The organism is Salsuginibacillus kocurii DSM 18087 (assembly GCF_000377705.1).
Lineage (GTDB): Bacteria > Bacillota > Bacilli > Bacillales > Marinococcaceae > Salsuginibacillus > Salsuginibacillus kocurii.
This window is the reverse complement of sequence record NZ_KB898627.1, coordinates 229501-287171: the sequence shown is the minus strand read 5'-3', so window position 1 is coordinate 287171 and position 57671 is coordinate 229501. Positions and strand designations below refer to the sequence as shown.

General features: G+C 42.6%; 40 protein-coding genes (1 of these 40 running past the window's edge). 32 read left to right on the top strand and 8 right to left on the bottom strand.

Annotation, left to right across the window (positions count from 1 at the left end; translation table 11 throughout):
• The 3 genes in view from D469_RS0111750 to D469_RS0111740 are tightly spaced (at most 36 nt apart) and all read left to right on the top strand, a layout consistent with a single transcriptional unit that may run on beyond the window.
• Positions 1–1228: the 3' portion of an adenine deaminase C-terminal domain-containing protein gene (locus D469_RS0111750; protein ID WP_018923592.1), read on the top strand. Its footprint begins 515 nt before the window's first position; 1228 of the gene's 1743 nt are visible here — the last part of the coding sequence; the start codon falls outside the window, past its left edge; it ends in the stop codon at positions 1226–1228.
• A gap of 36 nt (positions 1229–1264) precedes the next feature.
• The gene (locus tag D469_RS0111745; RefSeq protein ID WP_018923591.1) at positions 1265–2356 is read left to right on the top strand and encodes a DUF3048 domain-containing protein; all 1092 of its coding nucleotides are present in this window, start codon (positions 1265–1267) and stop codon (positions 2354–2356) included.
• A gap of 32 nt (positions 2357–2388) precedes the next feature.
• Entirely contained in the window at positions 2389–2694 is a 306-nt protein-coding gene (locus tag D469_RS0111740; RefSeq protein WP_018923590.1) for a YerC/YecD family TrpR-related protein, read from the top strand.
• 163 nt (positions 2695–2857) lie between these two features.
• On the opposite strand, the gene ade is transcribed toward D469_RS0111740, so the two are convergent.
• On the bottom strand, positions 2858–4588 hold the full coding sequence (gene ade, locus D469_RS0111735) for an adenine deaminase (RefSeq protein WP_018923589.1): 1731 nt from the start codon (positions 4586–4588) through the stop codon (positions 2858–2860).
• A gap of 302 nt (positions 4589–4890) precedes the next feature.
• Between ade and pcrB the strand changes: the two genes are divergently transcribed.
• The 8 genes from pcrB to D469_RS0111690 all read left to right on the top strand — a co-directional run bounded on the left by pcrB (position 4891) and on the right by D469_RS0111690 (position 17059).
• Positions 4891–5586, top strand: a complete 696-nt coding sequence (gene pcrB / locus D469_RS0111730) for a heptaprenylglyceryl phosphate synthase (RefSeq protein ID WP_018923588.1) — start codon at positions 4891–4893, stop codon at positions 5584–5586.
• A gap of 18 nt (positions 5587–5604) precedes the next feature.
• A complete protein-coding gene (gene pcrA / locus D469_RS0111725; protein WP_018923587.1) occupies positions 5605–7854 on the top strand; it encodes a DNA helicase PcrA in 2250 nt (749 codons plus the stop codon).
• Between the two features lie 596 nt (positions 7855–8450).
• The gene (gene ligA / locus D469_RS0111720; RefSeq protein ID WP_018923586.1) at positions 8451–10451 is read left to right on the top strand and encodes an NAD-dependent DNA ligase LigA; all 2001 of its coding nucleotides are present in this window, start codon (positions 8451–8453) and stop codon (positions 10449–10451) included.
• A 33-nt stretch (positions 10452–10484) separates the two neighbouring features.
• Positions 10485–11666 (top strand): CamS family sex pheromone protein, encoded by a 1182-nt coding sequence (locus D469_RS0111715; RefSeq protein ID WP_018923585.1) that lies wholly within the window; start codon positions 10485–10487, stop codon positions 11664–11666.
• A gap of 105 nt (positions 11667–11771) precedes the next feature.
• Entirely contained in the window at positions 11772–12062 is a 291-nt protein-coding gene (gene gatC / locus D469_RS0111705) for an Asp-tRNA(Asn)/Glu-tRNA(Gln) amidotransferase subunit GatC (RefSeq protein ID WP_018923583.1), read from the top strand.
• 56 nt (positions 12063–12118) lie between these two features.
• Positions 12119–13543, top strand: coding sequence for an Asp-tRNA(Asn)/Glu-tRNA(Gln) amidotransferase subunit GatA (gene gatA, locus D469_RS0111700; RefSeq protein ID WP_051081195.1), 1425 nt, complete (start codon positions 12119–12121; stop codon positions 13541–13543).
• A 14-nt stretch (positions 13544–13557) separates the two neighbouring features.
• The gene (gatB, locus tag D469_RS0111695; protein ID WP_018923581.1) at positions 13558–14991 is read left to right on the top strand and encodes an Asp-tRNA(Asn)/Glu-tRNA(Gln) amidotransferase subunit GatB; all 1434 of its coding nucleotides are present in this window, start codon (positions 13558–13560) and stop codon (positions 14989–14991) included.
• Between the two features lie 403 nt (positions 14992–15394).
• Positions 15395–17059: a glycoside hydrolase family 13 protein gene (locus D469_RS0111690; protein ID WP_018923580.1), complete on the top strand. Its 1665-nt coding sequence runs from the start codon at positions 15395–15397 to the stop codon at positions 17057–17059.
• A 199-nt stretch (positions 17060–17258) separates the two neighbouring features.
• On the opposite strand, the gene D469_RS0111685 is transcribed toward D469_RS0111690, so the two are convergent.
• Positions 17259–17492: a PTS sugar transporter subunit IIB gene (locus D469_RS0111685; RefSeq protein WP_018923579.1), complete on the bottom strand. Its 234-nt coding sequence runs from the start codon at positions 17490–17492 to the stop codon at positions 17259–17261.
• A gap of 397 nt (positions 17493–17889) precedes the next feature.
• Between D469_RS0111685 and D469_RS0111680 the strand changes: the two genes are divergently transcribed.
• The 13 genes from D469_RS0111680 to D469_RS0111600 all read left to right on the top strand — a co-directional run bounded on the left by D469_RS0111680 (position 17890) and on the right by D469_RS0111600 (position 36492).
• Complete coding sequence (locus D469_RS0111680; protein WP_018923578.1) at positions 17890–18807, top strand: diacylglycerol kinase; 918 nt, start codon at positions 17890–17892, stop codon at positions 18805–18807.
• 880 nt (positions 18808–19687) lie between these two features.
• Complete coding sequence (gene rlmD, locus D469_RS0111670; protein WP_018923576.1) at positions 19688–21148, top strand: 23S rRNA (uracil(1939)-C(5))-methyltransferase RlmD; 1461 nt, start codon at positions 19688–19690, stop codon at positions 21146–21148.
• A gap of 18 nt (positions 21149–21166) precedes the next feature.
• On the top strand, positions 21167–21421 hold the full coding sequence (locus tag D469_RS22585; RefSeq protein WP_026286217.1) for a type I restriction endonuclease: 255 nt from the start codon (positions 21167–21169) through the stop codon (positions 21419–21421).
• Positions 21422–21438: 17 nt separating this feature from the next.
• A complete protein-coding gene (locus D469_RS22580) occupies positions 21439–21858 on the top strand; it encodes a type I restriction enzyme endonuclease domain-containing protein (protein WP_026286216.1) in 420 nt (139 codons plus the stop codon).
• 321 nt (positions 21859–22179) lie between these two features.
• A complete protein-coding gene (locus D469_RS0111655; RefSeq protein WP_018923575.1) occupies positions 22180–23784 on the top strand; it encodes an ATP-dependent nuclease in 1605 nt (534 codons plus the stop codon).
• Positions 23768–24859, top strand: coding sequence for a UvrD-helicase domain-containing protein (locus D469_RS20245; protein WP_018923574.1), 1092 nt, complete (start codon positions 23768–23770; stop codon positions 24857–24859). The genes D469_RS0111655 and D469_RS20245 overlap by 17 nt, the downstream gene beginning before the upstream one ends.
• Positions 24860–25012: 153 nt before the next feature.
• On the top strand, positions 25013–26383 hold the full coding sequence (locus D469_RS0111645) for an AAA family ATPase (protein WP_018923573.1): 1371 nt from the start codon (positions 25013–25015) through the stop codon (positions 26381–26383).
• Between the two features lie 5 nt (positions 26384–26388).
• The gene (locus D469_RS0111640) at positions 26389–27393 is read left to right on the top strand and encodes a hypothetical protein (protein WP_018923572.1); all 1005 of its coding nucleotides are present in this window, start codon (positions 26389–26391) and stop codon (positions 27391–27393) included.
• Positions 27394–28011: 618 nt separating this feature from the next.
• Positions 28012–28677: a hypothetical protein gene (locus tag D469_RS0111630; protein WP_018923570.1), complete on the top strand. Its 666-nt coding sequence runs from the start codon at positions 28012–28014 to the stop codon at positions 28675–28677.
• A gap of 559 nt (positions 28678–29236) precedes the next feature.
• Positions 29237–30220 carry a tRNA dihydrouridine synthase gene (locus tag D469_RS0111620; RefSeq protein WP_018923568.1) on the top strand — a complete coding sequence of 328 codons (984 nt, stop codon included), beginning with the start codon at positions 29237–29239 and terminating at the stop codon, positions 30218–30220.
• Between the two features lie 557 nt (positions 30221–30777).
• On the top strand, positions 30778–32262 hold the full coding sequence (locus D469_RS0111610) for a type I restriction-modification system subunit M (RefSeq protein ID WP_018923567.1): 1485 nt from the start codon (positions 30778–30780) through the stop codon (positions 32260–32262).
• A complete protein-coding gene (locus tag D469_RS21205) occupies positions 32252–33556 on the top strand; it encodes a restriction endonuclease subunit S (protein ID WP_018923566.1) in 1305 nt (434 codons plus the stop codon). The genes D469_RS0111610 and D469_RS21205 overlap by 11 nt, the downstream gene beginning before the upstream one ends.
• Positions 33553–36492 carry a type I restriction endonuclease subunit R gene (locus tag D469_RS0111600; RefSeq protein ID WP_018923565.1) on the top strand — a complete coding sequence of 980 codons (2940 nt, stop codon included), beginning with the start codon at positions 33553–33555 and terminating at the stop codon, positions 36490–36492. The genes D469_RS21205 and D469_RS0111600 overlap by 4 nt, the downstream gene beginning before the upstream one ends.
• Positions 36493–36555: 63 nt before the next feature.
• On the opposite strand, the gene D469_RS0111595 is transcribed toward D469_RS0111600, so the two are convergent.
• Entirely contained in the window at positions 36556–37284 is a 729-nt protein-coding gene (locus D469_RS0111595) for a M48 family metallopeptidase (protein ID WP_018923564.1), read from the bottom strand.
• Between the two features lie 294 nt (positions 37285–37578).
• Here D469_RS0111595 and D469_RS0111590 point away from each other — a divergent pair, with 294 nt between their 5' ends.
• The 6 genes from D469_RS0111590 to ppc all read left to right on the top strand — a co-directional run bounded on the left by D469_RS0111590 (position 37579) and on the right by ppc (position 47036).
• Complete coding sequence (locus tag D469_RS0111590; protein WP_018923563.1) at positions 37579–37860, top strand: hypothetical protein; 282 nt, start codon at positions 37579–37581, stop codon at positions 37858–37860.
• Between the two features lie 198 nt (positions 37861–38058).
• Entirely contained in the window at positions 38059–38649 is a 591-nt protein-coding gene (locus D469_RS0111585; RefSeq protein ID WP_240473333.1) for a hypothetical protein, read from the top strand.
• A gap of 342 nt (positions 38650–38991) precedes the next feature.
• Positions 38992–39957, top strand: coding sequence for an AAA family ATPase (locus D469_RS0111575; RefSeq protein ID WP_018923560.1), 966 nt, complete (start codon positions 38992–38994; stop codon positions 39955–39957).
• A 2-nt stretch (positions 39958–39959) separates the two neighbouring features.
• Positions 39960–42422 carry a S8 family peptidase gene (locus D469_RS0111570; protein WP_018923559.1) on the top strand — a complete coding sequence of 821 codons (2463 nt, stop codon included), beginning with the start codon at positions 39960–39962 and terminating at the stop codon, positions 42420–42422.
• A 444-nt stretch (positions 42423–42866) separates the two neighbouring features.
• A protein-coding gene (locus D469_RS0111560) for an IS3 family transposase (RefSeq protein ID WP_156816986.1) occupies positions 42867–43987 on the top strand; the annotation gives its coding sequence in 2 pieces (ribosomal slippage) (positions 42867–43104 and positions 43104–43987; 1122 coding nt in all).
• Positions 43988–44282: 295 nt separating this feature from the next.
• The gene (ppc, locus tag D469_RS0111555) at positions 44283–47036 is read left to right on the top strand and encodes a phosphoenolpyruvate carboxylase (protein WP_018923556.1); all 2754 of its coding nucleotides are present in this window, start codon (positions 44283–44285) and stop codon (positions 47034–47036) included.
• Between the two features lie 156 nt (positions 47037–47192).
• Here the strand turns inward: ppc and D469_RS0111550 are convergent, their stop codons facing one another.
• Positions 47193–47921, bottom strand: a complete 729-nt coding sequence (locus D469_RS0111550) for a uracil-DNA glycosylase family protein (protein WP_018923555.1) — start codon at positions 47919–47921, stop codon at positions 47193–47195.
• Between the two features lie 477 nt (positions 47922–48398).
• Between D469_RS0111550 and D469_RS0111545 the strand changes: the two genes are divergently transcribed.
• Entirely contained in the window at positions 48399–49937 is a 1539-nt protein-coding gene (locus tag D469_RS0111545) for a malate:quinone oxidoreductase (protein WP_018923554.1), read from the top strand.
• 545 nt (positions 49938–50482) lie between these two features.
• Here the strand turns inward: D469_RS0111545 and D469_RS0111540 are convergent.
• The 3 genes from D469_RS0111540 to D469_RS21200 form a co-directional block, all read right to left on the bottom strand.
• Complete coding sequence (locus tag D469_RS0111540) at positions 50483–51649, bottom strand: DUF4317 domain-containing protein (RefSeq protein WP_018923553.1); 1167 nt, start codon at positions 51647–51649, stop codon at positions 50483–50485.
• 303 nt (positions 51650–51952) lie between these two features.
• Complete coding sequence (locus D469_RS0111535; protein ID WP_018923552.1) at positions 51953–52972, bottom strand: alpha/beta fold hydrolase; 1020 nt, start codon at positions 52970–52972, stop codon at positions 51953–51955.
• Between the two features lies 1 nt (position 52973).
• Positions 52974–53468 (bottom strand): hypothetical protein, encoded by a 495-nt coding sequence (locus D469_RS21200; RefSeq protein ID WP_018923551.1) that lies wholly within the window; start codon positions 53466–53468, stop codon positions 52974–52976.
• A gap of 204 nt (positions 53469–53672) precedes the next feature.
• Here D469_RS21200 and D469_RS0111525 point away from each other — a divergent pair, with 204 nt between their 5' ends.
• A complete protein-coding gene (locus D469_RS0111525; RefSeq protein WP_018923550.1) occupies positions 53673–55013 on the top strand; it encodes a cytochrome P450 in 1341 nt (446 codons plus the stop codon).
• A 122-nt stretch (positions 55014–55135) separates the two neighbouring features.
• Here the strand turns inward: D469_RS0111525 and katG are convergent, their stop codons facing one another.
• On the bottom strand, positions 55136–57358 hold the full coding sequence (katG, locus tag D469_RS0111520) for a catalase/peroxidase HPI (RefSeq protein ID WP_018923549.1): 2223 nt from the start codon (positions 57356–57358) through the stop codon (positions 55136–55138).
• Positions 57359–57671 lie beyond the last annotated feature (313 nt).

The following is a 57671-nucleotide window of genomic DNA, read 5'->3' as shown; positions in this document are numbered from 1 at the left end:
GCTTGTTTTGCAGGCGGGAGAGCTTTCAGCCTGGCCAAAAGTGATGACAGGGGATGACGCGCTTCTTCACTGGATGCAAGAAACGAAAGGGCTGAATAAACGGATCGAAGGTCATTTGCCTGGCTCGTCTTCATTTACGCTTACGCAAATGGCGCTCTTAGGAGTTACTGCCGATCATGAAGCCATGAGCGGAGAAGAAGTCCTAAGCCGCTTAGATGCCGGCTATATGACGGCCTTGCGTTATTCCTCAATCCGCCCGGACCTTCCAAAGATTTTGCGCGAGTTACATGAAAAAGGAATACAGGATTACCGGCGCTTTATGCTGACAATGGATGGTTCCACGCCGATGTTCCATGAACAGGGCGTATTGGACCACTTGATTGAATTGGCGATTCAAGAAGGGGTGCCTCCGTTTGCCGCTTATGAAATGGCTTCTTACAATGTAGCCCGTTACTATGGTATCGATGATGTTACTGGTATGATTGCTCCAGGGCGGATTGCGCATCTCAATATTTTAAAAGATGAAAGGTCTCCTCGGCCTGAAGGTGTGCTGGCAAAAGGAGAATGGGTGTATAAAGACGAAGAAAAAATATACCATGAGCCGGCCTTTTCCTGGAAGGAGATGGGAGTTGAGCCGCTTACCATTGATTTCGAATTAAATGAGGAAGACTTTTCTTTCTCCATGCCGATGGGACTTGAACTTATTAATTCGGTAATTATTAAGCCGTATCAAATTATTTCCGAAGTAGATGGAGAACAGATGCCGTTAGGGCAGGATGAAAGTTTCTTTATTATGGTTGATAAACATGGGAAGTGGAGCATTAACACCATTATTAAAGGATTTGACACTCATCTTTCCGGCTTTGCCGCTTCGTTTTCGAATACAGGAGACGTCGTGATGATTGGTAAAAACCGGGCTGATATGAAAGCTGCATTTGCCCGTTTAAAAGAACGACAGGGCGGCCTGTTTATGTATGAAAACGGGGAAGCGATTTTCGAAATGGATTTGCCGCTGTTTGGCATTATGTCAAATGAGCCGATGGAAGAAGTTATCGCCAAGCATACAGAACTGGTCAAAACCCTTCAATTGAAGGGCTATGCTCATGATGATCCTATTTATAGCTTACTCTTTTTTGCTTCTACTCATTTGCCTTATGTCCGTGTTACCCAGAATGGAATTTATGATGTTCACAAGAAAACGGTACTCTTTCCTTCGATCATGCGTTAAAATAGTAAAGGAATGATGTGCTAAAGGATGATGAGATTGAAAAAATACAGCGCCAGCTTAAGCGTTGGTCTGCTTGTTTTGCTTCTTGCCGCTTGTGGCGGAGATGAATCGAGCGATGGCGAAGAACAAGACATAGACAATGCTTCAGAAGAAGAACAACCAGAAGAAGAGGACCTGCCAGCTGAAGAAGCTGAAGAAGTAGGAACAGAAGAGGCGGATGAGGAAGAAGCAAGCGGGGACCCTCATCCACTCACAGGCCTACCGACAGAAGATATGAATGACCACCGCCCGTTAGCGGTTGTGATTAACAATCATCCACAAGCTCGGCCGCAAACCGGCTTGAACGAAGCTGACCTTACCTATGAAATATTAGCTGAAGGCTCGACCACACGGTTTGTTTCCTTGTTCCATAGCGAAGAGCCAGATCTGGTCGGTCCCGTAAGAAGTGCCCGAGCGTATCATTTAGATTTAGCGAGCGGGTTTGACAGCCTCTTTGTCACGCACGGCTGGAGTCCGGAAGCCCAGGATCGCTTAATTGCTGGAGAAATGGCTTACTTAAACGGCTTAAACTATGACGGCACACTCTTCCAGCGCAGTGCCGACCGCCCAGCCCCCCACGATTCGTATATTACATACGATGATATGCTTACTGGCCTGGACCAAGAAGGCTACACCTTAGAGCGCGATTTCCCGTCCCTTGAATTTGCTGACGAACCAGCAGAAGGCGGGGAAGAAGCCGAAGAAATCGCCATCAATTACGAAGACAGCTATGACGTTACCTTTACGTACGACCCAGACAATGAAGTGTATACAAGAGCCAGCGATGGTGAAGAAACCGTAGATGACGAAACGGACGAGCCCCTCGAAGTCTCTAACCTCCTAATTGCTGAAACTGATCATCAAGTCGTTGATGAGGAAGGGCGCCGTCAGATTGACTTAGCCTCCGGAGGACAAGCCTTGCTTTTACAAAATGGCCAAGTGCACGACCTTGAATGGGAGAACGAAGACGGCCAAATTGTGCCGGTACAAAATGGGGAGATCGTTCCGTTTGTACCTGGAAGCACGTGGATTAATATTGTACCTTCGGCTCCTGGACTAGAGTCGAGCGTCACCTATGAAGACTCTTAAACCGATTATTTGATTGAAAGAGGTGGGAAGGAATGCAAATCGATAAATTGCGAGGTAAAGAATTAGATCAATTATTTCAAGCGATCCTGTCTCTGCAAAATATTGACGAATGCTACGAGTTTTTTGATGACCTATGCACCATTAATGAAATTCAATCACTCGCTCAGCGCTTGGAGGTTGCTCGCATGCTGCAAAACGGAAGCACCTACCATAAAATCGAAACGGAAACCGGCGCCAGCACTGCCACCATTTCACGCGTAAAACGCTGCTTAAATTACGGCAACGAAAGCTATCAAATGACGCTAGACCGCGTCCATAACGGCACCGGCTCCGAGTGAGCCGTACTTATCCCCCTCTCCGCGAAGCTGCGGAGAGGGGTTTTTAATTGGATAAACAATTGCTGCGATCAAGTCTGAGCGGAGAATGATGAGTAAAGTGACGAGAATGATCAGTAAACCAAAAATGAATGCAAAAAAACGCCACGCGGGCGTTTTTCCTTCCTTATTCTTCTTCGGCCACCGGGAGAAACTCAAAAGCTTCGACGTCGAACAACCCTTGGTCGGTCAACTTCAAACTTGGGATCACCGGCAGCGCTAAAAATGACAAATTGATGAGCGGATTGAAATCACCGACAAAGCCAAGCTCCTCCAGCGCTCTATCGAATGCTTCAATCTGGGTAACTACTTCGTCTGCAGTTCCAGCTGACATTAAGCCACCGACTGAAAGGGGAATGTCAGCGAGCACCTCTCTGTCTTTTACGGCTGCCACTCCGCCTTGCAGCTCTTCCACATGCCGCACTGCTGCCAGCATATCCTCATCATTTGTCCCACACACTAACAAATTGTGCGAATCATGCCCAATCGTGGAAGCAATCGCTCCGGCAGTGAATCCAAAACCTTTCACGATGCCAGTACCGACTGCGCCTGAGCCGTGATGGCGCTCAAAGACGGCCAGCTTCAGCTGATCCTTCTCCACCGATGGGATAAATACACCGTCTGCTGTGTCGACATGCTCGCTCAAGCGTTCGGTAACGATCGATCCTGGCCTGACCCCGATTACCTTTGCTTTTTTAGTAAAAGAAGAGATGGGAATGTCCAGATCGCGGGCTGTAACATTTCCAAGAGTAACACTCGTACTCAACCTAGAAGGTGCTTCAGGCGGCGCGGGAACCGGCTCGCTTGCCGTTATGTCTGTGCCGCGTTGAAAGACGCGCCGCGCGTGAAAATCTTCCGGATTGTCGATGAAGACGAGGTCAGCATCGAAACCAGGCGCAATCGCTCCCTTTTCACGAAGATCAAAGCACTGGGCTGCATGCAAGGTGGCAATCGCAATCGCAGTAAGAGGTGCCACCCCCTGGGCGACAGCCCGGCGGATATGATGATCGATGCTGCCATTTTCGAGCAGGTCATCGAGGTGTTTGTCATCGGTGACAAATAAAAAACGGTGCGCGTTCGCTTCCGTAATGAGCGGGAGCAGCGCATCAAGGTCCTTCGCTCCAGAACCTTCACGGATCATAAGATGAAAGCCGCGCTCGAGCCGTTCTTTCCCTTCTTCGTACGTTGTCGCTTCATGGTCTGAGCGAATCCCGGCGGTACGGTAGACGTTAAGAGAAGTAGAGTTGAGGCCGGCTGCATGACCGTCAATAGGCGCTAGGTGTTCGTTGGCGTCTGCCAGCTTCTTCATCATATCGGCCTCGCCATTTTCTACGGCTGGATAATTCATAACTTCAGCAAGGCCAAGAACTTCAGGCTCTTCGTATAAAGGAGCTAAATCAGCAGCATCTAGTGTTGCTCCGTTATGTTCAAAGGACGTGGCCGGTACGCACGATGGAAGCATGAAACGCGTGGAAAGCAGGCTTTTCCGACTTTCTTCAATCATGAAGCGGATTCCTGTATTACCAGCGACATTCGCGATTTCATGAGGGTCCGTTACGATAGTGGTGACCCCACGTTTTAGTACTACGTTTGCAAACTCACTCGGTGTAACCATGGACGATTCAATATGAACATGACCATCAATTAAGCCGGGCACGACGTAGGCCCCTGCGGCATCAATGGTTTCTTCACCTTCGTAGGAGCCGATTCCCACAATTTTTCCGTCCTGAATGGCGATATCTCCTGTCTTCCATTCACGGTTGAATACATCGGCAAAGGTGGCGCCGGTTATGACCCGTTCGGCTTTTCGTTCTTTTTTTGCCACCTGGAGCCGGCGAAGCTGTATCGCATCTATCATAAGTGCCTCCTCGTTCTTGCTAGCTTATTTCAAAACATGATAGCACAAGCTGTAGTTTTCTGTGTTGATTTCGAGAGATTTCTTAACATTAGCACGATAAGAAAACACTCATTGATTTGACAATATTACTCAATATAATCACCCTGATGAAGCTGTTTCACACCGATCGCCTCTCCCCATAACTCGCAGTCGTAACCTCCCGTTCTTTCTGCTATAATTAATGGTTGAAGTTTCATTAAAAAGCGACGAACTACAACCAAAAAATCACTACTTCAGACAGGTTTTTATAAAGGGGCGAGACGATGTTAGAGGAGATTCAGAGCTTTCGGCATGTGTTCAAATTAGATCCAGCGAAACCAATCGAAGATGAACTGCTGGCACAAGTGTGTGAATCTGGAACGGACGCTATTATTATCGGCGGTAGTGACGGCATTACGCTTGATAACACGCTCCATCTATTGGCGAGTGTGAGACGTTTCTCTGTACCTTGTCTACTCGAAGTTTCTACAGTTGAAGCAATCACCCCAGGGTTTGATGCTTATTTAGTACCGACTGTGCTTAATGCAACGGATCCAACCTGGATCACTGGCTTACATCACGAAGCATTAAAGACGTACGGCCCACTGCTTGAACAAGAACCGATTATTGCGGAAGGGTACTGCATATTAAATAAAGATGCTAAAGCAGCCAAGCTTACCGAAGCAGATGCGTCGCTTGAAAAAGAAGATGTGGAAGCTTACGCGCGCATGGCCGACCGCCTCTTTCGTCTCCCTATTTTTTACCTAGAATACAGCGGAGCATACGGAGACCCGGAGATTGTAAAATCGTGCAAATTCATTCTCCAGGAAGCGCAGCTTTTTTACGGTGGCGGCATTGAAACGGTCGAACAGGCGCGGGAGATGGCTTATTACGCTGACACGGTTGTCGTCGGAAACGTTATTTACGACCAGCCGGAAGAAGCTTTGAAAACTGTGGCAGCTGTGAAAGAACGTTTGTAAGGAAAGGATGAATAAAGCATGCAACAACGCATGATTGAACAACTCCTCGCAGGACTCAATGCGGAACAAGAACAAGCCGTATGTCATACCGACGGCCCGCTATTGATTATGGCTGGTGCCGGTAGTGGCAAAACCCGGGTGCTTACCCACCGAATCGCGTATCTTATTCGCGAAAAAGGGATTCCGCCCTACAATATTTTGGCGATTACGTTTACAAATAAAGCCGCACGCGAAATGCGCGAGCGCGCGGAGCAGCTGGTTGGCGGCACAGCGGACAGCTTGTGGGTCTCCACCTTTCACTCGATGTGTGTGCGCATCTTACGCCGCGACGTGGACCGGATCGGTTTTAATCGCAATTTTTCGATTCTGGACGGGTCGGACCAGCAAAGTGTCATCAAGCAAATTTTGAAGGATCAAAACCTAGATACGAAAAAATTTGAACCAAGAACTATTTTAGGCGCGATCAGCACGGCCAAAAACGAGCTTCGTTCTCCAGAAGCAGTAGCGAAAAAAGCAGAAGGGCCGTTTGAGGAAGTGGTCGCGGATGTGTACAAGGCGTACCAAAAACGCCTGCGTTCCAACCATGCGATGGATTTTGATGATTTAATCATGATCACCATCCGCCTGTTTGAGCAGGTGCCGGATGTGTTGAAATATTATCAGCGTAAGTTCCAATACATTCACGTCGATGAGTATCAGGATACGAACCGCGCTCAGTACACACTCGTTAACTTGTTGGCAAGCGACCACCGTAACTTATGTGTGGTAGGAGATTCGGATCAGTCGATTTATAAATGGCGGGGCGCGGATATTGGTAATATTCTAAGCTTCGAAGAAGACTACGAAGAAGCCAAGTCCATACTGCTTGAACAGAACTACCGCTCCACCCAGACCATTTTGAATGCAGCCAACCAAGTCATCGAAAATAACAGCGGCCGCAAACCGAAGAAGCTGTGGACCGAAAATAAGAGCGGAAACGAGATTCATTTATATGAAGGTCAGGACGAGCGGGCCGAAGCATTTTACATGATTGATGAAATCAAAAAAGGCGTGCAGGAAAAGCGCTTTTCTGAAAATGACGTAGCCATTCTTTACCGCACGAACGCTCAATCACGGGTGATCGAGGAAATGTTTGTGAAATCGAACATTTCCTATCAGATGATCGGCGGCACGAAGTTCTACGACCGTAAAGAAATCAAAGACATTCTCGCTTACTTGCGGATTGTCGCGAACCCGGCCGATGATATCAGCCTCGCCCGCATTATTAACGTGCCTAAGCGAAGCATCGGTGCCACCACAGTGGACAAAGTGGCAGCCTACGCCTCGCAACAGGACGTGACGCTCTTTGAAGCGGTGCAGGAAGCAGACCAGATCGGCGTTTCCGCGCGCGCGCAAAAACAAATGCTCTCATTCAGCGAACAGCTCAGCCACTGGATCCAAATGCAAGATTATCTCTCGGTAACGGAACTGTTAGAAGAACTACTCGATAAAACCGGCTACCGCGACATGTTAAAAGAAGACCGCTCGCTTGAATCCATGAGCCGGTTAGAAAACATCGAAGAGCTGATGAGTGTAGCGCAGGAATTTGAAAAACATAATGAAGATAAATCCTTGATCGCTTTTCTTACCGACTTGGCGCTTGTCTCCGATTTGAACCAAACGGAGGAGGAAGAAGGGAAGGAAGCGGTCACGATGATGACACTTCACGCCGCAAAAGGACTCGAATTCCCCGTCGTCTTTCTCGTCGGCATGGAAGAAGGCATCTTCCCGCACAGCCGCTCCCTCTTCGACGTTGAAGAAATGGAAGAAGAACGCCGCCTCGCTTACGTGGGCATAACGCGGGCCGAGCAGGAACTTCATTTGACCCGAGCTAACATGCGCCGCTTGTACGGCCGCACCCAGACAAACGCACCGTCGCGCTTTATCGACGAACTGCCGGACGAGCTCGTGCAACCGGTAGGGCCGGCAGCCAGCGGACCGGCTGGGGGGACCTCCATTCCGCCAAAGCAAACGCAGGGCCAAGGAAACACAGCTTCACGACGCCCAGGCACCAGCGCCAACGCCGCGCGCTCTATGCAAACGACCACCAATACCGGCGGCGAATCGTACGCCTGGCAAGTCGGCGACCAAGCCGAACACAAAAAATGGGGCACAGGCACAGTAGTCAGCATAAAAGGCGAAGGCGAAGACATTGAACTCGACATCGCCTTCCCAACCGAAGGAGTCAAACGCCTGTACGCCAAATTTGCACCCATCACGAAGAAATAGAAATAAAGCCAGCTAGGATGAGATGATAAAACGGTGGGCACAGCAGGAAAAATGGGATCGTGCGCAGGCGAGGAGAGTGAGTACGCAACTCAGCAGAGTGACGCCACACTCGGCCCGGGTCACGCCGCACTAAATCGGAGTGACGCCACACCTGTCCCGAGTCACACCACACTAAATCGGAGTGACGCCACACTCGGCCCGCGCCACACCACACTGAATCGGAGTGACGCCACACCCGGCCCGAGTCACACCACACTAAATCGGAGTGACGCCACACCCGGCCCGAGTCACGCCGCACTGAACCGGAGTGACGCCACACACGGCCTGAGTCACGCCGCACTAGATCGGAGTGACGCCACACTCGTTCCGCGTCACGCCGCACTCCAATCGCGCAGCACACGGCTCTGCCCCGGCTGCCAGTGCGCAGCCAGTGCTTACACTGGCCCATCGCACCTTCTTCTCGGCCCAGCCGCGGCCCATCGCTGCATAAAACGCAGTAAAAGCGCCTCACGCTGAACTATCTCGGCAGTGACGCGACCTAGCTGAATAATATACAACCGATCCTTATCCTTACAAAAAGGAAGTGACCTAGAAGAATGGATGAACAGCAGGCTAAGGAACGAATTGATAAGCTTCGTGATTTGCTCGATGAGTACGGGCATCATTATTACGTTCTGGACGCTCCGAAAGTGAGTGATGCCGAATATGATCAGCTTATGCAGGAGCTTATCCGCTTAGAAAATGAATATCCGCAATTTCAATCAGAGAATTCGCCGACGGTCCGGGTAGGTGGTGAGCCGCTCGACCGCTTTGTCAAAGTACAGCACCGCCGGCCGATGCTGAGTCTCGGCAATGCGTTCAACGCTCAGGATTTAAGAGATTTCGACCGCCGCGCCCGGGAAGGGGCAACGGGTCCGATCAGCTACACGGCTGAGTTAAAAATCGATGGGCTCGCGGTCTCGCTTACTTATGAAAATGGTCAGTTCGTCCGCGGCGCCACCCGCGGTGATGGCCAAACTGGCGAAGATATTACCGTTAATTTAAAAACGGTTGGCTCGATTCCGCTACGCCTAAAAGAAGCGGTGGACTTGGAAGTGCGCGGGGAAGTGTTCATGCCTCATCATTCGTTTGAGCAGTTGAACAAAGTTAAAGAAGAGAACGAGGAACCGCCTTTTGCCAATCCGCGCAATGCCGCTGCCGGGTCGCTGCGCCAACTCGACCCTAAAATTGCCGGGCGCCGTAACCTTGATATTTTCTGCTACGCCATTGCGGAAGATCAGGAAATTGGTCTTACTTCGCATGCGAAAGCACTGGGTTACATGAAGGAGCTTGGGCTTAAAGTAAATCCGGACCACAAGTATTGTAATAATATAGAAGAAGTAATCGAGTACGTAGAAAGCTGGCTGGAAAAAAGGCATGACCTCCCGTATGAAATCGACGGCATCGTGATTAAGGTCGATGAACTAGATGAACAGCAAACGCTCGGCTACACGGCGAAAAGTCCGCGTTGGGCGATTGCTTACAAGTTTCCGGCTGAAGAAGTGATTACAACCTTAAGAGACATCAAGCTCACAGTCGGCCGCACAGGAGCCATCACCCCGACCGCTTACCTTGATCCCGTTCAAGTAGCAGGTACAACAGTACAACGGGCTTCTCTTCATAACGAAGACTTAATCCGGGAAAAAGATACCCGCATCGGTGATCAAGTGGTGATAAAAAAAGCGGGTGACATCATTCCTGAAGTGGTCCGCGTTCTTGACGATTTAAGGACTGGAGACGAAGAAGAATTTACGATGCCTACCCATTGCCCGGAATGTGAGAGTGAACTCGTCCGCCTTGAAGGTGAAGTAATATTGCGCTGTGTGAACCCGAAATGTCCGGCTCAGGTGCGAGAAGGCTTAATCCACTTTGTATCGCGCACAGCTATGAACATCGACGGTCTCGGGGAAAAAGTGATTCAGCAGTTATTTTCCCATGAGCTGATTCAAGATGTATCTGATCTGTATAAATTAAAGCGGGAAGACTTGCTCGAACTAGAGCGAATGGGTGAAAAATCGGTCTCGAATTTGTTAGAAGCGATCGAAGCGTCTAAAGATAATCCGCTCGACCGCTTACTGTTCGGGCTTGGGATTCGGTTTGTTGGGTCTAAGGCCGCACGACTGCTAGCTGAAACATTTGGTACGATGGAAAAGCTCCAGGAAGCAACGATGGAAGATTTAGTCGCCATTCATGAAGTAGGAGAAAAAATGGCCGATTCAATCACCAGCTATTTCAGTCAGCCTGAAGCGGAGGAACTGATTGGGGAGTTGCGCCAGCTCGGCCTGAACATGACCTATGAAATAGCTACCCCGGAAGCTTCAGAAGCAGAACAGATTTTTGCAGAGCAAACGGTGGTATTAACTGGGAAACTAGAAAAGTGGACGCGGACTGAAATGAAAGAAAAAGTAGAAGCACTAGGTGGTAAAGTGACCGGTAGTGTTAGTACGAAAACGGACCTTCTGATCGCTGGTGAAGATGCCGGGTCAAAGCTGGAAAAAGCCGAAGAGCTCGGGGTCGAAGTCTGGGATGAGGCCCGTTTTGAACTAGAAGTAAAGTAAAGGTTTATGGGCAAAAGTGAGGAGAATGCCATCATGAAACGATTCGTAGGACTAATGGCTTTGTCGTCGTTGGTTATATTGAGCGGGTGTTTGTCGTTTCTAGAACCAGAAGATGATGATGCGGTTGAATTAGATGAAGCGGAAGAAGAGGAAGAAGAAGGGGTTGAAGTCAGCCCTGACTTGCCGGCCCTAGAAGATCAATACCGAACCGTACTTTCAGACGGTCAGTACATGCACGGATCCACTCGTGGCTTTAGTACTTCGGTTGTCTACAACCGGATGGACATTGAACGGATGGAAACAGGCTTGTTAGAAGTGGCTTCTGAAGATTATAATCCTAACGATTATTTTTTCCGGGAAGGGCAGTTTATTAACCGTGACGAGCTTGACAGCTGGCTGAGACGTCAGCACGAAGAAGACAATCCAGATGGGTTGAATCCGCCGCTTGCAGATGGGGAGAGCTTCGAAGAGCAGGAACGCGGGGCGCCACGTATGTTATCGCATATAGTTGAACACAATTATATGGTAGAAAATGATGAAGGGAATCTCCAACTCGGCGGGATTGTTGTTGGCCTTTCTATGAATAGCCTCTACTATTTCCGTGAACAACACGATGATGGAACATATGGCCCGTGGCTCGACGAAGAGATTTCGGAGTCTGAGAGCCTTGAGGCCGGGCAAGAGGTAGCAGAAGAAGTGGTAGAACGTCTTCGTTCCAATGAGCGTGAAGACGGCATGCTTGAAGAGGTACCGATTACGGTGGCCCTTTACCGGGAAGCTCCGCGAGAAGCACCGGTGCCAGGCACTTTCATAGCCACGTCCACCGCTGAGCCTGGTGCATCATTTGGCGGCTGGGACATTATCGATGAAGACTATTATCTCTTTCCTTCGTCAGAAGCCAGCCAGGACCATGTGGGAGAAGCGGACCGTTTTGATGAGTTTCGAGAAAGTGTGGATACCTTTTTTGAAAACTATGTCGGAGCTACCGGTGAAGGACGTTTTCAAAATGACCAGCTCCAAGAAATGACGATTGAAATTCCGATCCGTTTTCATAGTAAAACCGAAGTCATTTCTTTCACCCAGCATGTCACGAATTTGTTGGAAAATTACCCCCCGGACGTTGATATTGAAGTCACTGTGTCATCGAATTCCGGAGAAGAAGCGCTCATTACAAGAGAACCAAATGAAGAACCAGATGTCCACGTCTATAGATAAAAAGAGCCGGCAGGAGCCTTCATTCAAGGTTTCGCTCTATGCCGGCACAAAATTATTTGGTATTATGGAAGCTATTGAGAGAAATATTGGTGGAGGTGACGATATATGAAACGTGTAAACAAAGAACAAATTGAACACGTCGCTCATTTGGCGCGGCTTGAATTAAAAGAAGACGAAATTGATGCTGTGACTAAAAAGTTGGACGACATTATTGATTTTGCCGAACAATTGCAGGAGTTGGACACAACAAATGTTGAACCAATCACTCACGTTGTCGATATTCGAAATATATTGCGAGAAGATGAAGTGAAGCCTTCACTTGATCGTGAAGATGCGTTGAAAAACGCACCAGACCAAGAAGACGGTCAATTTAAAGTACCAGCTATACTTGAATAAGAGGAGGGGTTTGTGTGTCATCTTTAACAGAGGAAAGTTTCGCTTCCTTACATAAAATGCTGCATGATAAAGAAGTGAACGTTTCTGATCTTGTAGCCGATTCGTTGAAACAAATTGAAAAGACAGATGATAAAGTAAAAGCCTTTTTAACTGTAGATGAAGAAGGCGCAAAAAAGAAAGCTGCAGAACTTGACGACGCGCTTTCAAAAGCAGGCACGCGCGGTCTATTATTTGGCCTGCCAATGGGAATTAAAGACAACATTCTCACTAAAGGGTTACGAACAACGTGTGCGAGCCAATTTTTGTCCAACTTTGACCCGTTATATGATGCTGGTGTTATGGAAAGCCTGCACAGCGCTGAAGCAATCACGATGGGTAAACTGAACATGGATGAATTCGCGATGGGTTCCTCTAATGAAAACTCTGGCTACTACACGACCCGTAACCCGTGGAACACAGATTACGTTCCAGGCGGATCTAGCGGAGGTTCTGCCGCATCAGTTGCTGCCGGTCAGGTTACCTTCTCACTCGGCTCTGATACCGGCGGCTCGATCCGGCAACCAGCGTCATACTGTGGTGTTGTCGGCATGAAACCGACGTACGGCCGCGTTTCCCGTTATGGCCTTGTCGCTTTTGCTTCTTCTTTGGACCAAATTGGACCCATTACACGAAACGTAGAAGATAACGCCCTTGTCATGCAACAAATTGCGGGTCACGACCATCGTGATTCGACCTCGGTAGACATGGACGTGCCTGATTACTTAAGCGCAATTGGCGCAGATAGTGTAGAAGGCCTACGTATTGCCGTGCCAAAAGAATACATGAGTGACGGCGTCGATGAAAATGTGAAGAAAAAAATACGCGCAGCGCTTGAAGAGCTTGAAAAGCTTGGCGCCTCCTGGGAAGAGGTTTCCTTGCCGTATTCGCAGTATGCAGTAGCCGCTTATTATATCATCGCTTCCTCTGAAGCTTCCGCCAACCTTGCCCGTTTTGACGGTGTTCGCTACGGCGTGCGCAATGAAGGCAACGGCGATTTGCTCGATATGTACAAAAAGTCGCGCAGTGAAGGTTTCGGCGATGAAGTTAAACGCCGGATTATGCTCGGTACCTTCGCACTCAGCTCCGGTTATTACGACGCTTATTATAAAAAAGCCCAGCAAGTCCGGACGCTTATTAAAGAAGACTTTGATAACGTCTTGCAAAAATTTGACGTCATCATCGGCCCAACGGCTCCGACAACAGCCTTTAAAGTGGGCGAACAGATTGACGACCCGCTTACTATGTATGCAAACGACATCTTAACCATTCCAATCAACCTGGCAGGCGTGCCTTCCATTTCCGTTCCATGTGGTCTGTCTGAGGCCAATAACATGCCAGTCGGCTTGCAGATTGTAGCTAAGCCATTTGAAGAGAGAACGTTGTACCGAGTAGCCCATGCCTACGAACAAGCAGCAAATCATACAGAAAAGCCGGAACTGTGAGGGGGGAATAACAAATGAAATTTGATACGGTAATCGGATTAGAAGTTCACGCTGAACTAAAAACAGACACGAAAATTTTCTGCTCCTGCTCGACTGAATTTGGCGCGCCGCCGAACACTCATACATGCCCGGTCTGTCTCGGTCATCCTGGGGTGCTTCCGGTCGTTAACAAGCAGGCCGTAGATTACGCCATGACGGCGGCGCTAGCTACCAATTGCACCGTAACGGATGAAACGAAATTTGACCGCAAGAACTATTTTTATCCGGATAACCCAAAAGCTTATCAAATCTCGCAGTTTGACAAGCCGATCGGTGAAAATGGCGAGATTGAAATTGAAGTAGACGGCAAAAAGAAAACCATTGGCATCACCCGGATCCATATGGAAGAAGACGCAGGGAAGCTCACGCACGACGATGACGGTGACGGATCTCTCGTCGACTTCAACCGGGTGGGAACGCCGTTGATCGAGATCGTTTCTGAGCCAGACATTGAAAGCCCGGATGAAGCGTATGCTTATTTGGAAAAATTAAAAGCAATCCTGCAGTATACTGAAGTGTCCGATTGTAAAATGGAAGAAGGCTCTCTGCGCTGTGACGCCAACATCTCCTTAAAGCCGGCAGGCCAAGAAGAGTTCGGTGTGAAGACTGAGCTTAAAAACTTGAACTCTTTTGCTAACGTGCAGAAAGGTCTTGCGTTTGAAGAAAAGCGCCAAGAACAAGAGTTGCTCGCAGGCGGCGAGATTCTGCAAGAAACTCGGCGCTGGGACGATGATAAGAAAGAAACGGTCTTAATGCGAGTTAAAGAAGGAAGCGACGATTATCGCTATTTCCCAGAGCCAGATCTCGTACCAATTTATATCGCCGGCGATTGGAAAGACCAATTAAAAGAGCAAATCCCAGAGCTGCCGGATGCCCGGAAAGAGCGCTATATCAATGAATTGTCTCTACCAGCGTATGATGCCGGTGTAATCGTCCAAGTAAAAGCAACTTCTGACTTTTTCGAGGAGACGATTCAGCACGGCGCCGATCCGAAACAGGCTGCAAACTGGCTGATGGGTGAAGTGAATGCGTACTTGAACGCCAACGACAAAGAACTAGACGACGTTGCCATGACACCTGAAGGCTTAGCCAAGCTGATCAAGCTGATTGATAAAGGGACGATTTCCAGCAAAATTGCCAAAAAGGTATTCGCTGACTTAATTGAAAAAGGCGACGACCCTGACAAGATCGTTGAAGAAAAAGGCCTCGTCCAAATCTCCGACGAAGGTGAATTAAAGCAAGTCGTCGACGGCATTCTCGACAACAATCAGCAATCCATCGAAGACTATAAAAATGGTAAAGACAAAGCATTTGGCTTCCTCGTCGGCCAAGTCATGAAAGAGACGAAAGGAAAAGCAAATCCACAAGTGGTGAACAAACTCATTAAGGAAGGCATGGACGAACGCTAAGTCCGCTGTCGGCCATCTTGGCTTCCATTTACCACTTGTAATCATAAACTCCCGCTCCGGTCATAACGGAAGCGGGAGTTTTACTTTTAGCGTAAGAAAGTATAAGTCCAACTAATATTCAGCCACATCTTCACCACCATGCCACATTTGCTGGCAATAGAGCACAACTCCTTCTTTCCCCTTTTGTATAAACAGTCATGTTCTGGTGTGTTATACTTACTCTTACAACATCAATTACCATATTTATCCTCAACCAATAATGAAGCGCGCGCAACAACAGCTTACGAGCATAGATTTCTACACTTATTTTACTAGTACGGCTGTCTCCCCTTTATACAAAAAAGGAAGACGTAAAACGAACGCTAAATAGGAAGAGGAACCAGAGAAGGAGCGGAGTGACCATATGAAACGAGAATGGTGGAAAGAAGCAGTAGGCTATCAAATATACCCGCGCAGTTTCCAAGATTCAAATGGCGACGGAATCGGTGATCTAAGAGGAATCATCGAGCGCCTTGATTATGTAAAAGAATTAGGCATTGATTTTATTTGGGTCTGCCCATTTTATCGGTCGCCAAAAGACGATAACGGCTATGATATTTCCGATTATAAAGCGATCCAAGAGGAATTTGGCACGATGGAAGACTTCGACCTTCTCTTAGAAGAAGTGCACGCCCGCGGAATGAAGCTTATCATTGACCTTGTCTTAAACCATACGAGTGATGAGCACCACTGGTTTATTGAATCCCGCTCGTCACGGGACGACCCAAAGCGGGACTGGTACATCTGGCGCGACGGGAAAGACGGAGCCGAGCCGAACAACTGGGAGAGCATTTTCGGCGGCTCCGCCTGGGAATACGAGGACTGGACAGGCCAGTATTACCTGCACTTGTTTTCCGTCAAACAGCCCGATTTGAACTGGGAAAACCACGAAGTCCGCCGTGAACTGTACAACACCGTCAACTGGTGGCTTGATAAAGGCATCGACGGCTTCCGCATTGACGCCATCACCCACATTAAAAAACGGCCGGGACTGCCGGATATGCCCAACCCCGACAACCAAACATACGTCCCTTCATTCGCCATGCACATGAATCAAGAAGGCATCCACGAGTTCCTGCAAGAATTTAAAGAAGAAACCTACAGCAAATATGACGCCCTCACTGTCGGCGAAGCGAACGGCGTATCCATTGAAGAAGCACCACTCTGGGTCGGCGAAACCGGCAAAATGGACATGATCTTTCAATTTGAACACCTGAACTTGTGGGGCACCGACAACAAACTCGACGTGCTTAAATTAAAAGAAGTCCTCACCGCCTGGCAGAAAGGCCTGGAGAACAAAGGCTGGAACGCCCTCTTTATCGAAAACCACGACCAACCCCGCGTCGTTTCCACCTGGGGAGATGATAAGGACTACTGGCGAGAAAGCGCCACCGCCCTCGCCACCATGTACTTTTTCATGCAAGGCACCCCCTTCATTTACCAGGGCCAGGAAATCGGCATGACCAACGCCTATTACACCGCTATCGAAGACTATGATGACGTCGCCGCGAAAAACCTTTTTGAAAAAAGAAAAGCAGACGGCGACCCGCCTGCAGAGATCATCGAGCTGCTCGGGCAGACGTCCCGCGATAACAGCCGGACACCCATGCAATGGAGCGCCGGCGAAAACGCCGGCTTCACAAGCGCCAACCCGTGGCTCAAGCTGAGTCCGAATTATACGGACATCAACGTAGAAAAACAAAGCGAAGACCCAAACTCAGTACTAAACTACTACAAAGCCATGATTACGTTGAAAAAAACAGCGGACATTTTCACATATGGAAGCTATGATCTCCTGCTGCCGGACGATGAGAGATTATACGTCTACACCCGCACCCTGCCTGGCCAGGAAGCGGTTATCATCGCCAATTTAAGCGAGGAAAAAGCAGACATCGATGCAAGCGGTGAGCTCGAACTTCAGAACGACAACACGCTCGTTTTGCACAATCAACCGCTAGACGGAGAAAAGCAGCTCGGCGACCGCGCACTCAAACCTTACGAAGCCCGCGTGTATATTAGAGAAAAATAACCAGCATCTGTAAAAACGCAAGACCAGCCACCAAAGCCGGGGCTTGGTCTTACGGCGTTCTGTTAACGGACACTGCTGCTGTTAAGGGGGCAATTTGGGGGGCCGCAGCGTAAGCCCCCTCCCGTTTTTCGCCCCGTTCCTCATGACCAAAAAAGGCCTCTCTGGAACGAGAGGCCCTCTTTTAACATGCAGCTACTGGTTACTTGTTATGATGTTCTCTCATTATATTAGCTACAGCTTCAACGTTCGTGCCGACAATCACTTGAATATTCGTGTTATCAATCTTCATGACGCCTTTTGCGCCAGCTTTTCGAATCGCGTGTTCATCGACTTTATCCATGTCACGGAGCTGGAGGCGGAGACGGGTCACACAGTTATCGATTGTTTCGATATTATCCATGCCGCCCAGTCCTTCTGTAATATCTCCAGCCATTTTCACATACGGGTCCTCACTGTCGCTTCCGCTTCCTTCAGCCCGCTCTTCATCACCTGTTTGTTCAAGATCTTCTTCATCTTCGTGTGAATGCTACAACAAACTGATACACATATCTAGTGGTGTATACCAATTTTGTTCAACGATTTGTCACCAAATTGAGCTGAACACGGACTATGGTAGGAAATAAACCCAGTCATAAAACCTTACCATTGGATTAAATTGAAGGGGTACGGTACAATAAAACGGTATGAAGAATGAAAGTTTCGTAATCAATAAGTGCTAGCTGAGAACTAAGCCAACTAGCTGGTTGTATACAACAAGAAGCCGAGGAATCGAATCCATTAAGCTTAGAGTTGGAAATGAAACGATATATTAATGTTTAGGAGAGCTGATTATGCCTCATGCTCGAATTATATATAACCCTACCTCAGGTCGCGAAACAATGAAAAAGCAGCTTCCCTATATATTGAACCGCCTCGAAGTAGCCGGTTATATCGCCTCTGCCCACATGACTAAAGAAGAAGGCTGTGCAAAACGGGCTGCCCGTACAGCCGGACAAGAAGGCTTTGACCTCGTCATTGCAGCAGGCGGAGATGGGACCATTTTTGAAGTGGTGAATGGACTGGCCGAGCTTCCTGAACGCCCCAAGCTCGGCATTATTCCGGCAGGCACAACCAATGACTTGGCCAGGGCTCTTGGCCTGCACCATAATAACCTCGAACAAATCTGCGACGTCTTAACCAACAATCGTACGACCCCGCTTGACATAGGACAAGTAGGTAACCAATACTTCATGAACATCGCCGCAGCCGGCAGCTTAACCGAACTCACCTACGACACACCGAGCCGGCTAAAGACGATGATGGGCCACCTCGCTTATTACATGAAAGGCTTTGAAAAGCTCCGCAGCTTGAAACCGCGGACCGTCCACATCGAATACGACGGCAAAATCTTCGAAGGCGAGATCATGATGTTTCTTATCGCCAACACCAATTCAGTCGGCGGCTTTGAAAAACTCGCCCCAAACGCTTCCTATAACGACGGCATGTTTGACATGATTATCGTGAAAAAAACGAACCTGCCCGAAGTCGTCCGTCTCGGCATGAAAGCCCTAAATGGCGAGCACCTTGAAGATGAACGCATCCTTTACGTACAGGCCAACCGCATCAAAGTGTCCATAAACAGCGACATGGAATTAAACCTCGACGGAGAGTACGGAGGCATGCTGCCAGCTGAGTTCGTCAACCTTTATCATCACTTTGATATGCTCGCCCCGCCAGCCGAGGAAGAAAACGAAGCTACCCGAAACTGAAGAGAAGAAAAAAGAGGCTGTCTCAAAAGGACAGCCTCTTTTCTCTACCTCATATAAAAAACTGGGTCTTTCCGTTTGCGCCGCTGCCATATCGCAAATACAGGAAGGGAACCGCGCGCCGTCGCACTCAATGGCGGAGACACGGCACTCGAACACCGTCACGCTGCACTAATGATCCGTGACCCCGCACTCCGTCCTCGTCACTGCGCAAAGGAAGGGCGAGACTGCGCACCGAGAGCCGGTCACTACGCACCCGCTCCATTTTTTTAAGCTTTACAAAGGACTCCTTTTTTTATTCTATTGGCTGCCGCTCCTTCTTCCCTATTTGAGCTGAACAAACGCTCAGCTCAAACTCCCGCACACCCAATCCACCGGGCGCTTTCCGCTCAATTGTCAATCAAGCTCAACCACCTAAATTTAAAAAAAACGCATGCTCCTATAACCAGAATGCACGTTTTCTTACATGTCGATTTTTGTCTTAAAATGTCGACCGAAAGCACGGAAAGAGGGGAGAAGCCATAAAAAAACCACGCCCTGCAATCAGAGCGCGGCTCAGCTATTATTGATCCTGCTGATTTGTCTTCAAGGCAAACAACGCCCACAATCCAATCAATGTCGAAACGACAGTCGTTGAAAGTACCATCCAATGCATGTCCAAACAACCCCCTATATGAAAATGCTTCTCTTCATTAGAATGAGACAAACGAGTGAATTTCTACCATAAGAATACCGACTCAACCTTAACACGTCAATGACAAAACGACGAACCTTTCTCACACAGCTCGCATTTAACCTATCCCTTCCGAACATGATACAATAAGACAAACCGAACGAACGGCACAAGCCCCAACCTTATTTAGGAAAGAAAGGAAGTCCGAGCATGGCCAAACACTCAGCACGACGCGGCAGCCGCGCAAAGCGCGACCACCGCAAGCAGCCGGCGCAAGCAACCCACAACCTTCCCGTCCAAAAAAATGAAACGATTGAAGCAACCATTGAAGACTTAACTCATGAAGGACAAGGCGTTGCCAAAGTTGATGGCTACGCCCTCTTTGTGCCAAACGCCATACCAGGAGAAAAAGCGACCATCAAAGTGATCAAAACGAAAAAGAACCACGGCTTTGGCCGCTTAGTAGAGCTTCAAGAAGAAAGCCCGGACCGCGTCGAACCACCGTGCCCGATCTATAAATGGTGCGGCGGCTGCCAGCTCCAACACATCAGCTACGACGCCCAGTTGAAAGCCAAACAAAAACAAGTGAAAGATGCGATGGCCAAAATTGCTCACCAGCCTGACCTGCCCGTCTATGAAACAATCGGCATGACGACACCATGGCGCTACCGCAACAAAGCCCAGGTTCCGGTCGGCACCAACGAGGACGGCCATTTAAAAGCAGGCTTCTACCAAAAGCGTAGCCACGACATTATCGATATGGAGAGCTGCATCATTCAAGCCAACGAAAATGACGATGCCGTCCAAATCACCAAACGAATTCTCGATGAAGAAGGGATCGAAGCCTACGACGAAGAGCAAGGCCGCGGCGTCATCCGCCATATTACCGCACGGCACGCAGCTTCAAGCGGAGACGTGATGGTGATCTTAATCACAAACACGAAAGAGCTGCCAAACCAGGATGAGATCATCGAGAAAATGCGCGACCGCATCCCGACGCTGAAATCGATTGTCCATAACATCAACCCCGAAAACACGAACGTCATTTTCGGAGAAACAACAAATACACTCTGGGGCGATGACTATATTTATGACACGATTGGCACAACCAAGTTCGCGCTCTCAGCACGCTCTTTTTACCAGGTCAATCCAGAGCAAACGAAAGTACTATACGAACAAGCGCTCAATTACGCGCAACTAAAAGGCGGCGAAACCGTCATCGACGCCTACTGCGGCATCGGCACGATCTCCCTTTTTCTCGCCGAAAAAGCCGCCCATGTCTACGGCGTCGACAGCGTCGGCCCAGCGATCGCCGACGCCACCCAAAACGCCCGCCTCAACAACATTGATAACGCCACCTTCAAAGTCGGCAACGCCGAAGACGTCATCCCCTGGTGGTATGAAGCAATGGGCATCAAACCAGACGTCATCGTCGTCGACCCACCAAGAAAAGGCTGCGACGAAAAGCTACTAAAAACCATGCTCGACATGAAACCCGAACGCATCGTCTACGTCTCCTGCAACCCAGCCACCCTCGCCCGCGACATCAACATCCTCGCCGAAGGCGGCTACGAAGCCCAGGAAGTCCAACCTGTGGACATGTTCCCGCAGACGACGCATGTGGAGTGTGTGTCGCAGATAGTATTAAAAGAAGAAGGAGGAAGCCAATAAGGGTTTCCTGCTTCAACTGTGTACGAAAGCAACAAAGCCATTATCAAAATGATCACTGATGGCTTTGTTCTAAAAAGAGAAATCCGTAGCAAAAAAGATTTATATATACAGTTGATAGACTTTGAAAAGTTAGAAAACAATCTATTTAAAATTGTTAATCAGTTAGAGATACAAGGATATGAAAAACGTCTTCCTGATGCAATCGTTTATGTAAATGGATTACCTCTGGTAGTAATAGAATTCAAGAGTGCTGTTAAAGTAAATACGACATAAAGGATGCCTTTAGACAGTTGACTGTCCGTTATCAGAGGGGTATCCCTGAGCTTTTTAAGTATAACGCATTTTGTGTCATTAGTGATGGAGTAAATAATAGAGCTGCTTCCCTATTTGCTCCATATGATTTCTTTTATGCATGGCGGAAAATAGAAGGCAGTGAACCATTTGAAAAAGATGGAATTGATTACGAGGAAAAGGCCTTTTACGATATCCTCAAAGCAATTTCCGAGAAATATGAATTTGAATACCCACACGATAAACTTATTAAATTATCGCAGGAAGTTAAGGCAATTATTGACGATAAAGCAAGGTATACTGACTGGTCAAATCTTATTATAACACTTGCTGAAAATGATTACCCTCCTGCACCTAAAGATGAAATTTTTAAAGAGATATTTGAGCAGGCAGAGAATTTTAAGAAGTATAGGGTGTAACCATACATCCAGCCTTTAGGTCAAAATAAACAAAGAAGAGATGCTTGAGCATCTCTTCTTTGTCAGACATACAAGTTGCACTTAACAAGTTAGTTTAAAGTATTGCCAATACCAGGTGAATTTATAAGTGAGTCAAATACTATTATTTTTAATTGACAATAATAGACAATGAATTCAAAATAATAAATAGAATCCAACAATTTCATGTAACAAACTAATATCAAAACATCATGATAAGCAGAAGGTAGCGCCGTTAGGGTATACTTCTGTTTACTTTTGTGTACAGAGTTTATATTACAGTATTTGAAAGGAGTTAACTCTTTGATAGAAAAAGTAGTTATTAAAAATTATAAATCAATTGAATATCTAGATTTAAAACTAGATGATGAAATGAATATTCTTGTTGGCAATAATGAACAAGGGAAATCTACTATATTAGAAGCCGTTAATTTAGCGCTAACATGTACACTAAATAAACGAATTATACATAATGAGTTAACCCCCTTTCTTTTTAATAAAAAAGTTGTTGAAGACTATATAAACAATATTGCACATGGTAAACAGGAGGTTCCTCCTAACATACTTATAGAATTGTATTTAAAGGAAAATGATCAGATTATGTCGTGGAAGGGGTCAAACAATTTTAAAAAGGAAAATACATGCGGCATAAGTTTATCCATTGAGTTTGATGATGATTATACTGAAGAATATCAACAATATATAGAACAGTCTACTAATATAAAAAACATACCAATTGAGTATTATAAAGTTAATTGGTATTCATTTGCATCTAATCCAATAACTCCACGAAGTAATCCAGTTAAATGTGTATTAATCGATCCAACAGAAGGAAAAACATGGAGTGGTACGGATAGATATATTTCAAGCGTAATTGGTGATGTTTTAGAACCGAAACAACGTGCAACCCTTAACTTTAATTTCAGAGATATTAAAGAGAGATTCTCTGAAATTGACTCAATATCACAGATTAATAGTACACTCTCTGAAAAAACTGGAGAAATCTCAGATAAAGAACTTGCTATTTCTTTAGATATATCTCAAAAAAATGGATGGGAATCCAATTTAACTGCATATTTGAATGACATTCCTTTTGATTTTATCGGAAAGGGAGAACAAAATTCAGTAAAATTGAAATTATCTCTTGAATCAAATGCTGATGAAGCACAGGTAGTTCTAATTGAAGAACCAGAAAATCACTTATCCCATTCTAATATGTATAAATTAATTAATCAGATCACAGAAAAATGTAAGGGGAAACAGCTAATAATCACAACACATAGCACTTACGTTTTAAATAAACTAGGCTTAGACAAAGTAGTATTGATGAATAATAGCAATCACATGACATTAAGAGATCTAAACGAAGATACATATACTTATTTTAAAAAACTACCCGGTTACGATACACTTCGATTATTGCTAGCTGATAAAGCCATTTTAGTTGAAGGACCATCAGATGAGTTAATTGTTCAAAAAGCCTATTTTCAGGAGTATAATAGACTTCCAATCGAAGATGGTATCGATGTCATAACAGTAAGAGGATTGTCATTTAAACGTTTTTTAGAGATTACTGATTTATTAAAAAAGGAAGTGGCTGTTGTCACTGACAATGACGGAAATGTTGATAAAAATATTATTAAAAAATATGGTGACCATTATCTTAATCACCCTAAAATTAAAATTTGCTACAGTGAGGACACAAGATATGCAACGCTGGAACCACAGATAGTATCAGTGAATGAGTTATCTGTTTTAAATGATATTTTTGGTAAAAATTATACTTCTAAGGAAGAGCTTATTAAATATATGACAAGTTCAGGAAATAAAAGTGAGTGTGCGATGTGTATATTTGATTCAAAAAAACAAATTGTTATACCGGAGTATATAAATGAAGCCATTAAATAATAAGGTAATAATTGCTGCTGCAGGTTCAGGGAAGTCGTCAGATCTAGTTGACAAAGCATTGTACTATAATGACAAGCGAATAATGATAACTACATTTACAATAGATAATACAAAAGAAATTGAGAAAAAGTTTTTTGATAAGCTTGGATATATCCCAAAAAATGTTGTTGTTCAAACATGGTATTCCTTTTTACTAAGGGAATGTGTAAGACCTTATCAAAATTTATTATATGAGAAGAAAAGAATAGAAAATATAGAATTCGTTAATGGTCAATCCACACGTTATGTAGCAAAAAAGGATATTGAAAATTACTATTTCAGAGATGGTAAATATATTTACACCGATAAATTATGTGATTTCATAATTGAGGTTAACTCAATATCAGATGGTTTGGTTATTGATCGAATAGAGAGTATATATGATATCGTTATGATCGATGAGGTACAGGACCTAGCGGGTACAGATTTAGACTTCCTTTATCTATTATTAAAATCCAATATTCATAATATTATAGTTGGAGATAATCGTCAGGCCACCTACTTCACCAATAATTCAAGGAAAAATAAAAAATATAGAGGACAAACCATATTTGATTTGTTTAGTGAATGGCGGGAAGAAGGATTGTGTTCCATTGAATACAAGACAGACTGTTTCCGATGTAACCAGTCAATATGTGATATAGCTGATTCCCTTTATCCTGAGATGCCTAAAACCACTTCCCTAAATGGTGGACAAACCGGACATGATGGTGTTTTCTATATTCGAAGCAGTGAAGTTTTTGAATATGTAAAAAAATACTCTCCTGTTGTGCTGAGATATGATAAGAGGACAAAAAATATACCGGAAATTTTTTCTCCCTTAAATTTTGGAAAGTCTAAAGGACTTACATTTGATAGGGTTCTTATTTATCCAAATGGCCCAGTAAATAAATTTTTAAAAGGTGATTATGAAGCAATAAGTAGTCCAAAAACTAAAGCGGGCTTATATGTTGCTTTAACTAGAGCTAGGTACAGCGTTACGTTTGTAACAGATCAAAAAGTAATCACGAATGAGTATGTTAAGGGATATACATAGAGTAATGGTGTGACCATGCGAGTTTACTCATAATAAATGATACAACGAGTGAATTCCATGATATTTCCAAATTTAAAAAACCTTACATTTATTGCTTTAAGGATATAGGGTTACGAGATGGTAATCTTAATCTAGATTGAAAGGTGGAATGTTATGCTCCTTAAATATATTTTCATAAAAGAATATAAGAAATTCAAAAATTTCGAACTAAAGATTACTCCTACCAGTGATTTTAACAGCATCTATAGAGAATACTACGGTAATATGAATGTTTCTACCTTTGTAGGTGAAAATGGTGTTGGGAAGACAACCCTTCTTAGTTTTATAGTAAATGTATTCCATAATCTAGAGAGATATCACGATAAAATTCATTCAGATTTTATTATAAAGTATGATATAAAAAAGGGGGGGACAGGGGAAAATCTTGAAGTGCAAATAAGAAAAGAACAAATGAATATATATATTAAATTTTCGGAAAGTGACCAAGAATGTTTACTATTAGAATGGACACATATCAGAGGTGGCGAGGGCGTTTATAAGCGAAAGGCCACACAAGAGAACATTGAAAAACCCGATATTACATACGATGGAATAAAAGAATACCTACCATATAATTTAATTACTTCAGTTTTCTCGCTACACAGTGAATATGAGACAGGAAGGCCAAATAGTTACTATGGGGATAGACTAATTAAAGATTATGATATCACCAATATATATGGAGCGGACCATTTTAAAGGCAGCTCACTATCGCGAGGACTTGCAAGGTTTTTAGGTTTGTATATCACTCAAAATGAGATTCTTATTAGTTTATTAAATAGTCTTAACTTGGAACTTGCACCAGTTATAAAAATTTATTTAGATAGAAATATAGGTTCTAATGAGAGTGAGTTTGGCCAATTAAATGTCGAGAGTGGTTGGGTGGATTTAGGTAATATTGATAATAACCACTCAAATGAGGAATGGATAAGAAAAATAGTGGATGCTGAATATGATGAAGATATATATATAAATGATTTAGCTTTTTATAAAGAAGATTATGTAATAGATTTAAGCACAATGAGTTCAGGAGAAAAAATGTTCTTTTATCGCATCTTTTCAATACTTAGTGTGATAGATCATAACTCTTTGATCATTATAGAAGAGCCTGAATTACATCTTAATCCTACATGGACTAAACAAATAATTACTATGTTTTACTTATTATTTAATACTTATAATTCACATTTTTTAATTGCAACACATTCCTATTCATTTATAAACACTCTATTCCCAGAGAACATTATATTGTTTAAACAATATAGTGTAACCCATCCTAATTTTAATACCTTTCTATCTAATGAGCGAGAAATTACTTCAAAGTTATTTCATTCAAGTAAAAATCTAAATTACGCTGAAACTAAGTTGATAGAAAATATAAAAATATCTAAAAGTGATGACGAACTGAAATATATAATGGGTTATTTAGGTGAATCATTCTATAAGTTTATGATTTTTAACGAATTACATGATGGTGAGGATTAATGTAAATGTGGAAAATTACGAATCAAAAGAATTTTGAAACACTAAATACATTTGAAGAAAAAATAATACGTCCAACCTTATTAATGCTTTGGGATGCCGCGGTACAAAAATCAAATGGACTATACACTATTGAAAAGCATCAGGATATTTGGAAAACTACTACCCCTTATAAAAATTTCCCTAGAGAACAACAGAAAATCATAAACTATTTTTTCGTTAGGTCTATTGAGCGAAGAAAATTTTACGAAGTGTTTTTTGAACTTGTCCAAAACTATAAAAAAGAAGTAATCATTTCAATAATTAAACAATATGTCAGGCAAAATTACCTAATCAATGTAAAAAAAGACTACAATATTCCTGAGCTTAGATTTCCGGAAGAGATAAAGATTATATTTGTAAAATTCTTTTATGAAAAATTTTTTACGATGCAACAAATATGGGATAGGATAGTAAATAAACAGTACAATAGAAAGATTTTTCACGAAAACTTTGCTCATGAAAATTACGATATAAAGGTATGTCCTTATTGTGATATTGGCTTGATTGTTGCAAAATCGAGTAGTTATGTTGAACATTTCTTACCTAAAGCTAAATTCCCTTTATTAGCAATGAATCCTTATAATCTAATTTCATCCTGTGATGCTTGTAATAAAGGAGAAGAGGGTAAGGGGGAAAGTGTAAAAAGTGATATAGTCTCTCCATACAATTCAATGATAGGAGAATTTATTGATTTTAAAATTAAAACTGAGAAAGTCGTTCTGAATAATACAAGTAAGTTATCTTCTATAGAAAATTATCTTGAGCTTTTACAATTAAGAAAAAGATATAGCCAGAAGCGAGCTTTTAATTATTTAAAAGATGAAATTGAAATACAAATGGAATATTTCTCTGAAATGGATACTTTAACTTCAAGTAAGATAGATAGTTTTCTTTCAAGGAGAGACAGACACTCTCCATTTAACATTGCTCTGAGGTCAATAATAACGAAATATCCTATATATAAATCTTAATTATACTTAAGAAAAAAGCTATAGCTTAATTAAAGTACACATTTCTTCTAAGACTAAGACATTATACATAATTGAAAGACTTGTTAGTCTAAAGGTAAACACCACTACACCATTTGTCTGCGATCATTACTCAACCCATGTGGAGTGTGTGGCGCAGATCGTTTTAAAAAATAGTTGAGGTTACAATCCCTCAACCTGTGCAAACTTGTAGTATATTTTGATATCCTTGTTTTCGGTTACTTTGATTTTGTCAACGAACCTTAGAAGCATTTCAATTCTTAATGAATTGAAGTCCAAAAACTCATTTAATTGTTTCTTGATGGCAGATATTTTGCTAGTTGCTTGATTGTCTGCCATCACTTTTTGATTTTTGCTTTATCAACCTCTAATTGTAGAAGTTGCTCTTCTACGATACTCACATAGTCGTCATAATCTTACTTTGAGATATCCCAGCAATGAACTTTTGTAAGGCGTTTCTTTTTAACTCCAATTGTTTATGAACGAAGAGAGAACATCTGATTTGAGGCACCCCATTTTCATGAGCTTCTCCTTAACACACGTAGACAAAAGTATGAAAATAACAACCTATTATCCACCTATTTTATTCCATATTAATCATTGTTATATTTTCCATATATTATTATATGGAGGGATGATATTATTTTTTTTAAAGGGGTTTTTTTACTGATTATCGGTTTAATCTGGTTAGTTCCAGGTTCATTATCAGCCGAAGAATTGGAAGAGGAAGGCGATATAGTCGAACGAGATACATATTACGAAGTGATGATGGAGGATGGAGAGGCAGAGGAATTCTCCAAAGAGGAATACATGCTAGTAGAATTAGACGAGGACAATCAATTTCTGACTGAGCATGAATATGAAGAAGATATAGAGAAAATGGAAGAGTCACTAGAAGAAATTGAAGAAGAGACATATGAAGAAAATGCGATTTGCGATAGTTCTGCTACGGGCGGTGAAGAGGTCACGACAACAAATCACCCTTGCGAAACTACCAGGTATAGAGAACCAACCAAAATTATAGATAAATTATTCTTGGAATCCCGCTGGGGTACGGGCGAATTATTTTGTGTAGGTGGATGGTGCATCCCCATCGTTGGTAAATTTGACTATTGTGAATTTCAATTAGAAAATTATTCTCAACCTAGAAGAATGTGCGAAAGCGGAGGACACACAGAATATCATTGGGGAGAAAAATCTTTAGTTGAAACAGTCCATTCTTACGGACCTTGTAGCTACGGGGAAGTTGGACAATGGAAATACTAGCGAAAGGAGTTTTTACTCTGAATGGTGGAAGCTTATTAACCGCACTGGTGTATTTTATTATATTCGCCCCACTCATATTCCATTTCATTTATAAAAAGAAACGGAAAAATAAATCATAACAACACTCAAAGCTATACGTCGTGCCTTTAGAATCTCCTTGTTGCTGCAAATCTCTCCACCTAATTCAAAGATTCTAGGTGGAATATGTCTCAAAAAATTGGCAACAAGGAAGTGTGTGTCGCCACTCGTTTTAAACGTGTAACTTCAAAATAAACCTTTGCTATTCTGACCTTGAAATCGTTAAAGTATATTTTTGCGATTTCGGGGTCTTTTTCTTTAAGGAAACTCTATTTTAACCCGAACAGTGCAATAATGCTTGATGGGGTGTTTTAGCACTGATATTGGGCTCGTACAGAGATGGTTAAAGTAACCATTTCCGATCTATTTGATAAAAAGGGCTTAAGCATGGTATAAGTGTAAAAGTATCAAGGATATTCTGTTTTTAATCATGGAATAAGGGGTTAGCGATAACCCATAATGAGAGGGTTTGAATATAGATATGGTAGATAATTTTTGGCGCGAGCTCTCACGACCTTTTTTTATATTGGCACCAATGGAAGAGGTGACGGATGTTGTTTTTCGCCATGTAGTGAGTGAAGCAGGCAGACCCGATGTGTTTTTTACAGAGTTTACAAACGCGGAGAGTTATTGCCACCCGGAGGGAATCCATAGTGTACGTGGACGTTTGGCTTTTACAGAGGATGAACAACCAATGGTCGCCCATATCTGGGGGGACAAGCCTGAAAACTTCCGGGAAATGAGTATTGGTATGGCTGAGCGTGGCTTTCGGGGTATCGATATTAATATGGGCTGTCCTGTACCTAATGTGGTAGATAATGGCAAGGGGTGTGGCCTTATCCGTCGTCCAGAAGTGGCGGCAGATTTAATCCAAGCAGCAAAAGCAGGCGGATTGCCTGTAAGTGTAAAGACAAGGCTTGGTGTAAAGGAAGTAGACGAATGGCGGGATTGGCTGACCCACCTCTTGAAGCAAGACATTGTTAATCTTTCTATTCATTTGCGTACAAGGGATGAAATGAGCAAAGTAGATGCTCATTGGGAGCTTATCCCCGAGATCAAGGAACTTCGTGATCAGGTGGCACCAGATACACTTTTGACGATCAATGGGGATATTCCTGACCGTCAAACGGGCTTGAAACTCGCCCACCAATACGGTGTTGATGGGGTTATGATTGGGCGTGGCATTTTTAATAATCCATTTGCCTTTGAAAAAGAACCGAAAGATCATAGCAGTAAGGAATTGCTTGATCTTTTAAGGCTGCACCTGGACCTTCACGATAAATATTCAGAATTAGGGCTGCGTTCGTACAAGGCCCTACATCGCTTTTTTAAGATATATGTCAAAGGATTCCGGGGAGCGAGTGGATTAAGAAATCAACTGATGAACACAGAGTCAACAGACGAAGCGCATGCCTTGCTCGATAACTTTGAGTCAAAGAATCATGATGGAAAGAGGGAACAGTAGAATACTACTGCCGTTCGTATTTTTTGTAAGATTACCCGCACTTGTGTTGCCTTATAAACCTAGACCCACCGAAACGGTCGAGAATAATAAATTAAAAGATAAAGCAGAAACCATTTAAGAGTTTCTGCTTTTATGTGTAGAACTAACTTATTTAAGAGTGAAAAGGGTGAAATGAGACGAAGCGAAGCAATAACGTCGATTTAGTAGTGAAGGTTATAACACTCAAAAAACTTCAGACTACTAAGTTACTACATGAATCGATTAAAAAGATTGAACATTGATAAGACCAAGCCACCTGCCTTTCGTGCTAATGGCTACTGCGACTATCCCTTTATATCGGGGGTTCATGTTATCACCTCCTTTCAAATTAAAAAGCCACTTTTTACAGGGGGGCAGCAAAAGAGGCTGATTGATCTGCAATGATATATGACTTGTAGTTGGGATTTTACGATGTTAAATTGCTGCAAGGGAATTTATGACAAATTATGTGTGCTCGTATCCACTTTGTAGTAGGTTTGATATATTAATAGAGATAGGAAAATATGGGGGTAAAATGAATGGCTAAACTAACGTTACAGGAATTAGAATCACACCTTTGGGAGTCAGCTAATATTCTACGAGGAAGCATAGATTCTTCAGATTACAAGAACTACATATTCGGTTTACTGTTTTTAAAACGATTGAGCGATGTGTTTATTGAAAGAGCAAAAGAGATTGAACATGAAGAAAATGATGATTATGGCTGGTATGATCCCGATGAGCATCAATTCTTCGTTCCAGAACGGGCACGCTGGACACATATTCAAGTGCAAACCAATGACATCGGAAATGAGATTAATAAAGCGTTTGAGGCTTTAGAAGAAGAGAACCAGTCGTTACACGGTGTATTAGCCAATATTGACTTTAATGATAAGGATAAATTGCCTGATAAATTGTTAATGCAGCTCATCCAGCACTTCACAGCCATTGACTTAAGCACTAGTAATTTGTCGGAGCCCGATATGCTGGGACGGGCGTATGAGTACTTAATTAAGCAGTTTGCTGATGATGCAGGCAAAAAAGGCGGCGAATTTTACACGCCATCAAAAGTGGTAGAACTGATTGTTGATCTTATTAAACCAGAAGAAAACATGCGCGTATGTGACCCGACCGTGGGCTCTGGAGGCATGCTCGTTCAGTCGGTAGACTACATTAAGTCGCAAGGTGGCGATCCACGTAATTTATCGTTACATGGTCAAGAGAGAAACTTAAATACATGGGCGATCTGCAAAATGAACTTGTTATTACATGGTTTAAGTGACCACCGCATTGAACGTGGCGACACGATTCGTGAACCAAAACTATTAGGCGATGATAAAGAGCTTCTATTATATGACCGCGTGATTGCCAATCCACCGTTTTCATTGAAGAATTGGGGAAGAGAAGAAGCTGAAGCGGATGAGTATGGCCGTTTCCGTTTCGGCATCCCCCCGAAAAACGCAGGTGACTTTGGCTTTGTACAGCATATGGCTTCGACGCTGAACCATCAAGGTAAAGCGGGGGTCGTCATGCCGCACGGCGTTCTTTTCCGTGGCAGCGCAGAAGGTAAGATTCGTGAAGGCCTGTTGAAAGACGATTTGATTGAAGCCATTATCGGGCTGCCAGCCAATCTCTTCTATGGTACGGGTATCCCAGCGAGCATCATGATTTTGAACCGTAATAAAACTGAGGAGCAAAAAGGCAAGGTCTTTATTTTAGATGGTTCTAAAGATTATCAAGAAGGCAAAAATCAAAACCTCCTCCGAAACGAGGACATCAAAAAAATCGTCGGTGCGTATGACGCATGGGAAGATCAGGAGAAATATAGTCGTGTTGTAGACCTTGAAGAAATTGAAGAGAATGACTACAACTTAAACATTGCCCGCTACATCGATACGACCGAAGAAGAAGAAGAGATCGACGTACAAGCAGCAGTCGCTGATCTGAAAAAGCTGGAGCAAGAACGTGACGAGATTGAAGCGAAGATGTACGGGTATTTGAAGGAGTTGGGGTATGATGGATAGTAATCAAATGCCTGACGGATGGTTAAAGTCTAAAATTTGTGATATAGCAACAGTTAGTGGAGGAAAAAGGTTACCGAAAGGTGAAATTTTATCAGAAATCAATACAGATCACCCCTATATAAGGGTTGCAAATATGAAAGAAAAAGGACTTGTACTTGAAAATATACTTTATGTTCCAAATTCAGCTATTGAGTCCATTAAAAAATATAAAATATTCGCTACTGACTTATATATTTCAGTAGCAGGAACTTTAGGGATGGTTGGGGAAATTCCCAAGGAGTTAAGTGGTGCTAACCTTACTGAAAATGCTAACCGAATAAGTGAGATAAAATGTAACAAGACATTTTTATTATATGTATTAAGAAGTAATTTAGTCCAAAAATATATCGAAAGAGAGAAGACGATTAGTGCACAACCTAAACTAGCTTTAACCAGAATAAAAAACTTTCATATACCTATACCACCTCTAAAAGAACAACAAAAAATCGCCGCGATCCTTTCCTCGGTCGATGAAGCGATCGAAAAAACGGAACAAATCATCGAGCAAACCGAGACGGTGAAAAAAGGGTTAATGCAGCAGTTGTTGACGAAAGGGATTGGGCATACGGAGTTTAAGGATTCGCCGATTGGTGAGATACCTTCGAGTTGGGAACTAGTTAGTATAGATGAACTGTTTGATATCGAAGGTGGGATGTCTTTTTCAAGAGCACAATTATCTGACCAAGGTTATCCCTATTTACATTATGGGGATATTCATGCGTCACCAAAACAATATATCTCTACACAAGACTTTGATACAATACCTAGAATTAATATTGACGAGTCAAAAATTAAAACAAGAGCAATTGTAAAAGTAGGAGATATTGTTTTATCTGACGCTTCAGAAGATATGGAGGGTGTGGGAAGGTATATTGTTATTAGAGATTCAAACAAAGAGGATATTGTTTCAGGTTTACATACGATAGCACTCAAAGATACTTCCCATATGTTAGATAACTCCTATAAAGAGTATGCTTTTCAAAGTATCTTTTTGAAAAAACAATTTAGAAGAATCGCTACTGGTGCCACAGTTTATGGAATAAGTAAGGGGAATGTAAAAAAACTAATCGTTCCTGTACCACCAAAGGATGAGCAAATTGAAATTGCCAAGAGTTTTTTGGAACTCGATACAAAGATCGCATATGAACGTTCCAAACTACCTCGTTTGCAAGAAGTCAAACAAGGCCTCATGCAACAACTCCTCACAGGGAAGGTCCGTGTGTCGATCGATGAGGGCGAGGAGGTGCTGCCATGAGTAATGTTGAGTCGTGGAATGAAGAGACGTTAGTGGAAGAACGTATGATTGCTCAGCTTGAACAGCTTGGCTACACGTATGTTCATGGTGCAGCGCTAGATAATGAGCGGACCTCCCAAACCGAAGTTGTTTTAAAAGAGCGGCTGCGTGATGCGGTAAAATACTTGAACCCTTGGCTTGAGGAAAACAATGTAAACAAAGTGGTGCGCAAAATCACTCATATCGAAGCAACCAGCTTAATGGAGGCGAATCAGCACTTCCACGAGCTTTTAATCAATCATTTATCCGTCCAGCAGGATGTGGGGAGCGGGCGTAAAAGTCAGACGGTGAAGTTGATCGACTTTAACCATATCGAAAACAATGAGTTTTTAATCACGAGCCAGTTCAGCTATACGCACGCAAATGACACTATTCGTCCTGATATTGTTCTCTACGTTAATGGATTGCCGCTTGTCGTCATCGAATGCAAGAGTCCTGTTCTCCAGCCTGAAGAACAAATTGGTCAAGGGGTTAAGCAACTGCGGCGGTATCAGCGTGAAAACGAAGCCTTGTTCCACTACAATCAATTTATGATCGCAACCAGCAACGATCGCGCAAGTGTTGGAACCATCGGGGCCAATGCTCAGCATTTTAGCGCATGGAGAGAACCTTATCCTCTCCGCGTGGAGGACATCGGCGAAAATCCGACCCCGCAGGATATTTTAACAGCAGGAATTTTGGACAAAGAGCGCTTGTTTGACATTATGTTGAACTTTATCGTGTATGAACCAGAAGACGGTAAAGTGATTAAAAAAATGACACGCTACCAACAGTATCGAGCCGTCAACAAAGCCGTTGAGCGCATTTTAGCAGGCGAACATCCTCAGGCTCGCGGCGGTATCGTCTGGGCGACGCAAGGTTCAGGTAAATCGCTCTCCATGGTGTTTTTATCGATGAAGCTCCGCCGTATGCAGACGATGGAGAACCCTGTCATTGTTGTCGTGACGGACCGTCAAGACTTGGACCAGCAAATCACGAACACGTTCAAGCGCTGCGGCTTTCCCAACCCCCAGCAGGCCGAGTCGGTTGATGAATTGAAAACCTTGCTTCAACAAGGCCCTGGGGCCACCGTCATGACTTTGGTTCAGAAGTTCCAAGCCGATGAAGGTGAAGACTATCCCTTACTGACAGACGCAGAAAATGTCATTGTGCTGGTTGATGAATCGCATCGCTCCCAGTACAGTTCACTTGCCATGAACATGCGAGTTGGTTTGCCGAATGCCACATATATCGGCTTTACAGGAACACCGATTGATAAAGACGATAAAAGTACGATTCGTACGTTTGGCACATATATTGATAAATATCCAATTGAAAAAGCCGTGGAAGACGGGGCCACAGTTCCTATTTTTTATGAAGCTCGTCTCATTGATTTGCATGTGCAGGGGGAGACCATCGATTCGTTGTTTGACCGATTCTTTCGTGATTATTCGGATGAAGATAAAGAACGAATCAAACAGAAGTATGTCACAGAAGAAGCCATCACCGCTTCACCAAAACGTTTAAAGACCGTTGTCCTTGATATGATTGATCATTATGAGCAGCATATTAAACCAAATGGTTTTAAGGGACAGATTGTGTCAATATCACGTGAAGCAGCTGTGGAATATAAGAAGTTAATGGATGAACTAAGCGATTATGAATCGGCTGTCATTATTTCAAGTGGCCATAATGATTCAGACGAAATGAAGCAGTACGGCTTGTCACGTGCTGAAGAAAAGGAATTAATTCAACGTTTTAAGAAACCATTAGATGAAGATCCGCTAACTTTTTTAATTGTGTGCGATAAACTCTTAACAGGCTTTGATGCACCTATTGAACAGGTCATGTATTTGGATAAGCCATTGAAAGAGCACAATTTACTTCAGGCCATTGCCAGAACGAATCGCACGTATGACAAGAAGACACATGGCTTGATTGTCGACTATTATGGTGTCTCCCAATTCTTAGAAGAAGCTTTAGGCATTTTCCATGAAGAAGATATTAAAGGCGCTATGCACCATGTGGATGAGGAAATGCCACGTTTAGAAACGAGACATCGACAGGCTATGCGTTTCTTTGACTATATCAACAAGGAGAACCTTGAAGCGTGTCTAAAAGTGTTAGAGCCAGAAGATGTTCGCAATAAGTTTGACACAGCATTCAAGAAGTTTTCTGAAAGCATGGATATGATTATGCCAAGTCCGAAAGCAAAAGCTTATGTTGACGACTTGAAATGGTTAGGTAAGATTCGTAAGCTGGCTAAATCTCGTTACTATGTCGATGACGGCACGATGGATATTTCAGATTGCGGTGGTAAAGTCCGCGAACTTATCGAAGAGTATGTGTATGCTTCAACACCTGAAGTATTGTTTGAGCCCGTTAACATCTTAACGAATAAATTTGATGAGAAACTAGATGAACTGAAAACACCTGAAGCGAAAGCTGCTGAGATGGAACATGCCATCAAGAACGAAATTCGAATTAAACTAGATGAGAACCCTGTAAAATACACATCACTAAGAGAACGTTTAGAAGAGTTGATCGAACAACGGAAGGCTCGTCAATTAACAATTGAAGAGTTGTTGGAAGAATACCAAGCGGTGCGTGAAGAGATGATTAATATGGAGCAAGAAAGTCAATCTTATGGGCTGAAAGATTCCAAACAGCTTCCGTTCTATCAACTAATTGAGCAACAAATGCCTTCTGACTTCGAGCATGATAGTCTTAAAGATTTAACTGAAATTATTACAGATATTATCCAAGATCATGCGGTTATTGATTGGACGGAAAAAGAAGATGCTAAACGAGAAATGAGAAAGAAACTCAAGCAACAACTTAGAGCTAGTTCCATACCAAATAAGCAAGTCGAAAGTGTTGCAAGACTGCTTATGGAACTCGGGGAAGTACATTATTAATAATTGGCAGCTGGAGGAAGAGGCATATCATCAAGATAAGGTGTTATGCCTTTTTATATCATGTTAGCCAATGCTGTGAAGTTCTACACCATGCACTCTCAGCCATTCTTTTGAGGCTTCATAATCAGGCAAGGTAGATTTAACGAGCTGCCAAAATCGTTCATTGTGCTCAGGTACAATTAAGTGAGCTAACTCATGTACGATAACATAATCGATAACATGAATCGGGGCCATGACAATACGCCAATTAATATAAATATCACCTTTAGGTGTACACGTGCCCCATCTCTTATGTTGCGTTCGTAATTGAAGAGAGTGAGGTTTCACACCTAATAATGCTTGATAGTAGTCAGTTCGCTCAAGAACCTTTTTAAGCCCATATTGACGATACCATTCAATTAAATGTTTTTCTAACTCTTGTTGAATTTGATCCTGAGACCAACCATGTGGCACAACAGCGATAAAACGACCTTGTTTTAATTGAATAGATGCGTACTGTACAGGCTCTTTAAATACTTTTAGGCGATAGTTGCGACCTAAGTATGGGAGCTTTTCACCACTAACAAACTCTTTAGGTTCAATATTTGTTTTTACTTCATTCAACTCATCAAGTTTTTGGGTGATCCATGACGCCTTTTGTTGGAGTATTTCGTCTAGTTTATTTTTATCAACATCACTAGGTGTGTAAACAACTACACCATTCACCAGATCTACAGCAATTTTTATATCTTTTCGATTTTGTATGTAGTGACAATAAAGAATTTGTGTTTTTCCATAATCGATTGTTGGCATACCTCTCACGTCCTTCTTCACTCAATAAATTTTACTATCTTAAGTTAAAAAGAGCAATTTATCTACTTGAAAGGAGTGACTGGAAAAGCCTATTTATCAACATTCCTATCCTTAAATGCCATACATCGGTTTGCAGCCGAGTGAAGTTTCTTACCACAGCAAGTTATTCAAACGGCTTATAGAGGCAAATCAAAATGGAACGCCCATTAAATAACGAAGGAGCAGAGCTTTTATTTCAAATGATTTTATTCTAACACTTAAAATGTATTTATAAACAATGGAGGTGTTGAAAAGATGAATGAAAATCCTGTTTATAAAGACCCACTTAGTAAACATATCGTCAGTTCCAATCAAAACAAAGGACGTCAATACCACATTTGTTTCGGTGAGGTAGACTGGGGTAAAAATGGGGAAACGGAATATGCTGTTTATGTACGGATATGTCTTTTCAAGGAAGGAATTTGGCAATATCAAAACTATCCAGCTCATATATTAGTAACACCAGGAGAAGATGAAAGAAGTGACCTTGATAATGTAATGGATAAAATCAATGAATTGAAGAGAGAGTACCTATAAAATGCTGAACACTCTCAAGGTAAATAAACATAAAATCGGTCAAAAACTATTTTAAAGGGTGATTCTGTGAGTTCAGTCGGAAAAAAACTTTTGAATTTACAAGAACAGATACACACTACTAAAGGGTGGAGTTTAATGAGTAGACTGAGGAACTTTAATGTAAGCATATATACTTTCCAGCGAAATAATGAGGAAATTGTGAAATTACTGGATCTATACGAAACAAACACAGATATGGCATTACATATTTTCAAGGTTGATAATAGGGAGGAGTTTGAAATATTTTTAAGAGAGATAACAAGGTTGCTTCATAACTACTTGGCAGCAGCTAAAACTTTAATTGATCATACTAGGAAGCTTTGTCAGGATGAATACAAAGGTACTGAGTTCGAAGCTGAATACAATGAAAAAATCAATGAACTATTTGTTAACTCACCAATATCAAAATTCATTCAAGACCTTAGAAATTATAGTCTACATCGAAACCTCCCTATCACTGGTGCTACACTCAGCTTTAATAGAGATTCTGGAATGTCGCACAGTATAAACTTAACAAAAAAAAGTTTAATGGATTGGGATAATTGGACAAGAAAATCATTAGACTATTTAAGTAAACAGGATGACCAAATTGGTTTACCTCAAATGATAAAAGAATATACCAGTCTCGTTATGGAATTTCAAGAATGGTTTCAAGAAAAACAATATGAATACCATAGTGATTCAATAGCAGAATTGGAAGATCTCCAAGAAGAGTATCGTGAACTTTATGAAGAAGTAAGGCGAAAGTAAAGGTATAAATAACCCCCTTATATTCGGAAACCCATTAATTGGATCTTTAGGGGTGCCGGTATTATTTTAAAGTAATCAAGTACCTTGTTCGATGCAGTACATGTTTCCGAAGTAGTTGAAAACTTGCCGGTTACAGTTAATCAAGTGTGGCGATTTGGTAGCAATAAAGGGCATAAAATGAAGGAGATATTTCATCCTGAAGTGTTAAAGTTTGTATTTATTGAAAAGAAACATCGTTTTGTTTTCCTAAAACAGATTATATTAGTGCTAAAATAAAATAGTGCAGATTAGTTATCACTTTTATAATTTTAACCACTATAAACTTTTAAGGGGGTGCTTATTTTGGCAACAGCTGACCAAATAAAAATGTTAGTTCAATCTCATTTTGATAGTAATGATGACAGGTTTCGAACTTTGGTACTACAAATTGCTGCTTCAGAAGCCAAGAAAGGTCATCAAACTTTTGCTCGGGATTTAAGAGGGATACTTGATAAATACAATACTAAAAGTAATAAAATTATACCCTTCAACAAAGAACTTGATGGATTAATGAGAACAGAATTAAGTGATGCAAAACTTACGGATTTAGTGGTTAATAAAGAAATAAAATCGAGAATCGAAAAAGTATTATTAGAATATTGGCAGAAAGATAAATTAAACAAGTATGGATTAACTAATAGAAGAAAAATATTATTGACAGGAAAACCTGGAACCGGGAAAACTTTGACGGCATCGGTATTAGCAGGAAGAACTAAGTTACCATTATGCACTATAGTAATGGATAAATTAGTTACAAAGTATATGGGTGAAACAAGTGTGAAGCTTCGTCAAATATTTGATTTCATATCGCATAATCCTGCAATTTACTTGTTTGATGAATTTGATACGATAGGGTCTGAAAGAAGCTTAGACAATGATGTGGGTGAAATTAGAAGAATATTAAATTCCTTTTTACAATTTATTGAGCAAGATGAATCGGACAGTATTATTGTTGCAGCAACAAACAATCCTCAATTGTTAGATAAAGCTTTATTTCGCAGATTTGATGATGTTATACATTATAATTTACCGGATAGAGATCAAGTTATTAAATTGATTAGCAACAAATTAGGTTCTTTTAATCATGGTTTACTGTCACTCGAAAAAGTTGCTGATGAGGCGTTAACACTAAGTCATTCAGATATAACTATGGCATGTAATAATGCAGTTAAAGAAGCGATATTAAAGGGATTAGATTATATTGATGAAGATTTAATTATGAGAATGATTATTGAAAGAAAGGAAGTATACCTAAGAGGTGGGAGTTAGTTATGAGTAAGAAAGAATTTGATAATTTATTTATAGAAGAATTTATAAATTCTATACCTTACACCTCAAGACAAACAGCAAGAACTCCAGCTTTACCTTTACGTGATAGGTTAACCCACGGTCAAAGATTGCGAAGAAAATTTGATCAATTATGGAAGGAAGAAGAGGAGCAAGAAAATGCACGAAACGCTGTTTCATTACCTACTAGACAAGGAACTTATATTGAATTTGAGAGTTCTCCTGACTTCAAACTAGTATCAAAAAGTTTAGAAGACAGATTGCAAGGAATACGTTTATTAAATGTTCGTACTCAGACTGTTAATGATAAAGAAGTAATTAGAGCTACTGTTTATGTCCCAAAAGGTAAGGAAAATACCTACTTAAAGAAAATAGATGCCTACCTTGAAGAAGAGACTCCAACGGGTAAACCAAAGAACCAACCCTTAATAAATAGTATCGAAGGGGTTAAATTAGCAGTACTCGAATCTTTTTGGCCAGTTAGCCAAGTGAGGTGGATTCCAAATGAGGATGCTGAATGGTGCGAAATATGGCTAAGTGGTGAACAAGAAGAAATAGAAATTCGTTTTAGAGAAATCATTATTTCCCAATTAAATCTACCAATTCAAGATGAAACTTTACGCTTCCCAGAAAGAACGGTTTTGTTAGTTAAAGCTAATAGAGAACAATTAGAGGAAATAATTTTGATGAGTGATGATGTAGCTGAAATAAGAAAAGCAGCAGAAGTTAATAGTTTTTTTATAGATTTACCAAATAGAGAACAAGCTGAGTGGGCTAAAGATCTTCATGAGAGAATAGACTTTGATAATGAGTCTGATGTTTCAATTTGCATACTAGATACAGGAGTTAATAATGGACATTTGTTAATTGAACCATTACTAAAAGATGAAGACCGCTTGACGTTCAAAGATGATTGGGGAAAAGATGATCACAGTGGCCATGGAACAAAAATGGCTGGAGTAAGTGCATATGGGGACTTAAGAAAAGCACTAGAGAGTCATCACAACATAAAAATTCTACATAACTTAGAATCCAGCAAGATACTGCCTCGAGATGGGGAGAATGATCCTAAACTGTACGGGGCAATTACTTCAGAATCGGTGAGTCAACAAATCATAAACAACCCTCATAAAAAGAGAGTGATTTGTATGGCAGTAACAGCTCCTAAATATGAAACGGGTGACGGTAGTCCTTCTTCATGGTCAGCTGCGATAGATGAATTGACCTCGGGATATATCGATGAAGAACAAAAGCTATTTATAGTTTCGGCTGGGAATATTGGCAATAATACTGAATGGGAGAACTATCCTGAGAGTAACTATAGTTTGTCTGTACAAAACCCTGGTCAGTCATGGAATGCTTTAACTGTAGGTGCTTATACTGAAAAAACAGAGGTTGATTCTAAAGAGTATGAGGGGATGGAAATAGTAGCCCCTAATGGGGGGTTATCTCCTTTTAGTTCAACATCGTTAGTATGGGATAATAAGTGGCCAATTAAGCCAGAAATATTGTTAGAGGGCGGTAATGCACTAAGAGATTCCACCACTTGTTATACATCGGAGGAACTGTCTTCATTAACTACCCATCATCAACCTCTTGATAATCATTTTAACTTTATTAATGCTACAAGTGCTGCAACGGCTGAAGCAGCTTGGATGGCATCACAAATTTTTGCAAAATATCCAGAGGCATGGCCAGAAACAGTTAAAGGGTTGATGGTTCACTCAGCTGAATGGACTGACACGATGAAGCAACAATTTCTAGATGGTCAGAGAAAAGAGGACTATAGAAAATTACTTAGGATATGTGGATATGGTGTTCCCAACTTAAATAGAGCACTAAATTCTATGAATAATAGTGTTAACTTAATAGTTCAATCAGATTTGCAACCATATGATAAGTTAAATGGTTCCTTTAAAACAAAAGATATGCACATTCATGAGCTCCCATGGCCGAAAGAAGAACTTTTAGAACTAGGTGACACAATGGTAAAGCTAAAAGTAACATTAACATATTTCGTCGAACCCGGGCCAGGCGAGATTGGTTGGAAAGACAGGTACAGATATCCTTCTAGCTTACTTCGCTTTGATGTTAACGGCACAGATAATAAAGAAGCATTTTTGAGTAGAATTAACGCAGCAGTAGAATCAGATAACGACGTAGATAGTACAGGGGGCAATGTGAATTGGCTTTATGGAAAACAAAGCAGACACTTAGGTGCTACACACAGTGATAGTTGGGAAGGTATCGCAGCAGATCTAGCGACTAGTAACCTAATTGGTGTCTATCCTGCGATTGGGTGGTGGAGAGAAAGAGCCTGGCTAGATAGATGGGACAAGAAAGTAAGGTACTCTTTGATAGTATCCATCTCAACTGAAGAAGAAGATGTCGACTTATATACACCAATTAGCACACAAACAAAAACAACTATACAAGTAGATAATTAATCGTGATATAAAGCAAAGTAGGGACGAGCCGTCAATATTTGTTCGTCCCCCTGCCTTATTATTTTACCCTACAAACCGGTACGGTGAACCGTATCAAAAATTGTGGAATTAGTTTAGACAAGTTGTGTTTATAAAACGTTGGGGAGAAGTTGTCGATAACTTGTTCCCTTCTAAATATTCCTATAATTGACTTCGCAAATAGTTTATCTTTTTCTTTTCTCGGTTGTAATCTGCCATTAATTTGTCGTATTTATGCTTTTTAATAAGTATATAGCATGATGTAACTGCTAAATTAAAGCTAACATATTGCCAGTAGAGTGACCCAATAATATGAGACAGGAAAAAACACCCCCTAAGTCGTATGTAGTATTAAATCGACATTTTAGGAGGTGTTTTTCTTTATGGGTAAAAAAACAGTTTTATCCTGAAGAAGTTAAACAAGAAGTGATTCGTTTGAAATTGACAGGTGAATGGACGAATCGAGAAATTATGGAGAAGTTCGGTATCAAAAGTAAAACTCAGATCAAAACATGGATGAGATGGTATCGAAAGGGTGAAGATCACAGACTAGCTCAACCTGTTGGTAAACAATATACCTACGGTAAGGGACCTGATGATGATAGTGAATTAGCTCAATTAAGACGAAAGGTCACTTATTACGAAATGAGAGATGAGCTAATGGGAAAGTACCAAGAAATCGAAAGGAAGTGGTACCAGAAATTTTTGTAGAAGTAGTTGAATCTTTAAAAGACCGCTTTACAGTTACAGAAATCTGTCAATGCTTTGACATTTCGCGTCCGACTTATTATCGATGGAGGAACAGAGCGAGTCGAGAAATGCCCGAACTTCACACATTAATTATTAACATTTGCAAACAACTTTCGCATCGTGTGGGTCACCGAACGGTGAAAGATCTTTTATACAAGGACCACAAGATTCAGGTGAACCGAAAGACCGTTCAAAAAGTGATGCAAAAATACGAGATCCAGTGTCGTGTCAAAGTAAAACGACAAAAGTATATTGCTGGAGAGAGTAAGATTGTGGTTCCTGATTTGTTAAAACAAAACTTCCAAGCGGAGAAACCAAATCAAAAGTGGGTAACGGATATAACGTACTTACCTTACGGGCCCAGGATGCAGTATCTATCAACGATTATGGACCTATATAACAACGAAATCATCGCTTATAAAATCAGTGATTCACAGAGCGTGGATTTTGTTTTAGAAACGTTGCGCGAGGCATGTAATGGGAGAGATACGTATGGGGTCATATTGCACAGTGATCAAGGAGCTCAATATACGTCCTATGCCTTTCAGGCATTAGCAAAAGAAAACGGCATCATCACAAGCATGTCCCGCAAAGGCAATTGCTTTGATAATGCCGTCATAGAATCCTTCCATTCCTCGCTAAAGTCGGAAGAATTCGCCACTCAATTAAGAGCGACCCTTACATCTACTATTGTAATAGAAAAAGTAGTAAATTACATGTATTATTACAACTATATACGACCGTTTTCCAAATTAAACTGCCACACCCCTGTTGAATACAGGACCGTGGCAGCATAGGTGTTTTTTCTTGTCTCATTTCCCTGGGCCAGTTCACAGAGATAGTGGTGTTTTATGTATTGATTATGAATGTTGTTTCGGGACGATGTTGCTCGCTTCATCTCTTAGGTTTTGACCTCCGTTCTTGGAAAAATCTACTGAAGCATCTAATTTGATCATGATTCGACTTTTCGTTATGATGGAGAATATTAATTATTAAATTTTGAATATTTTTGAGTTGAAGGACGTAGACCGGCCACGCTGGGCAAAGGGTGTCCCGGATCGGTCTTAGATGTTTATACAAGGAGTTGTTATGATGCAGAAAGTCGATGAGGGAAGTTCACTTTTAAGAAAAGATGTAAGAAAACTTGGGAATATGTTGGGTGAAATCCTCGTCCACCAGGGCGGAACGGAGCTTTTAAATAAAGTAGAATCCATTCGTAAAATGACGATTGATTTAAGGAAAAATCATGATGAAGAGACGTATCAAGCCATTAAAGAAGAGATTGACAGCCTGGAGCCGCCGATGCGCCAGCAAGTCATCCGGGCGTTTGCTATTTATTTTCACCTTGTAAATATAGCGGAACAAAATCACCGCATCCGGCGTAGACGAGAGTATCAACTTGAGGATGATGAAGGGGTTCAACCATTTTCTCTTGAAAGTTCGGTCATTGCTCTGAAAGAAAATAATGTCTCGGAAGATGTGATCCAGCGTGTGCTAGCTGATTTGTCGCTTGAACTCGTGATCACTGCCCATCCAACCGAGGCAACAAAGCGTACCATCCTTGAAACACAAAAACGAATTTCAACCATCCTTCGGGAATTTGATCGTGCGGTTTTAACGAAAAAAGAACAAGAGAAGTTGGATGAGAGTTTATTTAATGAAATTACGTCTCTATGGCAAACGGATGAGTTGCGCCATCGTAAGCCAACCGTTATGGATGAAGTGAAAAATGGTCTTTATTATTTTGATGAAACGTTATTTGATGTGCTTCCGGATATTCATCAAGAATTAAAAGATCAGCTGGATGAACATTACCCAAACACGCAGTGGGACGTTCCCAACTTCCTCCGCTTTGGGTCGTGGATCGGTGGCGACCGTGATGGGAATCCATTTGTAACGCCTGATGTTACATGGGAGACACTTGAAGAACATAGAAAATTGGTTATTAAAAAGTATGATGAAGTCCTTGTGGAGTTAATGAGAAGGTTCAGTCATTCGACAACACGTGTTGAGGTGAGTGAGCGCTTAGTCAAGTCCGTCGAAGAAGACGAGAAGCTCTATTTAGATGAGGACGAAGTTTGGTCTGTTGAAAACGAAATCTATCGCCGCAAATTTGCCGTGATTATTAAACGGTTGCACCACGCAGGAAAATCAGAGGTTGGTTACCGATCTTCTGAAGAACTGCATAATGATTTATTACTCATTAAAGAAAGTGTGGACCAACACCAACCTGCCCACCATAAGTTGAAAATGCTGCATAAATTAATTCGTCAGGTGCAATTGTTTGGTTTCCATTTGGCTACGTTAGATGTTAGAAACCACAGTGGAGAGCATGAAACAGCGATTACGGAAATATTAAAAGCTGTCAATATTTCTGAAGATTATTCAGCTCTTTCCGAAGAGGAAAAGATTAACGTCCTCAATGACGTTTTGCAAGATCCACGCCCGTTGCTAGTCGTAGGAAAAGAGTACTCAGAAGAGACGAAAAGTGTCATTGAAGTCTTTGAAATGATTAAAAAAGCGCATGAGGAGTTTGGCCAGCGTTCCATTGAAGTTTATCTTGTCAGCATGACCCAATCAGCCAGTGACCTCTTAGAAGTCCTCGTTCTTGCCAAAGAATTAGGAATCTACCGCCAGCATGCGGATGGAAGTGTTGAAAGTGAAATAACGGTGGCCCCGTTACTTGAAACCATTGATGATTTGGTAGCCGGCCCGGAAATCATGAAGAGGTTATTTTCAATGGATGTGTATGGTGCGCACCTGGAGCAGCGGGGAAATTCTCAAGAAATCATGTTGGGCTATTCAGATGGAAGCAAAGACGGAGGAACGTTAACGGCAAACTGGAAGCTGTATAAAGCGCAGCAAGAGATCCATGAGATGGCAAAAGCCTACGACATCCGGTTGAAGTTCTTCCATGGTCGTGGCGGCTCATTAGGTCGTGGAGGCGGCCCATTGAACCGGAGTATTTTGTCCCAGCCAGCGGAAACGTTAGGAGACGGGGTGAAGATTACTGAACAAGGAGAAGTGTTATCTTCCCGTTATTTATTAGAAGATATTGCGTACCGAAGTTTAGAACAGGGCGCTTCTACCTTGTTAGAGACTTCTGCTCATGTGTCGAAAACATCGGAGGAAAATCATTTTAGAGAACATGCCTGGGAAGAAGCGATGGAGGAAATTTCAACACAAGCGTTAGAGAAGTATCACTCTTTCGTGTTTGAAGACAAAGATTTCTTAACCTACTTTAATCAAGCGACCCCTTTAGGTGAGCTGGCAGACCTGAACATCGGATCACGGCCGATGAAACGTAAGGACAGTAATCAATTTGAAAACTTACGCGCGATTCCATGGGTATTTGCATGGACCCAATCCCGCCATTTAATCCCGGCCTGGTACGCAGCGGGCTCCGGGTTAAGTCACTTTGCTGCACAAAGTGAAGAGAATATGGAGCTTCTAAAAGACATGTATGAAAAATGGCCATTTTTCCATTCCACGATTAATAACCTGCAAATGGCTCTTATGAAAGCAGATTTAACAACAGCTAAGGAATATACAAAGCTAGTAGAGGATGAAACGTTGAGTGAACGGATTTACCAGGATATTAAAGATGAATATAACAAGACGAAAGAGATGTTGTTAAACATCTCAGGTAATGAAGAGTTATTAGATCACACACCGGATATCCAAGAATCGGTTCACCTGCGCAATCCTTATGTGGATCCGCTAAACTTCTTGCAAGTTGAGCTTATTCAGAGCATGCGTGATTCCGACGAACAACAAGACGATCTCTTAACTGAAGTATTATTAACCATCAGCGGAATTGCAGCCGGCCTCCGCAACACAGGCTGATCGATTGATTGGTAAAGGGGAAAATAAGAAAACGAAGAAAGCACTTGTGCACTCCTTCAGAGGAGGATCACAAGTGCTTTCTTCATTAATAGGGGTCTACAGTGCTGGGGTAACGTAAACCCGAAAACCCTTTTCAGAATTAAATACTCCTGTTTTTTAATTGAAATGTTCCTTTAACTGCTGTTTAAATTGCTCTTTCTTTTCGGCGTATTGTTTTTTGCGGTGGCCGTTCGCGCCGGACGGGTGGGGGAAATCAAACAAAATCGGTTTGTTGTGAATTTTGCCTTCTTCTACTAAGTCACTCAACATGTTGGAAACGGCTTTGCCTGCTGGAATAATGACGGCGTGTTTTACTTCATGTAGCTCGGGTACTAAGAGTTCGTAAATCATTTCTGAAAGTAAAGGGTGTTTCAGCATCGGAGGATTGGAGCCCGTATAATTTTTTTGATTGATAAATACCGGATATCTAAGCGCAGAAGCGGAATGGAGAAGATGATTCTTATCTGCATAGAGCTCCGCGCAGCTTTGAATGTGCAGGCGCTTATTCAGTTCTATTCCATCAAGCATTTCAATCAGGTTGTTCCTAATTCCTTTTCCGCCGAAGCTTGCCTGTTTTTTAGCATTGCGCAGCATGGTTTTTCTTTCTTCAGCACCAATGTTTTTTCGAACATAGTTAAACGCTAACTGCATCTGCGTCCATCCCGGTGTAATTCCGAGGATTATAACGTTTGCGTCTGGATTTATGTATTCAAACGGCGCCCAGTATATTTCTAACTTGTTATCTTTTCCGAACAGGAAACGTTCCGTCATTACGTCTTCTTTTTCATATCTTTCTTTTATCGGCAATTGCCAAATGCTTTGTTCGTAGTTTTTAAAAAAGAACATAGTGATTCCCCCTGCGTAGTGTGAGGCAAAATGAAATCCGCAGCATCTCCAGTTGGTATATAAGTAGTGTCATTATTTCCGATCAGAATCAATTTCATAAGTGACTTTATGAGTATCAAAAGCGAACATTATATTGATTGTAGCGGAATGTGGCCATCTACGGAATAAGCTGGAGTTGCGTCCCCTCCAAATTTAAAAGAGCCTTAGAAAAATTTATGTCAGCAAATGAGTGGAATTCCGGCTTGTATTAATGCTTTCTTTTGAACAAAAACACTGAAGTGAGGATTCATTAGACATACTTAATTGAATTTTCATACTATTCTATAACAGTTTATATTTTAATTTACACAGATTAATGATAAACTGTAGTTGACCCAGAAATAGCGTTTTCTTAGGTTCGTTCTGTTTTGTTGTATCACCTAAGAAACCGCATACATTCTTTCTGTAATTCTTAGGGCTATGTAAGGGAGGATGACAATGAGCGACAGACGAACTGAGACAGATGTTATGTTAATTGGTGCTGGAATTATGAGTGCGACGTTAGGCAGTCTTTTGAAAGAATTAGTACCAGAATGGGAAATTAAAGTATTTGAAAAGTTGGATAACGCCGGCGAGGAAAGTTCCAATGAATGGAATAATGCGGGGACGGGACATGCGGCATTGTGTGAACTGAATTACACGAACGAAAGTCCGGACGGGTCCGTAGATATTAATAAAGCTTTAAAAATTAATGAACAGTTTCAAGTTTCTATGCAGTTTTGGTCTTATCTCGTAAACAGTGGACGGATACATAATCCACAGGACTTTATTATGAAAATGCCTCACTTGAGTTTCGTTCAAGGAGAGGAAAATATAGCATTTTTAAAAAGGCGTTATGAAGCAATGGTAAACACGCCTCCTTTTAAAGAGATGGAATTTTCTGATGATCCGCAAAAATTGCTGGAGTGGCTTCCGCTCGTTATGAAAGAACGCACCTCTACTGAACCGGTAGCTGCTACAAAAATCAATGATGGCACAGATGTTAACTTTGGCTCTTTAACACGGAAGTTGTTTCACCATTTAGAGAGTGAAAACTTTGAAATAAACTACAAACACAGTGTGCAAGACATGAAGCGTACGAGTGACGGGAAGTGGGAAGTGAAAGTCCAGGATCTGGACAGCGGAACTGTCGACCGAGTCACTGCAAAGTTTGTTTTCATCGGAGCCGGAGGAGGAAGCCTGCATTTATTGCAAAAATCCGGTATTCCTGAAGGGAAACATACGGGAGGATTCCCTGTCAGCGGGCTGTTTATGTCATGTAATAATCCAGATGTTATAGAGCAGCATTACGGAAAAGTGTACGGCAAAGCTAAAGTTGGCGCTCCACCAATGTCCGTTCCGCATCTTGATACACGCTATATCGATAATAAAAAATCATTGTTATTTGGCCCATTTGCCGGCTTCACTCCCAAGTTCTTAAAAACGGGTTCCATGTTCGACTTAGCCACTTCGATAAAACCAAATAATCTAGTTACGATGTTGGCAGCTGGCGCTAAGGAGATGGGCCTGACAAAATACTTGATGCAGCAAGTGATGTTGTCAAAAGAACAGCGAATGGAAGAGTTACGTGACTTCATCCCGAACGCCAAAAGTGAAGATTGGGACTTAGTCGTAGCAGGCCAACGTGTACAAGTGATCAAAGATACAGATGCCGGCAAAGGAACACTTCAATTTGGCACGGAAGTAGTTACGGCTGAGGATGGCTCGATTGCCGCATTACTCGGCGCTTCTCCAGGGGCTTCTACCGCCGTTCACGTTATGCTCGAGGTCCTCAAAAAATGCTTCCCGGAGCATATAAACGAATGGGAAGCGAAAATTAAAGAAATGATTCCTTCTTATGGTGTATCACTAATGGAAAACCCGGAGCTTTTGGACGACATTCATGCCTCAACAGCACAAGCTCTAGGTCTAAGCGAAACTGTGTCGGATGAAGCTGAGGACCTTGAGGAAGAAGTAAAGATATTAGAAAGAGTTTAAGTCTTTTTCTAAATAAAAACATAGAAGGGGCTGTCCAATAAGGGCAGCCCCTTTGTTTGGCTCCGCTGCCATATCGCAAATACAGCATGGGAAAATCGCGACGTCGCACTCATTGACGTGACACGGCACTCAATGCTCATGACACCGCACTCGAATAACGTAACTCCGCACCAATATAGCGTCACGCGGCACTAATGAGCCGTGACTCCGCACTCCGTCCCCGTCACTGCGTACCGCTAGTCCGTCACTGCGCAAAGGAAGAGCATGCCTGCGCACCCGCTCCCTTTTTTACTACGTTCAAAAGGATTTTGAGACAGCTCCTTCTTTTTCTGCAGGTAGAGAGGTTGCTATTAACCGTCTCATAATCAATTAGGGTAGATAATTGAGAAGGAAGGTTCTATAAGTCATTTCGTGGCAGACGCCGTTGGAATATGCTCGCTTGCTGCGGACTACGTTCCAGTCCTCATGAGTAAAACCTGCTCACTGAGGTGGGACCTCCACTTGTTTGTGTCTATTGAATCGTAAAAGGGTCAGTAGGAGTGCATTCATTCAGTATACGCTTCCGGCAGCATTTTAAAGCCGTCAACCTCAGCATCTTCTTCCACTTCAATCATAATGCAGCGCTTGCCCTGGTAGTTGACCTGCTTGACGTACTCAAGGTCCTGGGGGCTGATCGAGATATTGGCGATTTTGGTGTTGATTTTGATTGACTTGGAGTTATATTTGGGGACGATGCTACTTGCTTTCAATTCATAGCTTTCATTATCGGTCACCCGCTGGAAAGCGCTTTTTACTGTTTCTGCGTCGACTTGTTCCCCGCCCTGGTTAAGAACGCGCTCGACGTCTTTGTAGTCGAGGGTTGGCGGCGTTTCTTCTTCATGTTCTTCGACGACGCGGTTGATTTCGCCATATACATTGGCGAGGGTGGAAGGGTTAACCTGTTCTCCGACGACGTCTTTTACGACTTCCTCGAATACCGCTTTATCTTCTTTTGCGGTCATAATGTCTTCTCCGTTCAATACGTCTTCGATGAATCGGTCATCAGGGGCATTGGCTTTGCCTGCCGCATAGAGAACACGATTCACATCTGCAGCGCCGTCAGTAATGGAAGGGAAAAGAAAACCTGACAATGGATTTTTAAGATCAATAACTGGGTCTGCCTCAATTTTGTATTTGAATGTCTTTTCGATATAGTCGAAGTGAATTTCTTTTTTCGGTTCTTCCGTTTTATTGATGCTGCAAAGAATAAACGGGTTAGAGTAAACGGCGTCCCGTTCGCTTTCTTCCGTTTCTTCGTTCCGGCGTTTCGTTGGCTTTAAGTATTCGGCGCGAATGAAGGTGATGACTGTATCCGTTTCATACGGCTGGTCTTCGATCATTTTTTGTGTCATGAGAAGCATTTGTTCCTTCCAGTCCTCTACGTCACTGCTTAAAAGCCCTTTATGTAGGATAAACTGACTGGAATTTTCTACGTCACGCTGAAATTTCAATTCAAATAATTTTTCATCCAGCTGACCGGTCAGCAATTTCTTGAAATTGTTCATGAAAAGCTCCTGTTGATCCCGATCGAGCATCTCGAACGGCTGGCTCTGGTGATGATAAATGTCCGTCGCTTCCTTCATGACGTAAACGTTGAATATATCGGAGATCTTTAGTAAATCATTGTCCACTTTCAATTGCCTGCGTATCCCGGCTATGTCTTTTTTGTCCATTGATGTTCACTCCTGAGCTGCTTAGGGTATAAGTTATCATGCTATGAATGTCTATTTTAACATAAGGTTCTTTTTATCCCGTAGGCAGGTGTTCATATAATAATTTTAGCAGCTTTGTATAAGAAGGTGACTGCAGCGGAAAAAGAAAGCCCTCGACCTCGCAGTGTGTCCCCCCGAATAAGCTAGGCCGTGCCTTGCCCGCGGAAGACGGGCGCCTGCGGTGTAGAAAAGGATGTCCTTTCTTTTCTACAGCCATCCACTTTCTAGCAAGCGGCCTAATAAAAAAACCCTTCCTGCTCCTATCTACGACCTCTCGCTCAGCCATTGGTTCAGGAAGTCTGGAAGTTTACCTTTCATTGCGAGGGTAACGTGGCCTCCTTTTATCTGTTTATAGGTTTTATCTTGACTTGAAACCAGTGGCATAATCGGTGTAATTAGTTCTGCCGGCACAATTTCATCATGAGTGGTTGAGATGACCAGCAAATTGCTCTTTATAGTTGAGAGATGAATAGGAACGCCATGAATCCTCAGTTCATTTTTAATCAGCTTATTCTCAATGGCCAACTCATTTAATAATTGTTTTAAGGTCTGACCGGCAAAAGGGATGTGTCCTTTCAGCCAATGATTAAATAAATGCCATTTTTCCACCTTGTCTTTGTCGTCCAGCCTTTGCAAGAGGGAAATGTAGGAGCTGTAACTGACGGGAGAAACGGCCAAGCGCAGCGCAAATTCCATAAATTTAGCCGGTATGGTACCGTACTCGTCAATCACATGGTCAAGATTGAGCTTTCCTTTTTTGAATCCCTCTTCCCATTCCGTTGGGATAGGCGTTTTATCAAAAGCGAGCGGAGGAGCAATCAACACCAGGTTTTTGATTGCCTCATTCTTATAGGCGGCATAGATTGCTGCCAGCGTGCCGCCGAGGCAATAGCCGACCATCGTTATTTCTTTTGCACCGGAGTGATACAAGCTGCGTCGCACCGCTTTTTGAATATACTTGGCTATATAATCATCCAGGGTTACATCCCAGTCCTCATATCCTGGAACGCCAAAATCGAGAAGATACACGTCATAGCCTTCATTCACATACGCTTCAATCATGCTCATGCCAGGTTTTAAATCAAGAATATAGGAGCGGTTTACTAATGAATAGATGAGAAATAAGGGAGTGTCATACTTTTTGTTTTTGGCCGGGTAATACCATAGAGTAGTTTTGTTCAGCTTCCAAATGGCTGTTTTTGGGGTGCGCCCGACTTTGGATTCGATCCCCTCAGGAGGCAGAAGGCGGTTTAATTTACTGAGTTTCTTTCTATTTCCTCCCACCTTACTGCCTCCTGTTCCTGAGGTGATGCAGGGCTTCTTGCAGAGCTTGCGGGTCGCCATTGTCATGGGAGTGCTTTTCTTGCAGCAGCTTTCGCGCAGAATTTTGGTCCAGTTTGCTTCGGTTGTATCTCGGTTTTGCCTCATCTTTTACCAGCCTGGGACCCTCTGGCTTTTCATGAAACTTTCCATTTTCCTCCTCTGTTAAAATAAGCAGTCTTTCCTCCAACTCATCTAATTTCTCTTCGATTTGCCTCGCCAGCTTGGCTACATTTGCAACATCCTGCTTGGTTGGCACGTTCAGCTGCTGTGCTAGTATTTCGGTATAGTGCTGCAACGTCTTTAGGCGCTCAGCATGAGTTTCCAAACGAGCGTTGGTTCTTTCGACGATTATTGGGTGATTTAATAGATTTTTGATGTACGTATTAAGATAATCTTCTGATTTAAGCCCAAGTGTTGCCAACAGTTCTGCTAGTTCCCCCTTACTGCTTTTGGTCATGCTACCCTTCCTTTCATTCCTGATTTTTATACAGAACCCTTATTTTATATATATACACAATGAAAAGGACTCGTTCCAAAACTGTATGTTTGCATGAGCAGCAGGTGCGCATTCTTCATGCTTCTCAACGTATATACAAGCAAGTCTATCGTGCATTCATACACTACGTTGAGTGGAAGACCTTAACTAAGGAGGGGAATTTCCATGAAGAAGCCATTTCCTCCGGGACCGCATGGAAAGTTGATTTCTGGTTCCTTAGAAGACTTTCAAAAAAATCCACTCCAATTTTTACAAACGGTTTCCGAAGAATATGGAGAAGTAGCTCGGTTTAGATTTGGTCCGACGCAGCAGGTTTATTTCATTTCAGATCCTGATTTAATTAAAGAGGTGCTAGTGAAAAAGCAGCGTCATTTCGTTAAATCACGGGACTTGACAATGCTAAAGCCAATTATTGGAGAAGGACTTTTAACTAGTCAGAAGGACCATCATTTACAGCAGCGAAGACTGATCCAGCCAAGCTTTAAGAAAACGGATATTAGTAAATACGGCGAGGATATGGTTGAGACCACGAACGGTTATATCCGCGAATGGGTAGAGGGAGACATTCGAAATATTACAGACGAAATGATGAATATAACGTTGGGGATTATTTCAAAGACGATGTTTAACATGGAGTTCAATGAAGGACACCGTATTATCGGCGGACCAATGGATAAAGTGATGAGATCAGCTATAAAAAGAATGCGCTCTATCGTCCCTACGCCACTTTGGCTTCCTACCAAAACAAATCGTGCCTATAGAAACGCTGTAGAAGAGCTCGACCAAGTGCTTTACAAAATTATCGAGAAACGCAGGGAGTTAAATGAGGAGGCGGACGATTTACTTGGAAAATTGATGGGGGCAAGAGACGAAGAAAATGGAAAAGGAATGTCTGATAAACAACTTCGTGATGAATTAATGACAATTTTTTTAGCTGGACACGAAACGACGGCGAATGCGTTGTCTTGGACTCTTTATCTCCTGTCCCAAAACCCTGAAGCCGAAAAAAAGTTGCACGAGGAAATAGACCAGGTGATTGGAACGGACGAAGTAAGACCGGAACACTACCAGCAACTGCCCTATGCTCAAAATGTCATTCATGAATCGCTCCGTCTTTGTCCACCGGCTTATGTCATTGGAAGGCAGGTCGACGAAAAGGTGGATATTGGCGGTTATTCATTAAAAAAGGGCGATATGGTTTTAATGAGTCAATATGTCATGCATCGAAAAGAGAAATACTTCGAGCAGCCAAATGAGTTTATCCCTGAAAGGTTTGAGGATGGATGGAAGGATTCTGTTCCGCCTTATGCATATTTTCCATTCGGCGGCGGGCCAAGAGTCTGCGTCGGGCAATACTTTGCCATCATGGAAACCGTACTTGTATTAACATGCATTGCCAAAGAGCACCGCTTAAAGCTCGCTTCAAATGATCCAAACGTACGGGCTACGCCTCTAATCACATTGCGCCCAAAAGGCGGCATACGAATGAAGATAGAAAAAAGATAGAGAGCGTGGTGATGAACAAACATGGTGCCTGCCCCCCGCCGCTTTAATGACGGGGGTCAGGCACCAAAAAAAGGTACCACAATAAAAACGGCCGCCAATTGTATTGGCGGCCGTTCACTATCTTAATTACTTGTTAGTTGTGCTTTCTTTAGCTCAGCTTTATCCAGGTCGAAACGGTCTGCATTCATGATTTTGACCCAGGCGTCGATAAAGTCACGCACAAACTTCTCTTGGTTATCATCTTGAGCGTAAACTTCTACCATTGAACGTAGAATGGAGTTTGAACCAAATACGAGGTCGACTCTAGTTGCTGTACGGACCAGTTCACCTGTCTGACGGTCGCGTCCTTCATAGAGGTTATCTCCTGCAGGCTCCCATTTGATTCCCATATCTAGAAGGTTCACAAAGAAGTCGTTAGTAAGCGTACCGACGCGATCCGTGAAGACACCGTGTTCTGTGCCATCATAGTTCGTGCCAAGCACACGCATACCGCCAATAAGAACGGTCATTTCTGGTGCTGTAAGCGTCAAGAGCTGGGCTTTGTCTACTAGAAGTTCTTCTGGACTTACGCTGTACTGCTTCTTCTGATAGTTGCGGAAGCCATCAGCGTAAGGCTCTAGTACATCGAAGCTCTCTGCATCTGTTTGCTCTTCTGTAGCATCACCGCGTCCTGGGGCAAACGGAACCTTTACGTCAAAGCCGGCATTTTGTGCAGCTTTTTCTACTGCCGCGCTGCCACCTAATACAATCAAATCGGCAATGCTTACTTTTTTATCTAGCTGACTTTGAATGTTTTCTAGTACAGTCAATACTTTTTCAAGCTGTTCCGGCTGGTTCACTTCCCAATCCTTCTGTGGAGCAAGACGGATGCGTGCACCATTGGCGCCTCCACGCATATCGGAACCGCGGAACGTGCTGGCGGAAGCCCAAGCAGTTGTTACGAGTTCACTGATGGTAAGTCCGGAGTCTAATAGTTTCTTTTTCAATTCTTCGATTTCTGCATCTGTCAATTCATAATCAACTTTTGGAACAGGGTCTTGCCAGATAAACTCTTCCTCAGGAACTTCTGGTCCAAGGTAACGGTCACGAGGACCCATGTCACGATGCAAGAGTTTAAACCAAGCACGGGCAAAGACGTCTGCAAACTCGTCAGGGTTCTCATAGAAATGACGGGAAATCTTTTCGAAGTCTGGGTCCATACGGAGGGCCATGTCAGCAGTCGTCATCATCGTTTCCACACGTTTAGAGGAATCTTCTGCATCTGGAGCTAGATCCTCTTCTTTTGGATTAACTGGCTTCCATTGATTGGCACCGGCAGGGCTCTTCGTTAGCTCCCACTCGTATCCGAACAACAGCTCAAAGTAGGAATTGTCCCACGTTGTTGGAGTAGGCGTCCAAGCTCCTTCAATTCCACTCGTGATCGTGTAAGCCCCGTGGCCACTGCCGTACGTGCTGCCCCAACCAAGACCCTGGGCCTCAAGAGGGGCGCCTTCTGGTTCTGCACTAACATGCTCCTCGGCATCTCCTGCACCGTGTGCTTTACCAAATGTATGCCCACCTGCAGTGAGTGCAACCGTTTCTTCGTCGGTCATTCCCATGCGCCTGAAGGTCTCACGAATGTCATGAGCACTTTTCAGAGGATCTGGCTCACCATTTGGACCTTCCGGGTTTACATAGATAAGACCCATTTGCACGGCAGCAAGCGGATTTTCAAGCTCACGGTCGCCTCTGTAACGTTCGTCACCGAGCCATTCCATTTCAGGTCCCCAGTTAACATCTTCTTCCGGATGCCAGATGTCAGGACGTCCTGCACCAAATCCAATCGTTTTTCCACCCATGGATTCGATCGCTACATTCCCTGCGAGCACGAGTAAGTCGGCCCAAGATAGTTTGTTACCGTATTTTTGCTTAATCGGCCATAGCAAACGCCGTGCTTTATCAAGGTTTCCATTATCCGGCCAGCTGTTAAGTGGAGCAAAGCGCTGTGAACCAGTGCCGCCACCGCCGCGGCCGTCACCTGTACGGTACGTACCAGCTGAGTGCCAAGACATACGAATAAAGAATGGCCCGTAATGTCCGTAATCCGCAGGCCACCAATCCTGGCTCGTTGTCATTAGCTCGTGCAGATCCTTCTTAAGCTCATCATAGTCTAGCTTTTGGAATTCTTCCGCATAATCATAGTCTTCACCCATAGGGTTCGATTTTTTATCATGCTGATGTAGAATGTTTAAGTTTAATTGTTCTGGCCACCAGTCTTGATTTGTTGTACCGCTGGAGCTGCTGCTCGTATTGCTTGCGTGACTAAACGGGCATCCTCCAGAGTTATTATTACCTTTAGTGTCCATATGTCTTTCCCCTTTCATTGCTAAATTAATTTAACAAATAATTATGCCACCAAATGTTAAAAGCGATAAATTGTTAGGCGATAATTATTATTATGTAATCATTATAATAAATTGTTGCTGAAACATAAAGAATTTTAACTTATGAAAATCCTAAATTTCTTCTAATCTGCATTAACAGGGATAATAACGGTAGCTTAAGAGTACGTTAAAAGTTACACTCCCGGACCCGTATTTGGTATAGTTATATGAACTTTTATCTATAAATGCTAGCGAAAGTAAGAGTACAACTAGTTGGAAAACGACCTTTACCTCA

Excerpts from the sequence above, each read along its gene's own strand:
- D469_RS0111740 (WP_018923590.1), top strand. The coding sequence starts at position 2,389 with ATGCAAATCGATAAATTGCGAGGTAAAGAATTAGATCAATTATTTCAA.
- ade (WP_018923589.1), bottom strand. The coding sequence starts at position 4,588 with ATGATAGATGCGATACAGCTTCGCCGGCTCCAGGTGGCAAAAAAAGAA.
- pcrB (WP_018923588.1), top strand. The coding sequence starts at position 4,891 with ATGTTAGAGGAGATTCAGAGCTTTCGGCATGTGTTCAAATTAGATCCA.
- pcrA (WP_018923587.1), top strand. The coding sequence starts at position 5,605 with ATGCAACAACGCATGATTGAACAACTCCTCGCAGGACTCAATGCGGAA.
- ligA (WP_018923586.1), top strand. The coding sequence starts at position 8,451 with ATGGATGAACAGCAGGCTAAGGAACGAATTGATAAGCTTCGTGATTTG.
- D469_RS0111715 (WP_018923585.1), top strand. The coding sequence starts at position 10,485 with ATGAAACGATTCGTAGGACTAATGGCTTTGTCGTCGTTGGTTATATTG.
- gatC (WP_018923583.1), top strand. The coding sequence starts at position 11,772 with ATGAAACGTGTAAACAAAGAACAAATTGAACACGTCGCTCATTTGGCG.
- gatA (WP_051081195.1), top strand. The coding sequence starts at position 12,119 with ATGCTGCATGATAAAGAAGTGAACGTTTCTGATCTTGTAGCCGATTCG.
- gatB (WP_018923581.1), top strand. The coding sequence starts at position 13,558 with ATGAAATTTGATACGGTAATCGGATTAGAAGTTCACGCTGAACTAAAA.
- D469_RS0111690 (WP_018923580.1), top strand. The coding sequence starts at position 15,395 with ATGAAACGAGAATGGTGGAAAGAAGCAGTAGGCTATCAAATATACCCG.
- D469_RS0111685 (WP_018923579.1), bottom strand. The coding sequence starts at position 17,492 with ATGGCTGGAGATATTACAGAAGGACTGGGCGGCATGGATAATATCGAA.
- D469_RS0111680 (WP_018923578.1), top strand. The coding sequence starts at position 17,890 with ATGCCTCATGCTCGAATTATATATAACCCTACCTCAGGTCGCGAAACA.
- rlmD (WP_018923576.1), top strand. The coding sequence starts at position 19,688 with ATGGCCAAACACTCAGCACGACGCGGCAGCCGCGCAAAGCGCGACCAC.
- D469_RS20245 (WP_018923574.1), top strand. The coding sequence starts at position 23,768 with ATGAAGCCATTAAATAATAAGGTAATAATTGCTGCTGCAGGTTCAGGG.
- D469_RS0111645 (WP_018923573.1), top strand. The coding sequence starts at position 25,013 with ATGCTCCTTAAATATATTTTCATAAAAGAATATAAGAAATTCAAAAAT.
- D469_RS0111640 (WP_018923572.1), top strand. The coding sequence starts at position 26,389 with ATGTGGAAAATTACGAATCAAAAGAATTTTGAAACACTAAATACATTT.
- D469_RS0111620 (WP_018923568.1), top strand. The coding sequence starts at position 29,237 with ATGGTAGATAATTTTTGGCGCGAGCTCTCACGACCTTTTTTTATATTG.
- D469_RS0111610 (WP_018923567.1), top strand. The coding sequence starts at position 30,778 with ATGGCTAAACTAACGTTACAGGAATTAGAATCACACCTTTGGGAGTCA.
- D469_RS21205 (WP_018923566.1), top strand. The coding sequence starts at position 32,252 with ATGATGGATAGTAATCAAATGCCTGACGGATGGTTAAAGTCTAAAATT.
- D469_RS0111600 (WP_018923565.1), top strand. The coding sequence starts at position 33,553 with ATGAGTAATGTTGAGTCGTGGAATGAAGAGACGTTAGTGGAAGAACGT.
- D469_RS0111595 (WP_018923564.1), bottom strand. The coding sequence starts at position 37,284 with ATGCCAACAATCGATTATGGAAAAACACAAATTCTTTATTGTCACTAC.
- D469_RS0111590 (WP_018923563.1), top strand. The coding sequence starts at position 37,579 with ATGAATGAAAATCCTGTTTATAAAGACCCACTTAGTAAACATATCGTC.
- D469_RS0111570 (WP_018923559.1), top strand. The coding sequence starts at position 39,960 with ATGAGTAAGAAAGAATTTGATAATTTATTTATAGAAGAATTTATAAAT.
- ppc (WP_018923556.1), top strand. The coding sequence starts at position 44,283 with ATGCAGAAAGTCGATGAGGGAAGTTCACTTTTAAGAAAAGATGTAAGA.
- D469_RS0111550 (WP_018923555.1), bottom strand. The coding sequence starts at position 47,921 with ATGTTCTTTTTTAAAAACTACGAACAAAGCATTTGGCAATTGCCGATA.
- D469_RS0111545 (WP_018923554.1), top strand. The coding sequence starts at position 48,399 with ATGAGCGACAGACGAACTGAGACAGATGTTATGTTAATTGGTGCTGGA.
- D469_RS0111540 (WP_018923553.1), bottom strand. The coding sequence starts at position 51,649 with ATGGACAAAAAAGACATAGCCGGGATACGCAGGCAATTGAAAGTGGAC.
- D469_RS21200 (WP_018923551.1), bottom strand. The coding sequence starts at position 53,468 with ATGACCAAAAGCAGTAAGGGGGAACTAGCAGAACTGTTGGCAACACTT.
- D469_RS0111525 (WP_018923550.1), top strand. The coding sequence starts at position 53,673 with ATGAAGAAGCCATTTCCTCCGGGACCGCATGGAAAGTTGATTTCTGGT.
- katG (WP_018923549.1), bottom strand. The coding sequence starts at position 57,358 with ATGGACACTAAAGGTAATAATAACTCTGGAGGATGCCCGTTTAGTCAC.